Here is a 56,070-nt window from a genome sequence, read left to right on the forward strand (position 1 = left end):
CCGCCTATGTACCCGGCCCCTACTCGCCCTTCTCCGAGACCAATCTCGACAAATTCGCCACCTGGTACATCGATCGGATGCGCGCCCATGGATATTAGCACAACCCCCGCCGCGTCCTCTGCCGCCGGCGCCGCCAGGATCTGGAGCCGCGAAGACGACGACATATTGGTCTGCGTCGATGTGCATCAGGAAACGCATGACGTGAAGACCTTCACGCTCGCCTGTCCGGAGGGAAAGCATTTCGGCTTCGAAGCAGGCCAGTATTTCCTGTTCGACTTCGAGCTCGGCGGCGGCATCGAAAGCCGCTGCTACAGCATATCCTCCTCGCCCCATCGCAAGAATGCCTTTTCGATCACGGTCAAGCGCGTGGCAGGCGGAAAAGTGTCGAACTGGCTGCACGACACGCTCCAGGTCGGATCTCGCGTGAAGGCGAACGGTCCGCTCGGGATCTTCGCACGGCCGCGAGGCACCGGCGGCAAGCTTCTTCTTCTCTCCGGCGGCTCGGGCATCACGCCTGTCATGTCCATGGTGCGGGAACTTGCCGACAGCTGCGAGCCGGCCGACATCGTCTTCCTGCACGCCGGAAGGTCGCCGAAGGATCTGATCTTCCGGGAAGAGCTTTCTTTCCTGGCAAAGAGGATCAAGGGATTGCGCCTCTATATGCTTCCGGAGGTCCTTGCCGGCGAGCCGTCCTGGCCTGGGCTTTCCGGCCGGATTTCTGCTGAACTCATGGCGCTTACGGTGCCCGATATCGCCGAGCGAACCGTCCTGTGCTGCGGCCCCGCGCCCTTTATGGCCGCAGCCCGCAAAGTGGTTTCCGATCTCGGCGTGCCGGTCTCGAACTATATCGAGGAAAGCTTCGATGCCGCCGTGCTCGACGAAGCCCCGCCCGCTCCGGCCGAGATGCCACAGGTCGCCCTGTTCCAGGTGGAATTCGCCAAGCAGTCCCGAAAGATCGAAATATCCGGAGAACAGACGATTCTCTCCTGCGCCAAAAAAGCCGGCGTCAGGATCCCGTCATCCTGCGCCAATGGCGTTTGCGGCACGTGCAAGTCGAAGCTCCTGTCCGGGGCGGTGGACATGAAGCACAATGGCGGGATCCGGCAGAGGGAGATCGATGCCGGCCTGTTCCTGCCCTGCTGCTCCAGGCCGCTCAGCGACCTGGTGATCGATCGTTAGTGGAAGACCGGCCTCCCACTGATGATGCGCAGATGAGAAAATTTTCGGCGGATGCGAACAGGCGTCCGCCGGCTGTCATTGCAGAGCCCGGATCGTCGCCGTCGTCAGTACACCACCACGCTCCTGATGCTTTCCCCGGCATGCATGAGATCGAAGCCCTTGTTGATATCCTCAAGCGGCATGGTGTGGGTGATCATCGGATCGATCTGGATCTTGCCCTCCATGTACCAATCGACGATCTTCGGCACATCGGTGCGGCCGCGCGCGCCGCCAAACGCGGTGCCCATCCAGGTGCGGCCGGTGACGAGCTGGAACGGACGGGTGGAGATTTCCTGGCCGGCGCCGGCAACGCCGATGATCACCGATTTGCCCCAGCCGCGATGGGATGCCTCCAGCGCCTGGCGCATCACCTTGGTATTGCCGGTGCAGTCGAAGGTGTAGTCGGCCCCGCCGATCGTGTCGCCGTTGCGCTTCGTCATGTTGACGAGATAGGGGACGATGTCGCCCTCGACCTCCTTCGGATTGACGAAATGCGTCATGCCGAACTTTTCGCCCCAGGCCTTGCGGTCCGGATTGATATCGACGCCGATGATCATGTCGGCGCCGGCCAGACGCAAACCCTGCAGCACGTTGAGACCGATGCCGCCGAGGCCGAAGACGATGGCGGTCGCGCCGATCTCGACCTTGGCCGTGTTGATGACCGCACCGATGCCGGTGGTGACGCCGCAGCCGATATAGCAGATCTTGTCGAAGGGCGCGTCGGGATTGACCTTGGCCAGCGCAATCTCCGGCAGNTGTTGATGACCGCACCGATGCCGGTGGTGACGCCGCAGCCGATATAGCAGATCTTGTCGAAGGGCGCGTCGGGATTGACCTTGGCCAGCGCAATCTCCGGCAGSACCGTGAAATTGGCGAAGGTCGAGCAGCCCATATAGTGGAAGATCTTGTCCTTGCCGATGGAAAAGCGCGAGGTGCCGTCCGGCATCAGGCCTTGGCCCTGGGTGGCGCGGATCGAGGTGCAGAGATTGGTCTTGCGCGACAGGCAGGAATAACATTCCCGGCATTCCGGCGTATAGAGCGGAATGACATGGTCGCCCTTCTTCAGCGACGTGACGCCCGGGCCGACATCGACGACGACGCCGGCACCCTCATGGCCGAGGATGGCCGGAAAGATGCCTTCCGGATCAGCACCCGACAAAGTGAATTCGTCCGTATGGCAGATGCCGGTCGCCTTCACCTCGACCAGAACCTCGCCGGCCCGCGGGCCCTCGAGCTGAACGGTCATGATAACGGCAACCGCCGCGCGTACGTCCATGTCTGTCTCCTTGGTCTTTCAAATATCGGGATGCGGCCGCCCGGCCGGCATCCGGTCAGTGTTTTGGCTGGTCCACCAGCAGGGCCCAGAAAGCAAACAGCGGCTTTTCCCCTGAGCGCATGGTGTGCTTGATCCCCGGCGGATTATAAAAGGAGCCGCCGATTCCGGGCGAGAACCAGTCGCTATCGCCGTGCCTGAACTCGCCTTCGGACAGGACGAGATAGGTTTCCTCAGGCGAATGGTCATGGTCGGGATACCGCACGCCCGGCGCCATCAATGTCGCACCGAACCACAGATCCCTGCGATCTTCGAAGCCGCCCGGCCCGATGATCATCGTATTGGCGTGGCTCTCGGCAAAATTTTCGCTCGCCGAACCGTCATTGCTCGTCCTCGGCTTCCATTCAAGCATGGGCTCGAGCGCCTTGAACCGTTCGATCAGGACATCCAGCGTCGGCTGTCCGGTCTTTGTCGCCAGAGCACCTTCGAGATAGCGATCGCAGACGGGAAGGCGCCTTGCAATATCGGGACGGGCCGGCTCCGGTATCTCCAGATTTGCAGATATCTGCTTCAGCGAGCGGCGAGCGCTCTCATCCCCGGCACATTGATCGAAGGCCGTAAATGCCGCGTCGATGAAGCCCTGCAGGAGGTCGTTTCGCACCATGATAGTCCCTCGTTCTTGAAAAGCGGAGCGGCGGGCCAGGCCGCCGCCATCGTCAGAGATCCTTGGCCAGCCGCAGCGCATCATAGATCGCCGCATGGGTATTGCGCGCGGCCACGGCATCGCCGATCCGGAAGAGCTGGTAGGTGCCGGCCGGATTGCGATCCACGGTTTGCGGCGCGCCGGTAAGCAGCTCGTCATAGGAGACTTCGCCGAGATTTCTCGATCCGGGTTTCAATTCGAAATAAAGGTCGTCCAGCGGGATGGTGCCGTGATTGACGACGATCTGATCGACCACCTGCTGCCTGGCGACGCCGCCATAGTCGCTGCCGACATGGGCGATGATCTGGTTGCCGCTCTTTTCGGCAGCATCCAGCCGATAGGTGACGGTGAAGGTCACGTCGAGCTTCTGCAGCGAGCGCATATAGGGAACGAGGTTCATCGCCATGACTTCCGGCGCAAAGGAGCGGTCGGGGGTCATGATCTCGACCTTTGCACCGGCCTTGGCCAGGGTTTCCGCCGCCTGCAGGCCGGCATGGTCGCCGGCATCGTCGAAGACCAGTACATTGGTGCCGGGCTTCACATCACCCGAAATGATGTCCCAGGACGACACGACCAGGTCGTTGCCCCTGGACAGGACCTCCGTATGCGGCAGGCCGCCCGTCGCGATGATGACGACATCCGGTTTTTCGGCCGCGATCATATCGGCCTCGGCCCAGCTGTTGAAATGGAAGGTGACGCCGAGCTTCTGACACTGGCTCATGCGCCAGTCGATGATGCCGATCATTTCGCGCCGGCGTTCGTTCTGCGCGGTGAGCCGGATCTGGCCGCCGGGATTGTTCGCTGCCTCGAAGACCACAACCTCATGGCCGCGCTCGGCCGCGACGCGCGCCGCCTCGAGGCCGGCCGGGCCGGCACCGACGATGACGATTTTCCTGCGCAGATCCGCCTTGGGGATGCTGTGCGGCATGGTCTCCTCGCGGCCGGTTGCCGCATTGTGGATGCAGAAGGCCATCCCGCCCTGGTAGATGCGGTCGAGACAGTAATTGGCGCCGACACAGGGACGGATATCGTCCTCGCGCTTTTCGATGATCTTGCGCAGGATATGCGGGTCGGTCATGTGGGCGCGGGTCATGCCGATCATGTCGACCTTGCCGGTCGCGATGGCATGACGTGCGGTGGCGACATCCTGGATCTTCGCCGCATGGAAGGTCGGAAATTTCGTTGCGGCGCGAACATCGCCGGCAAAATCCAGATGCGGTGCGCTCGCCATGCCCTGGATCGGAATGACGTCGGTCAGGCCGGCATCCGTGTCGATATGACCGCGAATGACATTCAGATAGTCGATCAGGCCGCTGTCCCGCAACCGCCTGGAAATCTCGATGCCTTCGGCCTTTCCGGTCCCGCCGGGAAGACATTCGTCGGCGGTGTAGCGGACGCCCAGGATGAAATCTTCGCCAACCCGCTCGCGCATCGCCCTGAACACATCGAAACAGAAGCGCATGCGGTTATCGAGAGAGCCGCCATAGGGGCCGTCGAGTTCATTCGTCAGCGGCGAAGTGAACTGGTCGATCAGGTGACCATAGGCCTCCAGCTCGACCCCATCCATGCCACCCGCCTTCATGCGTTCCGCGGCGTCGGCAAAATCCTTGATGATGCGCTGGATATCCCAGTCTTCCAGTTTCTTCGGGAAGGCGCGATGCGAGGCTTCGCGATGGTGGGAGGGCGCGACGACCGGCAGCCAGTCCCCCTTGTCCCAGCGCGTACGGCGCCCGAGATGCGTCAGCTGGATCATGATGGCTGCGCCCTGCTCATGGACGGCGTCGGTCATTTCCCGCAGCCACGGGACGATCTCGTCCTTGTAGGCGAGCAGATTATTGAAGACCGGAGGGCTGTCTTTCGAAACGGCGGCAGAGCCGGCCGTCATGGTCATCGCCACGCCGCCTTTGGCCCGCTCCACGGTATAGGCCCGATAGCGCTCCTTCGGCATTCCGTCATCCGGATAGGCCGGTTCGTGCGAGGTCACGATGATGCGGTTGCGAAGTGTCAAATGCTTCAGTTTATAGGGCTGAAGCAGGGGATCGTTCGACATGCGACTGGCTCCGGTCTGGGGATTTTCTCCGCTAGGCTAAGCGGGAATGTACACATATGTCAACGCTCAAAAACAGGAGAGTTTTGAGTATCGACATCGATGTACATTTTTACTTGTCATCCCCGAATTGACTTGTTAGGAATTATTCATGGAACAGGCGGTGATGGACAACGGCTGGCGTGGATCTCATGAAGGGTGGCTTGAGGCAGCCTATGATGCCCTGCTCGAATCCGGCGTGGATTCGGTCAAGATCCTGCCGCTGGCAAAGAGACTGAACCTTTCCCGCACCAGCTTCTACTGGTTCTTCAAGGACAGGGAAGAACTCCTGGGCGCGCTGATCACGCTCTGGCGAGAGAAGAATACCGGCAACATCGTCAAGCAGTCTGAAGCCTATGCGGAATCGCTCGCGGAGGCGATGCTGAACGTTTTCGACTGCTGGCTGAACAAGGACCTGTTCGACTCCCAGTTCGAGTTCGCGGTCCGCAGTTGGGCATTACAATCGTCGGACATTCTCGCCGAGGTTCAACTCGCGGACCAGACACGCCTGGAAGCGCTGGGCCGGATGTTCCAGCGCTTCGGTTGCGACGAGACCGCCGCCGACGTCCGCGCGCGCACCACCTATCTGGTCCAGATCGGATATATCTCGATGCAGTCCAGCGAGGAACTCGCCATCCGCATGAAGCGGATTCCCGAATATATAGAGATCTACACCGGCCAGGCGCCGCTGCAGAGGGAGCTCGACCGCTTCTTCTCCCGGCATGGCTACAAACCCGATTGAGAGAAAGTTGGATATGGGCGGTCCTTTGAGGATTGGGATAATCGGAGGCGCCGGCTGGCTCGGCGGGGCAATTGCCGATGCCATGCTCGACGCGGGCATCGTGCAAGCCGAAAACCTGACCCTCTCCTACCGCACGCAGCGTCCGGACCGTTTGCCGAACTGCGTCTGGACAACGGACAACCAGGCCCTTGCGGATCGCTCCGACGTGATCTTTCTCTCCGTCCGCCCCGCCGACTGGCATGGCCTGGCGGTCGATGCGGCGGGTAAACTCCTTGTCTCCGTCATGGCCGGCATTCGCCTGGATGCGCTTTGCCGGCATCACCAGACCCTTCGTGTCGTCCGTTCCTTGCCGAATGCGGCCGCCGAAGTGGGAAAATCCTACACGCCCTGGATCGCCACCGCCGACGTTACCGAGGACGACAGGGCCATCGTGCGGGCGGTCTTCGACGCCTGTGGCACGCAGGACGAGGTCCCCGGTGAAGCAGAGATCGATTATCTCACCGGCCTGTCTGGCTCCGGACCGGCATTTCCGGCACTTTTGGCCGCCGCGATGATGAAGGACGCCGTTTCGCACGGCCTTGATCCCGTCATTGCCCGGCGAGCCGTCAACACTCTCATCATGGGTGCCGGCCGCCTTTTCGAACAGCGAAACGAATGCCCTTCCGACATTGTCGAAACATTTCTCGACTATCGCGGCACGACTGCCGCCGCGATCGAAGCAATGCGAAATGCAGGGTTTGAAGCAGCCGTCGCAAATGGACTAGCGACCGCGTTCAAGAAATCGGTAAGTATGGGAGACGCCTCCTAACGGCCGTTGGAGCGGGAATATGCGGCATCCCGCTTTGAAGCATCGCCGCAAGAAGAAAGAAGAGGGAACGAAAATGAAGAAACTGCTTGCATCTACCTGCCTGATGTTCGGCGTCCTTGGCGGAGCGTCGATCGCCAGTGCGGCGGATTGCGGTGATGTCTCGATCGCCAGCATGAACTGGCAGAGCGCCGAAGTCCTTTCGAACCTTGATAAATTCATTCTGAACGAGGGATACGGCTGCAACGCCGAGATCACCATCGGCGATACCGTTCCGACGATCACGTCGATGGCCGAAAAGGGCCAGCCCGACATCGCGCCGGAAGCCTGGATCGACCTGCTGCCGGACGTCGTCAAGAAGGGCACGGAAGAAGGCCGCATCATCCAGGTCGGCTCGCCGCTGCCTGATGGCGGCAACCAGGGCTGGTGGATTCCGAAATATACTGCGGAAGCCCATCCGGACATCAAGACGATCCCCGACCTCCTGAAGCACCCGGAGCTTTTCCCGGACGAGGAAGATTCGAGCAAGGGCGCGATCTTCAACGGCCCGCAGGGCTGGGGCGGAACGGTCGTTACCTCGCAGCTCTTCAAGGCATATGAAGGCGAGAAGGCGGGCTTCAAGCTCGTCGATACGGGTTCTGCTGCCGGTCTCGATGGTTCGATCGCCAAGGCTTACGAGCGCAAGGAAGACTTCGCCACCTATTACTGGGCCCCGACGGCGCTTCTCGGCAAATATCCGATGGTGCAGTTAAAGGCCGGCGTAGAGAATGACGCGGCCGAATGGAAGCGTTGCAATACCGTTGCCGACTGCCCCGACCCGAAGCCGAATGCCTGGCCGGTGGACACGATCGTAACGCTCGTCGCAAAGCCCTTCTCCGAGCGGGTTGGGACCGACGTGATGGACTATCTGACGAAACGTTCCTGGACGAACGAAACCGTCAACAAGCTGATGGCATGGATGACCGACAACCAGGCCAGCGGCGAGGATGGCGCCAAGCAGTTCCTCCAGGAAAACCCTGACCTGTGGAAGCAGTGGGTTTCCCCGGAAGCCGCCACGAAGATCGAAGCGGCTCTCTGACGCTTTCGACCCGACCGTCTTGTGCGATGCGCGAAAGCGCATCGCACTTTCCAAAGCCGAGCAACAAAAATAACCGCCGGCTTTTTCTCGTAGGGGGAACAGAATGGACTGGTTTTATAAATTCCCGCATATGAACGACGACGCTCTTCGCAGCCTCAAGAAGGCCATTGACGAAGGCTTTCGCGCTTTCACCCGCAGTTATGGCGATACGATCGAATTTCTCTTTTCCCCCTTGCAGCATTTCCTGATTGCTGCGGACCGGTTCATGACGCAGACGCCATGGCCCATTATCATACTCCTGATCGCCGCGATCGCATGGGCTGCAACGAGAAACCTGCGCATTGTGGGCGGCTGTTTCGTGACATTGCTGCTGATCGGCTATTTCGACATGTGGGACGACACGATGCGAACGATCGCCATGATCTTCGTCTGCACCGTTCTCTCCATCGCGATCGGCATTCCGATCGGCATTCTCATGTCCCGTTCCAATCGCGTCCAGCGAGTGATCAATCCGATCCTCGACGTCATGCAGACGATGCCGAGCTTCGTCTACCTGATCCCCGTCGTCATGCTTCTCGGCATCGGCAAGGTGCCCGGCCTGATCGCCGTCGTCATCTATGCGATTCCTCCGATGATCCGGCTTACCGACCTCGGCATCCGCCTCGTCGACCGGGACGTTCTTGAAGCTGCCGATGCATTCGGCGCGTCTGGCAAGCAGAAGCTCTTCAAGGTGCAGTTGCCGCTCGCCCTTCCCACCATCATGGCCGGGATCAACCAGACGATCATGATGGCGCTCGCCATGGTCGTGATCGCCTCGATGATCGGCGTGCAGGGGCTGGGCCAGCCGGTACTCAAGGCAATCGCCAACCAGTATTTCACGCTCGGCATGTTCAACGGCCTTGCCATCGTCGGCATCGCCATCATCTTCGACCGGGTCAGCCAGGCTTATGGCAAACGGCTCCAGAAGCATCGGGAGATCGTCCATGGCTGAGCATGCATTCGGCGGCATCAAGATCCGCGAACTCTACAAGATCTTCGGCCCCAACGCCGCGGCACACATCGAATCCGTCAAGAACGGACTGACCAAGACGGAGCTGAACGAGAAACACGGCCATGTTCTCGGGCTGCGGGATATCAATATCGAAATCCCCTCGGGTCGCATCCAGGTGATCATGGGGCTTTCCGGCTCCGGCAAGTCCACGCTTATCCGACATATCAATCGCCTGATCGATCCGACGTCCGGCGAAGTCCTTGTCGACGGCGTGGATGTGGTGAAGATGTCGGAGACGGATCTTCGCGAATTCCGGCGCCAGCAGACGGCGATGGTGTTCCAGAAATTCGCTCTTCTTCCCCATCGCAACGTCCTCGACAACACGGTCTTCGGCCTCGAGGTGCAAGGCTTGCCGCAGTCGGTCCGCGCCGATACCGCGATGAGGTGGCTGGAGCAGGTCGGCCTCAAGGGCTTCGAACAGAAATATCCCAATCAGTTGTCGGGCGGCATGCAACAGCGTGTCGGCCTTGCACGGGCGCTGGCCAATGATGCGCCCGTTCTCCTGATGGACGAGGCCTATTCGGCGCTCGATCCGCTAATCCGCTCAGACATGCAGACGATTCTTCTGGACCTCCAGAAGGAAATCAAGAAGACCATCGTCTTCATCACCCATGACCTGGACGAGGCGTTGCGGTTGGGAGACCAGATCGCCATCCTGCGCGACGGCGAGGTCATCCAGCAGGGCACCAGCCAGGACATCGTCCTGCGCCCTGCGGATGATTATGTGGCGAATTTCGTGAAGGATGTGAACCGCGGCCGCGTCGTGCATGTCGAGGCCGTCATGCAGCCACTGGCTGGCCACGCCGCTCCATCAGGGCCGACGATTGCTGCCGGAACCACGATCGAGGAAGCCGTCCGCTTGCTCGTTTCCGGGCCTGAGAAGGACGTGACCGTCGTTGATCCTACCGGCAAGCCGCTCGGCGTGGTGACGCTCCGTCAGCTTGCGGGCGCAATCGTGAGCGCTCACGGCACCACCTCTCCTTCGGCCGCAGCGCCGGCCATGGCGGGCTAGCGAGGGGCATCGGAAAGATCAAGCCTGACAGGTCACTCGACCCATAGCAGCCCGCCAGCAACCAGGCCCTTCAGGTGGCGATCGACCGAAATCCGGTCTTCGCAGGTGTGGAAGCGGCCAAGGCAATGGTCGCTGAGGGCAACGAGGTCGCGATATTTCGGCGAGGTCGGCAGCTTGGCTGCTGCGATCAGCCGGGGGATCAGGAAAGTGGCGTCTTCGGGCTGGTCGAGGCCCGAGAAGTCGATCGGCGTGTCATAGGCGTGGACGGCGTAATAGGTCTCGTAGATTTTCGAGCGCAGGTCCGTGAGCAGATTTTCCGGCGAACTCGAAAGCACCATGTCGCGCGTCGCAACGGATTGATGGTCGCCGAACTCCATGACCAGGGTTCCGCGCGGGCCGGGCTCTGCTTTTCTCTTCCCGAGGAAGGCCTGCAGATCCTGCCGCGCAAGCGCGATACGGCGCATATATTCGTTGAGGTCCGCCGACTTGTTGTAGTGCGACGCAGGCTCTTTCGGCTCCGGCAGGAGAACGGATTCATAGGGTGCATGCGTGAACATGGTTTGAATGGCAATGAAGAGAGGGCGGCCGTCTTCCTTCCGATGCTTTTCGATCAGCGCGTTCACATAGTCGAAATACACCTTGTCGCGGACGCTCATCGGCTCGTGGCCGGTCGTCTCGGCACCGAATACCTCCTGAAAGCCGATGGATTTCAGGAACGGACCTTCGTTGAACGCAATCGTCGGCATCGGCATGACGGTGATGGTGCGGTATCCGCATCGCGCCAGAACTTCGGGCAGTGCGCCCTTGATTCTTCCGTCTAGCACGCGGGTGACATAAGCGGCCTGCCAGCCGAAATCGGCGCTGGAAAGGCTCGTCAGGACCGTGAAATTCGTCATCCATGTGCCACCACCAACCGTCTCGACATAGAGCGGCTTGATGGTGCCGTCGTCCGACCGGTAACTGTCCGTCACGGCTTTCGGGAATGAAAGCTCAGGAAAAACCAGCGGCGATGACTGGCTTTCCGAAAGGATCATCATGAAATCCGGCTTGCTGCGATCCGCACCGCAATCGGCCGTGTTCGCCATGGCCACCGAGCCGTCGATATGGTCGAACTTTCTTGCAAGCGGAACCCAGCCGATCATGTCGGGCACATTGGCGAAGGACAGCGGGAACGCGGAGGCGTTATAGCCCGCGACATAGGGCAGAAAGTCGGCCTCGCGCGGATCATGAGAAGGATGGGCGGCGTAGGCGGTGGCAAAGGCCACGACGAAGGCTGGCGCACCAGCGCGCCAGCGGAAGCGCAAGGGACGCTCGCGGCGATAGAGAAATGTCAGGCAACCGATGGCGATCGCAACAGCCAGAAGCGAGAGGACACCGATGGAAGTATAGTTCGCCAGCAGGAATTTCACCGTGGCGGCATCGGTTCCGGTGAAGACGAAGTCAAAGAGATGCAGCGCCAACCCCTTGAGGCGGAACTTTACCGCGGAGACGATGGCCAGCAGAATGACGATCGTTCCAGCCGTGTAGAGTGAGAAGACGACGCGTTTGGTGGCGAGGAAAACAATGGCCGAAAAGGCGAATGTGAAGGCGAACGTATAGGGCATGAAGCGCCAGCGCGTATCGAAATAGCGAACCAGCAGAAAATAGGCCACCGCGCCAACGACGAGCGCGACCGCCTCGAAACTGAAAAGCACTTTTCGGTTGAACATCGCTCAGGATCCGGCTGACATAAAACTGTCATACGGCAACAGCTTTGACGATGGATTAAAGCATTTGCTAAAATGCAATCTAACCGTGGTTCCAGCCGAACAACCGCTTGAAAACTGCACCATTCAGAAGCAGATCGAACTTCCGATAGCTTGATCCTCCGACCGTGGTCGAACACCGCCCGACCAAGCGATCAAGCCATAACATGCCCGTCAGTATGCGCTTTCATAGGCCGCGCAGATTTCGGCCTGGGTCTTGCCGGCCAGATAGGCGATCTCGCCTTCCTTGTGCTTGACATAGACATCCGCGAAGCCCTCCGGGAACCAGTCGCAGACCGTCCGGTTTTCCTTGAAGCGCAGAAGTGCCGCCTCGAGCGTCTGCGGCAGGCGGACATAGCCACGGGCGGCGAGAGCCTCCATGCCAAGCAGCGACAGATCCTCCTGCGTCGCCTCCGGCACGTCCAGGCCCTCTTCGATGCCCTGCACGCCGGCGTGGACGATGGCGGCAAGCGCCAGATGCGGGTTGGCGGCACCGTCGGCGGCGCGGAACTCGAAATTGAACTGGGCGGCGCGGGCGATATCGCTGATATCCGATACCGGGCAGATGCGAACGGAGGCCTCGCGATCGCGAAAACCGAGATTGTTGAAGGCAGCGCTCCAGCGATGCGGCGTAAGCCGCAGATAGGACACGACGCTCGGCGCTGTGATAGCGATGATGGAATCGAGATATTTCAGGATGCCTGCGACGAATTTGCCGGCGACATCGGAAAGCTCGTGCTTGCCATCCGGATCGTGGGTAACCGGATTTCCGGCCGCATCCAGCATGCTGATATGCACATGCACGCCGTTGCCGACGCCGGCCGGGTGGCGGATCGGCGTGAAGGTTGGATCATAGCCAAGCTCGCGCGCGACGAGGCCGACGAGTTCGCGGGTGATCAGCGAATGGTCGGCGATGGTGACGCCCTTCTGCGGGCCCATCGTGACTTCGAACTGGCCGGCGCCGAACTCCTTGAGGATCGTGTCGGGCGTGACGCCCGCCTCGCGCATGGCGGCGACGATCGCCTCGCAGAAATGCCGCTCCTCCTGGAAGCCGCCGAGCGTGAAAGCCTTGCCGACGTCCGAGACCAGATGCTTGATCTGGAACTCATGTTCGAAGGCACCGTAGAGGGTCACGCCCGCCACTCTTTGCAGACGCTCCAACGCTGCCTCGAGGATCGAGCGCGTGCAGAACTCCCAAGGCCTGCCGTCGGTATAGCGGATATTGCCGAGCACGAAGTTCTCGTTCGGCGCCCCTTCCTCGCTCTCGATGCTGACGCTGGTGGCCGGATCGGGGATGAGCACGAGATCGCCGAGCGAGCCGAACGGGCTTTCGGCAATGTTGTCGAAACAGGTGATCTGCACATTGGTCGGCGTCCAGCCGACGCCACGCCTCAGGCGCTTTTCCATCTGCGCCAGCGGAAAGGCCTTGCCGCGCACCTTGCCGGACAGGTCGCCACAGCAGGCGACCATCATTTCTTCACGTTTCATCTGCGTCCCCGTTGATCCTGTCCTGGTCATAGCCCGGCATCGCAAAGCGGATGCCGTCCCAATCCTTGATGCGTTTCTGCGTTGCTTCCCAATCGGTCTCCGAGACGCGCACGATCAGCGCCTCGACGAGCGCCATGGCAGCGATCACCGTATCCCAGGCCGTGCCGGCATCGATCGGAAGTGCGACGACATGATCGGCGCTGCGGGCGGCGGGCGACATCCACTTATCTGTAATGACGACGATCGTTGCGCCGCGCTCCCCGGCAATCGTCTCGGCAAGCCGCGAGAGGCTGTTCTGGTAGCGCCGGAAGTCAAAGAGCAGCACCACATCCTTCCTGCGCATCCGCAGCACGTGCTCCGGCCAGAATTCCGGATTGTCAGCCATATGGTAGATGCCGCTGCGGATCTGCCGGAGATGGGTCGACAGAAAGGAGGCGATGCTGTCGCTGACTCGCCCGCCAAGCAGGAAGATGTTGCGCGAGGGGTCGGCGAGCAGCGCCGCAAGACTGTCGAACTGCGCCTGCGACACCGTCTCCGTCATCTCCCGCAAAACGGTCGAGATGCGCGAGGCATATTCCGACAGGAATTCCGACTGGCCAACCGGCTTCTGGCTGGATTTGAGGTCGAGCGGCGAGCGCTGGCCCTCCTTGAGTTCGGCAATCAGTTGCCGCTGCAGGTCCTGAAAGCCGCTACAGCCGATCTTGCTGACGAAGCGGGTGATCGAGGGCGCGCTGACGCCGGTCTTCGCCGCCAGTTCCTGGATGCTTTCAAGGCCGGTGAAGGGATAATCGGCGAGAATGGCATTGGCGATCTTGCGTTCGCTGGCCGTCAGCTGCGCTGCGGCCTCGCGTATCCTCGTACGGATCGTCGATGATTTACCATCGGTCATCGGATTTCGTTCCCTTTGTTGCGGCGGATATTTGCTCCATGAAAAAAATTAGTCAAATGGAAAATTTCGATTGACTATGATCGAAAAATTTCTTTGACTGCCGGTCATTGAAACCACGCCGCCGGCTGCTTGCCGGGCCGCATGACGGATCCGTTTTTCATGTTGAGATTCGCAGATCGAGACACGACCAGATTGCTGCAGGCGGGCGACCCCGATCCCGTGGAATGGATCAACTCCAACGGCCACTCGTCGATTTTTCTCACCTGCGAACATGCCGGCCGCACCGTTCCGGCCGCACTCGGCGATCTCGGCATTCCCACTGCGGAGATGGATCGGCACATCGCCTATGACGTTGGAGCGGAAGCTCTTTCCCGGGGTCTTTCCGAGCGGCTCGACGCCTCGCTCGTCCTGCAGCGCTACAGCCGCCTGGTCATCGATTGCAACCGCCCTTTCGAGGCCAGGGACTGCTTTGTCACCGAGAGCGACGGCACGATTATTCCGGTGAATGCGGATATTGCCGATCTCGAACGCCGCCGGCGCTATGTGGAAATCCACCAGCCGCTGCACGAAGCGATCGCCGTCGCGCTCGACCAGCGGCTGGCGAGCGGCAAGCCGCTCTTTCTCGTCTCGGTTCACAGCTTCACCCCCCTCATGCGCGCGACCGGCGCAGTGCGGGATTTCGAGCTTGGCCTGCTCTACAACCGCGACCCTCGTCTTGCGGAACGGCTGGCCGAGACATTCCGCGCCGCCAATCCCGAAATGACCGTCAGGCTCAACGCGCCCTACCAGGTCAACGACATTTCCGACTACACGATCCCGGTGCACGGCGAGAGGCGCGGCATTGCGCATGTGCTTATCGAAGTGCGCAACGACCTTATCAACGATGCCCGCGGACAAGAGGATTGGGCCGACCGGCTTGCCGGCCCCTTGCGTCTTGCGGCAGAGAGCCTTGAAGGATTGAATGATGGCCGCTGACCATCTCACCACCCGCGACGTGCCGCTCGATCCGGCCGCCTCCGCCATCCTCTTCATCGACGTGCAGAATTTTTCCGTGCGCCGCGACGGCGGCGAGTTCAAGGATGTTTCCGACGCGGATATTGCCGGCAAATACGGCTATTACTTCAAACGCATCCAGGATGTCGCCATCCCGAACATGCAGCGCCTGCTGTCTGGCTTCCGCAAGGCGGGCATCGAAGTGCTGCACACCACGATCGAAAGCCTGACGAAGGACGGCCGCGACCGCAGCCTCGACTACAAGATCACCGGCTTCAACGTGCCGAAGGGCTCCTGGGACGGCAAGGTGATCGACGAGCTTGCGCCGCTGGAGGACGAGATCGTCTTCCCGAAGAGCTCGTCCAGCGTCTTCGTCTCCACACATATCGACTACACGCTGCGCAATCTCGGCGTGAAGCAGCTCGTGCTTTGCGGATTGCTGACCGACCAATGCGTGGAATCGGCAATCCGCGATGCCTGCGACCTCAACTATCTGGTAACCCTCGTGCCGGACGCCTGCGGCACCTATTCCCAGGAACGACACGATACCTCGCTCAGCGCCATCAAGGGCTATTGCCGGCAGATTTCGACCGAGGCACTACTGAAGGAAATCGGGCAGTAAGGCCCGCACGGAAACCGACGGACCGATACGGACGGGACATAAGGAGCAATTGCAAGCGGGCCGCGCAAAAAAACAAAAAAAGGCCGGACCGCCGATCACTTCACTGCCGAAAAGGCACCATTAAGGGGAACGACCATGATGAAGACATCCAAACTGCTTCTGGCGGCAGCGAGCCTTGCGCTCGTCGCGTCCGCTGCCTCTGCCGATGACGACAAGATCGTGATCGGCGGCGCGTTGTCGATGACCGGCATCCAGGCGCCGCTCGACACGCCCGGCTACAACGGCGCGCTGGTCGCCGTGAAATATCTGAACGACAATGGCGGCGTGCTCGGCAAGCAGATCGAGTTCACCAATATCGACGGCAAGTCCGATCCGGTGACAGTCGGAAACGTCGCGGTCGAATTGATCGACAAGGGCGCCCAGGTCATCGTCGCACCCTGCGACTTCGATTTCGGTTCGCCGGCAAGCCGCGAAGCCCAGTCGGCGGGTCTGGTCGGCATCTCGACCTGCGCCTCCGACCCGCTCTACTCCTCCTGGTCGCTCGGCGACAAGCAGTTCACGCTCTCCATGTGGAACACCACGATGGGCGCGACGGCTGCCGATTTCGCCGTCAAGGAAAAGGGTTGGAAGACGGCCTATGTCGTCACCGACCAGTTCATCGCCTATACCAAGTCTCTATCGAAATATTTCGTCGAGCAGTTCAAGGCCGATGGCGGCGAGGTCATCCTCGAGGACACCTATACCAATGGTGACAACAACTTCTCCGCCCAGCTCGCGCGCCTCCAGGCGCTCGGCAAGAAACCGGACGTGATCTTCGTCTCATCCTACGGCACGGATATCGGCGTGATCATCCGGGCGCTCCGCGAAGTCGGCTACGATGCACCGATCCTCGGCGGCGATGCCTATGACGACCCGGCCATGCATGAAGCGCTCGGCGAAAAGTTCGGCAACGACGTCTATTTCGTCACGCATACCTGGATGGGAGCCGGAGCGGATCCGGAAATGGAAAAGTTCATCGAGCTTTATACCACCATGCACGGCAAGGCGCCGGACACCTCCTTCGTCTCGACGGGCTGGGACACCATCATGATGATCGCCGAGGCAATCAAGGCGGCCGGTTCGACCGATGGCGCTGCCGTTGCCAAGGCGCTGGAAGACGGCCAGTTCAAGCTTCTGACCGGCGACCTCGACTATGGCACGGCGGAGGAAGGCCATGTGCCGAACAAGGCCGCGGCCCTCATCGAGCTCAAGGGCGGCAAGCCAAGCTTCGTCGGATGGCGCAAGCCCGAATCCCTGCCGAAGCCCTGATCGGTTCCTTAGGGTCGGCTTTACAGCCGGCCCGCTACTTTCGGAAAAGCCATGTCTGAAATGCGCCTTGCGATAAACGACGTGTCGGTGGAATTCGCCGGCCTGCGCGCCCTCGACCATGTATCGCTCTCTGTCCTGACCGGTGAGGCCATCGGCCTGATCGGCCCAAACGGCTCCGGCAAGACGACCCTCATCAATGCCATTACCGGCCAGGTAAAACTGGCAGGCGGCACGATCACCGCCGGCGAGACGGTGCTTTCGGGCCTCTCGCCGCGCCAGATCGCTCTTGCCGGCGTCAGCCGCTCGTTCCAGATCGTCCGGCTCTTCAACACGATGACCGTGCTGGAAAACGTGGAGGCCGCGGCACTCGCCAAAGGCGCCTCCCGCGCCATCGCCGCCGAGCGCGCAAAAAGCCTGCTCAGCGAATTCAGCCTGATGGCCAAGGCGGATGAACTCGGCGAGAGCCTCAGCTACGGCGACAAGCGCCGGGTCGAGATTGCCCGCGCGCTTGCCGCCGAGCCGCGTTTCCTTTTACTCGACGAGCCGGCCGCCGGCATGAACGACGCCGAGACGGAAACACTGCTGCACACACTGTCCGAACTACCGAAGAAGCGCGGCCTCGGGCTTCTCATCATCGATCACGACATGGGCCTGATCATGCGTCTCTGCCATCGGCTGCATGTGCTTGCCACCGGCCGCACCATCGCGGAGGGCGATGCTGCTCATGTTCGCAGCCATCCGGCCGTCATCGAGGCCTATCTCGGCAAGGGGGCGGTCCATGCTTGATATTCGCGATCTCTCCGTCAGCTACGGCACGATCCGCGCGGTACGCGGCATCAGCTTCACCGTCGGCAAGGGCGAACTGGTGAGCCTGCTCGGAGCAAACGGCGCCGGCAAATCCTCGACCATCAAATGTATCGCCGGTGCGCTGAAGGCATCGGGCGGCTCGATCACGCTCGGCGGCAAGGACATCACTTCCGCCAGCCCCGAACAGGTGGTGCGCGCCGGGCTTGCCACCGTGCCCGAAACCCGCGACGTCTTCCCGGACCTGACGGTCGCCGAAAACCTCATGCTCGGCGCCTATATCCACCGCCGCGACCAGGCCGGCAACCGCGAAAACCTCGAGCGCCTGCACACGCTCTTTCCGCGCCTCGCCGAACGCTCGCACCAGCCGGCCGGCACGCTTTCGGGCGGCGAGCAGCAGATGCTCGTCATCGCCCGCGCGCTGATGTCCCGTCCGACCGTGCTGCTGCTCGACGAACCCTCGCTCGGCCTCGCGCCGGCAATCGTGGAGCGCATTTTCGAGATGATCGAGACGCTGAAGACATCCGGCCTCACCATCCTGCTTGTCGAGCAGAACGTGAACCAGGCGCTGGCCGTCGCCGACCGCGCCTATGTCATGCGGCTTGGCGCGATCGTCACATCCGGCACCGCCAACGAGATCCGCGCGACCAGCGATCTCAGCGCGCATTATCTGGGAGGCTGAACCCATGGCTTTCGCGATCCAGTTCGTCATCGATGTGCTCAGCCTCGGCGGCGCCTATGCGCTGATGGCACTCGGCCTCGTCATCATCTACGGCATCCTCCGGCTGGTGAATTTCGCCTATGGCGAACTCATCATGGTTGCCGGCTACACCATGTTCCTCTCGAGCGGCTCCGGCCTGCCGTGGATCGTCATGGCGGTGCTTGCCGTCGGCATGGCCGTGCTCTTCGGCATCCTCACCGATTATGTCGCCTTCCGGCCGGTACGCGCGAAATCGGTAACGGCGGTGCTGATCACCTCTTTCGCCTTCTCCAACCTGTTACAGAACGCAGCGCTGCTGTTCATCTCGCCCCGCCCGCGCAATGTACCGCTGCCGGACATCTTCTCGCAGACCGTCACGATCGGCGGCGCCATCACGCCGGTGCGCAACCTGATCACCATCGCCGCCTCCATCGTGCTGCTCGCCGCCGTCGCATTTCTCATGCGCAAGACGACGCTCGGCATCGCCATGCGCGCCGCGGCGACCAATTTCACCATGGCCCGCATGCTGGGCGTGCCGGCAAACCTCATCATCTCCTCGGCCTTTGCACTCTCCGGCTTCCTCGCCGGTGTCGTCGGCATCCTCTGGATCGGGCGCATCGGCACGGTCGTTCCGGGCGTCGGGCTGGAACCGCTGCTCGTCGCCTTCATCGCCACGGTGATCGGCGGCATGCGCAGCCTGCCCGGCGCCGTCATCGGCGGCTTCCTCCTGGCGCTGATCGACACCACGCTCAACTACACCCTGTCGCAGGATCTCCTGAAATTCCGCGACGCCTTCACCTTCAGCCTCGTCATCCTGATCCTGCTCTGGCGCCCGCAAGGCCTGATCCCGGGTCCGGCGAGCGGCCAGCGGACCTGAGGAGCGGAACCCATGAAACATTCCTATCTCACCGCCCTCATCCTCATCGGCGTCATCCTCGTCATCGGCGTCGGCAGCCAATTGCTCGGCATCCGCCTCTATGATCGTATTGCCACCAATCTCCTAATCTCGCTGGTGCTGGTCATCGGCCTGCAGACCTTCATGGGAAATTCCGGCCTGCTCTCCTTCGCCCATATCGGCTTCATGGGTCTTGGCGCTTATACCTCCGCCGTGCTCACCATCCCCGCCCAGATGAAGGGCATGGCATTGCCGGATCTCTATGGGTTCATGAAGGTGGTAGAAGTCTCGCCGCTCATCGCCATGCTGGCGGGGGGCGTGCTTGCCGCTGTCGTCGCGGCCGTCGTCTCCTATCCGCTGATGCGACTTTCGGATGCGGCCTCGGTCATCACCTCCTTCGCGCTGCTCGTCGTACTCTATACGGTCATGAACAACTGGAGCGCCTTTACCAACGGCCCGCGCACGCTCTTCGGCCTGCCGAAGACGACGGACATGCCGATCGCCGCCATCGTCGCGGGGCTTGTCGTCATCGTCGCGCTGCTCTTCAAGGAATCGCGCACCGGCAAGCTGTTGCGCGCGTCGCGCGAGGACGAGGTGGCCGCCGCGGCGCTTGGCGCCAATATTCCGCATCTGCGCTGGCGCGCCTTCATCCTCGCCGCCTTCATCGCCGGCATTGGCGGCGCGCTCTGGGGGCATTTCATCACCTCCTTCGCGCCAAAAGCCTTCTATCTCAAGGAGACCTTCCTGATCATCACCATGCTGGTGATCGGAGGCGCCAACACGGTCACCGGCGCCGTCGCCGGAACGGTGCTGATCACCGTCGCCTATGAGGGCCTGCGCAGCACCGAAGGCGCGCTCAACGCCACATCCTTCGGTGCCGGCCAGGTCATCGGCCTCACGGAAATCGTTCTGGCCCTCGCCATGATCGCCGTGATGATCCTGAAGCCCGGCGGTCTCTTCCCGAACCGCGAGATAGGCCACATTCTTACCCGCGTCCGCCGCAAGAAGGAGACTTCTGCATGAACTGGAAAACCGATTACCGCTCCTTCTACTATGCCAAGGCCGAGGAACCGGACGACATCGTCCTCGACCCGGAAAGCACCGCACTTCTCGTCATCGACATCCAGAACACCTATCTCGACCCGAAGGACACGCCGGAGGAAACCGCCCGCTGGCAGCCCTTCTACGACCGCATGCGCAAGACCGTGATCCCGAACACCGCGCGGCTGATCGATGAATGCCGCAAGCGCAAGGTGGAGGTGATCTTCGCCCGCATCGCCTGCCAGAAGCCCGACGGCCGTGACCGGTCGCTCAGCCAGAAGAAGCCGGGCTTCAACTATCTGCTGCTCCCGAAGGACCTGCCGGAAGGCCAGGTGGTTCCCGAACTGGAACCCCGCCCCGACGAGATCGTCATCACCAAGACGACCGACAGCGCGCTGACCGGCACAAATCTCCGCCTCATCCTTCACAATATGGGCATCAAAAACGTCGTCTGTTGCGGTATCTTCACCGATCAGTGCGTCTCCTCGACGGTGCGCAGCCTCGCGGACGAAAGTTTTGGCGTCGTCGTCGTCGATGATTGCGGTGCTGCGGCAACCGACGAACTGCACAAGCGGGAACTGGAGATCATCAACATGATCTACTGCCATGTCGCCCAGCTCGACGAGGTTCTCACCTTCTTCAAATAGTGGGAGAAGTCGCATGTCCGGTCTCTATGCCAGGGAAAGCCGATCGGTCTCCAGAATGGCGCATCTGCGGTTCTTTCCGCAGGCGGTCGTCGGCGGCAACGGCGCCTATCTTACCGGCGACGACGGGCGGCAGCTTCTCGACTTCGCCGCCTCCTGGGGTGCGGCAAGCCTTGGCCATTCCCACCCGGCAGTCCGCGACGCGGTGCACCGCGCGCTCTCGGACCAGGCGGGCGCCAGCTATCTCTCCAGCGCCAACGAACCCTGCGTGCTGCTCGCCGAAAAGCTGCTGACGCTGGTGCCGGAACAGGCCCGCGGCCGGGTCTGGTTCGGCCATTCCGGTTCCGATGCAAACGAGACGGTGGCCCGCGTGGTCGTCGCCGCCACCGGCCGCCCGCGCATCCTGGCCTTCAACGGCGCCTATCACGGCGGCACCGTCGGCTCCATGGCCGTGTCAGGCCATCCGGCCCAACAGGGCGGCCGCGCTGCTGGCCTGACGCTTGTGCCCTATCCGAACAGCTACGCCGTCGGCAGCCCAGAGGCCGCGAAGGACGCCGCCCTCGCCGATCTCGAAAAGCTTTTCGCAACCGAGGTGCCGCCGGAGGAGGTCGCCGCCTTCTTCATCGAGCCGATCCAGTCGGATGGCGGCATGCTGGTGCCGCCGGACCGATATTTCAAGGCGGTGGAAATGCTCTGCCGCAAGCACGGCATTTTGCTCGTCTCGGACGAGGTAAAGGTCGGCCTCGGCCGCAGCGGACGCTTCAACGCCTTCGAATATTCCGGCATCGAGCCGGACATCGTCGTCTTCGGAAAGGGGCTTGGCGGCGGCCTGCCGATCTCAGCGGTTGTCGGCCCGGAAGCGATCATGAATCACGCCGCCGCCTTCTCGCTCCAGACCGTGCACGGCAATCCCGTCTGCGCCGCTGCGGCGCTCGCCGTGCTCCAGACGATCGAGCGCGATCACCTCGTCGCCAATGCGGAGCGGACGGGGACGGTGCTGCGCAAAGCGCTCGACCGCCTCGCCGCCCGCCATCCCCTCATCGGCGATGTGCGCGGACAGGGCCTCGCGCTTGGCGTCGAACTGGTAACCGACCGCGACACCCGCCAGCCGGCCACGCGCCAGGCGGCGCTTACCGTCTACCGCGCCTTCCAGCTTGGTCTCGTCCTCTATTATGTGGGCGTGAACTCCAACGTGCTCGAATTCACGCCGCCGCTGACGCTAACGGAAACACAAGCCCGGGACGGCGCCGCCATCCTGGACCAGGCCCTCACCGATGTTGCAGCCGGGCGCGTGGACGACGACATTCTCGCGGATTTTGCCGGCTGGTAGATCGAAGGCCGATGGCTTTGCAGTGACTCAGCTGTCAGCTTGCCTCTGCGTCACTGGCCGCTCGCCTCGCGCACCATCTCGTCCAGCAACGTGTTGACCCCATCGCGTCCGTCGCCGTCAGGCAGGCGGCGGAAACCGACGGTGACCGTTCCCGGCTTCGTTTCCGCCTCATAGGCGAAAAGCACATAGGGACAGAAGCCGATATTGGCGACATCGGCCTCCATCGCCGAGCGCGAAACGGTCGCCGAGCAGAACTGGAGGAACCCTGCGTCTTTGTAGAGCGTCTTCGACGCACCCACGTCGCCGGCCGTGCGCGACAGCATTTCGGCGACATTGCCGCGATAGTCGACGATATAGCCGCGGTTGATGATCGCGTCCTCGAGGTCGGCCAGCACATCGGCGAAGGGCGCCTTGCTTTCATAGGTGGTGAGCCAATCCGCAGCGAAGGCGGGCGAAAACCCCACCAGGCTTGCGGTTGCCAACAGGGCGGCGAGCGCGAACTTTACCATGGTGTCCTCTTCACGATTTCGGTCCTTTCAATCTAGCCCAGATCAAAAAAACATGCAAAAATATAAATATATAAATGGGAGGATATGGGCATGCGGCATCCTGATCGAAACGGCATTTTCGCGCAATCGAGCCGCCGTGCTTTTCTCGCAAGCGGCCTGTCGCTGGCGGCTGCGGCAGCATTTTCGCGCCCGGCCCGGGCAATCGGGCGGATCACCATGGGCGCAAGCGAGTTCATCACGGTCAGCGACGGCAGCTTGGCGCTGCCGATGGATTCCCTTTTCCCCGATATAGAAAAGGCGGAGCTCGAAGCCTTCCTCCGGGCGCATGACATGCCGACGGATGCGCTGCGGCCGCAATGCAATGTCACCATCCTCAAGCAAGGCGACCGGACCACGATCTTCGATGTCGGCGCGGGCTCGAACTTCGTGTCGTCCACCGGCGCGCTTCTCGAAAATCTCGGCGCGGCCGGGATCGATCCGGAAACGGTCACCGATGTCATCTTCACCCATGCCCATCCCGATCATCTCTGGGGCGTGACCGATGATTTCGACGAACTCGTCTTCGCCAACGCCAACTATCATATCGGCCAGGCCGAATGGGATTTCTGGTCCTCGCCGGACGCGATGCAATCGGTCGCGGAGGACCGGCAGAGCTTTGTTGTCGGCGCGCAGAACCGTTTCGCTGTGCTTGAGGAGCGCATTGCCTTCCTCAAGCCCGGTCAGGAAGTCCTGCCGGGCGTCGAAGTGGTAGGCACGCCCGGTCATACGCCGGGCCATCTTTCTTTCCTCGTGCATGACGGTCGCGACCAGACGCTGATTGCCGGCGATGCGGTCAGCAATACGCAGATTTCGTTCGAACATCCGGAATGGCGCACCTCAAGCGATCAGGACCCGGACGGTGGCGTCGCCACGCGCAAAGCCCTGCTCAGCCGTCTTGCCGGCGACAAAAGCCGAATCATCGGCTACCACTTCGACAAGGCCGGGATCGGCCGCGTCGAGCGGCAGGGCGAGGCCTATGCCTTCATCGCGGAGGACGCGGCACGGTAATACCGGCTCTTCTGCCCAGGCGCATGGAGCCTTCGCGAAAGACCGAGAAGCCGGAGCCTTCTATCAGATAGGACAGGCCGAAACGGGCACCCAGCGCGATCGAGACGAAGACGAGCGGCGCGGAAATCGCCAGGGCGGAAACAGCCGTCACTCCCTGGCCGATGGTGCAGCCCATGGCACAGACGCCGCCGACACCCATCAAAAAGGCGCCGAACAGATGTCGGCTGAGTTCGCGCGCATCGTCGCAGGCCTCCCAGCGAACTGTGTTGCGGACCAAGGCATTGACCGCTGAACCAAGAACCACACCGATCACGAGGCCGATCCCGTAGTCCGGGATCGTTCCGGTAAAGGCGACCAGCTGCATCAGGGCATCGGCGACGGGAACGACGAAGGACCCCGCTTCGATTTGTACCAGTTCGAAGGATTCGCGCGCGGCCATGGTGGTGGCGACCCATCCGAAGGCTATCACCATGCCGATCACCACACCGGCCACGATCGAGCTGCGCCGGGATCGATAATCGGGGTCGGCGAAAATCCAGCCGAGCAGCCCGACCGCAACCAGGCCCGTCACCACAAGAGTAACGTCGAAGCCGGCGAAATAGGAGGCGATCAGCCCCAGCGACTGGCCGCCGGCGAAATCGAAGTCGATGGCGAGATTATCGACGATCAGGACACGCCCCTGGGCAATCAGGCCCTTCTGCGCCGAGAGCGCACTGACCGCAAGCACGATGAGCACGACGAGCGAACGCAGGCTGCCGCCGCCGAGCCGCACCAGGGCGCCAAAGCCGCAGGTCCCCACAAGCGCCATGCCGCATCCGAACATCAACCCGCCAAGGATCGCGCCGGTCCAGGCAAAGCCCGAATGGACGTAGAAACTATCGTTGGGCGCGGCAAGCCCGAAAAATTGCAGCGACTGGGTGAAGACAAGGGCCGAAGCGGCCGCCAGGATCCAGGTGCGCAGCCCGGTTCCGTCATTGGCGTACCAGTAGCGCTCGAGCGCCGACATGGTACAGAAGCGCTGGTTGCGGGCGACGAAGCCGAGAACGCAACCGGCAAGCAGGCCGGCAAGCGGCAGAAACCACGGCGACGCAGCAAAGCTGTTCATTCCTGTCCTCCCGCGGGCTCTCCCGGCCCGCAACGCCCCTGTGCCCGCCGCTTCCCGGCAGGCGAGGTACGGATTATTCCTTCTGGCGGATCGGCGCGCAGAACAGATCGTAGAGCGTGCTGATCACCGGAGCGACCTCTTTGCTTGCAAGGGAATAATAGATCACCCGGCCGTCCCGGCGGGTGGTCACGAGCCGGTCGAACCGCAGTCGCGCCAGTTGCTGGGAAACCGCCGCCTGCGGCATGCCCATCGTGTCTTCCAGTTCCGAGACCGACTTTTCGCCTTCCGTCAGAAGGCAAAGAATCAGCAGGCGATCCTCATGCGACAATGCCTTGAGCAGTTCGCTCGCCTTGCGCGCTTGGGCAAAGAGCTTTTCCCGCTCTTCGGGCGTCTGCAATGCGTTCAACTGTGGAAGGCTCATTCGCTATTTCCTTCTAAGTCTTCCGGAAGAGGCACATTGGCAGAAAGAGTCATGGCGTGTCCATTCTCAAGGGAGCTTCGCAAGCAATTCACCAATCGCAAACCAGAAGAATTCATCTCCGACATAACCCCGCAGGCGCCCTACCTCGACACCGTCATTCATCAGGACGAAAGTGGGGGTGAATCTTTCCTTCTGCACATCGGTAAGATCGGCCGGCCAGGTTTCGGTGATGTCGACGCGGCGAAGCGGCGCGCGCCTGCCTTCCGGCGTCTTCGGCCAGGCCGGTGCGATCTCCGCATCGAAGCGCGCGCACCAGCTGCAGCCCGGCTTCTCCAGCATCAACAATTCGGCCGCCACGACCGGTCTTGCGGTTGCAGCGAGGCCCAGAAACAGCAGGAAGGCAAGGATACGCAAAGGAGTGACACCACGACACGTTCATCGATTGCAATATATAGCATTTTCTGAATACATATGGCAATGCATGGCGCGCGTTGCGCCCGTCCTTGGGAGGGATCGAATGCTTGATGTCAGCGTAGGCGGTGCGTTTCTGGCGGGGCTCCTGTCCTTCGTATCGCCTTGCGTGCTTCCGATCGTGCCGCCTTATCTCGCCTGGCTCGCCGGCGTCAGCTTCGACCGCCTGCGCGACACAGAGCCCCAGGCGGCCGACCGACGGAGAATCATCCTCGCCGCGATCCTGTTCGTCGCGGGCTTTTCCACCGTATTCGTGGCGCTTGGCGCGACGGCAAGCCTCGTCGGCAAGACCATCGCGCAATATTTCGACATCCTGTCGGTGGCCGCCGGCGTGATCATTATCATCATGGGCCTGCATTTCCTGAAGGTCTTCCAGATCGGACTGCTTTATCGCGAGGCGCGGGTGCAGGTTACCGACAAGCCAGCCGGATTGGCGGGCGCCTATCTGATGGGGCTTGCCTTCGCCTTCGGCTGGACGCCCTGCGTCGGGCCGGTCCTGGCGGCGATCCTGTTCGTTGCGGGAGGGGAAGGATCAGCGGCGCGGGGCAGCCTGTTGCTGGCCGCCTATTCGCTCGGCATCGGCATTCCGTTTATCGCCTCGGCGGTCTTTGCCAGTCGATTCCTCGGCTGGGCCACACGTTTCCGCCGGCATATGCGCAAGGTCGAAATCGTGCTCGGCCTGTTTCTGGTCGTTACCGGACTGCTGTTCATTACCGGCCAGATGGCGACGATCTCATACTGGCTGCTCGAGACTTTCCCAATTTTCCAGACAATCGGATAGGAGCCCGCGATGTTGAAATTCGTGTTCGTGACATGTCTTTTCCTGGCGGGCGCCGTATGGCCCGCGGCATCCGCCGAAATCGGCGAGGATGGCCTTCACAAGGAGGACTGGTTCACCATCACCTTCCGCGACATTGCCGAAGACATCGCCGACGCGAAGGCGCAGGGCAAGCGGCTGGCGATCACCTTCGAACAGCGCGGCTGCATCTATTGCCGCGAGATGCACGAGAAAATCCTCGCCGACCCGGAGGTGCGCGACTATATCGAGACCAATTTCATGCTCGTCCAGTACAATATGTTCGGCGATGAAGAGGTGACCGATCTCGATGGCGAGACCCTGACGGAAAAGAGCGCCGCCCGCAAATGGGGCTACGTCTTCACGCCGACCATCGTCTTTTTGCCCGAGGACGCGCCGGAAGGCGTGTCGGTCGCCAAGGCCGCCGTCGCCACCATGCCGGGCGCTTTCGGCAAATGGACCTTCCTCAACATGTTCCGCTGGGTGAAGGAAAAAGGCTATGAGGGCGAAGAGCACTTCCAGATCTATCACGCCCGGATCATCCAGCAGCTTCGTGACGAGGGTCGGCTTGGACAGGGCGAATGAGGGACCGTCCTTTTGCTGACATATGCAAAAATTTATATTTTTCTATTGATGGATTTCCGGCGTGGCGCTATCGTTCAAATCGGAGGAGCGGACCGGTATCCCGGTCCGGGGAGTTTGGGAGGACTCATGGCATGAAACAAGTCTGGATCTGTCTCGCGGCGACCGCGCTCTTTGGCAGCCAAACCGCGATTGGCGCCGAGATCGCTCCCGCCGACGTCAAGTTTCAGGACATGACGATCGAACAGTCGCTGACCGGCGTTGCAGGCAATCCCGAAGAGGGCGCAAAGATTTTGGCCAGCCGCAGTCTCGGCAACTGTCTTGCCTGCCATGCCGTCACGCCGCTCGCCAAGGAACAGTTCCATGGTGATGTCGGCCCGGCGCTCGATGGCGTTGCGGACCGTTGGTCGGCCACGGAGCTTCGGGCGATCGTCGTCAATGCCAAGCACGTGTTTACGAAGGAGACGGTCATGCCGGCCTTCTACAGTCTCGATGTGGGGGTCAGGGTTCGTGAGGACCTGGTCGGCAAGACGATCCTGACCGCGCAGCAGGTCGAGGATGTCGTTGCCTATCTCCAGACCCTCAAAGAGACCAACTAGACTTTCACCATAGGAGACGATTCATGAAGATGAACAGGCGACAGGTGCTCGGGCTTACGGCCGGTATCGCACTGGTTTCCGCGACGGGCACTCGTTTTGCCTTCGCCGACGCGCCGGCGACCGAGAAGATGATCATGGACTTCGCGGGCGGCAAGATGCCGGCGACCGGCAAGATCACCCTCACCGCGCCGGAAATCGCCGAGAACGGCAACACCGTTCCGATCTCGGTCGCGGTCGAGAGCGCGATGACCGACGGCGACATGGTTCAGTCGGTACTGATCCTTGCCGAGGGCAATCCCAATCCTGACGTGGCGACCTTCCATTTCACCGCCTTGAGCGGCACCGCAGCGGCGACGACCCGCATGCGGCTGGCCAAGACGCAGAACGTCATCGCCATCGCGAAGATGGCCGACGGCTCGGTGTTCATGGACAAGAAGGAAGTCAAGGTAACAATCGGCGGCTGCGGCGGCTGACGGCAATCATATCTGAGGGAGAATATCCATGGCAGCAAAACCGAAGCCGCGCATCAAGGTGCCGAAAGAGGCAAAGATCGGCGAACTGGTGACGATCAAGACCCTGATCAGCCACGAAATGGAATCCGGTCAGCGCAAGGACAAGGAGGGAAACCTCATCCCGCGCAAGATCATCAACAAGTTCGCCTGCGATTTCAACGGAGCGCCGGTGTTCTCTTGTGACATCGACCCCGCCATTTCGGCAAATCCGTATTTCGAATTCAGCGCCAAGCTGACCGAAAGCGGAGCGTTCACCTTCACCTGGACGGACGATGACGGCTCCGTCTACACCGACGAGCAGAAGATCACCGTGAGCTGATCAACAGCGCCTGCGTCGTTCTGGCGGCGCGGGCGGCATTCCAGTCTGGCGAGGCAGGCCCGTCGGCGCCGTTATCTTGGGAGGGGTAACCATGAAGAAATTGTCCGTCGTGCTTTTGGCTTGTGTGTCGGTAATCTCCGCCGCCGCAGTCAGCGCCTATGCCGATCCGGTCGATGAAAAGCTGATCATCGACGACACGGAGATCGTGACGCGCGCCAAGGCGCCCGAAGGCCATCCGTTCGATGAGCTGCTTTCCGGCTGGCTGTTCCGCGAAGCGGAGACGCGCGCGACGCAGGCCGATTCCTTCGCAAATCCGGGTATGCTGTCCGTAGAGCGCGGCGAGGAAATCTGGAACACGGTTGACGGCTCGATGGGCAAGTCCTGTGCCTCCTGTCACAACGACGCATCCGAAACGATGAAGGGGGTCGGTGCGCATTTTCCGAAATGGGATGCCAAGGCCAAGAAACCCTTCAACATCGAGCTGAAGATCAACGACTGTCGCACGGAAAACATGGGCGCCGAGCCCTACAAGTTCGATGACGAAGACCAGAAGGCGTTGACGACCTATATCAAGCACCAGTCGCTCGGCATGCCCTTGCAGATCGACCTCGCCCAGGGCGAAATGCAGTCCTGGTGGGACAAGGGCAAGGAACTCTACTATACGCGGACCGGCCAGCTGGATTTCTCCTGTGCCTCCTGTCATGAGAAGAGCATGGGCAAGTTCATTCGTGCCGACCATTTGAGCCAGGGGCAGGCCAATGGTTTCCCGACCTACCGTTTCAACACCGGCGGCATGGTCTCACTGCACAATCGCTTCCGTGGCTGCATCCGCGATACGCGCGCCGAGGTGCCGAAAGCCTTCTCGGATGAGCTCATGGCGCTGGAGGTCTATGTCACATGGCGCGGCACTGGCCTTTCCGTCGAAACGCCGTCGGTGCGGCAGTAGCCGCCTCCAACGCATTTGCTGCAATGATGAAGGGAGGACGGGCGCCGGCCTCCCGGTAAAGGATATGCTATGCTTTCACGACGCGAAATGCTCATGGCCGGTGCGGCTCTCTCCGCGGTCCTTGGCTCCGGGCTTGCAGGCCAGTGGTCGCGGGTGGCGGCCCAGCAGGCGCTTACGGAAGGCGATCTTCTCGATTTCGATCCGCTGGGCAATGTGACGATCCTTCACATCACCGATATCCATGCCCAGCTTGTGCCTGTCTATTTTCGCGAACCTTCGGTCAATCTCGGTGTCGGGGCGGTTGCAGGCCTGCCGCCGCATGTCAGCGGCGCCGATTTCCTGAAGCTCTACAATATCAAGCCCGGCACACCTGATGCCTATGCCATGACATCCGAGGATTTCACGGCCCTTGCCGGCACCTACGGAAAGATGGGCGGGCTCGACCGGATCGCCACGATCGTCAAGCGCGTGCGCGCCGAACGCGGCGAGGATGTTCTGCTTCTGGATGGCGGCGATACCTGGCAGGGCAGCTATACCTCCTACCAGACCAAGGGCCAGGACATGGTCGATGCGATGAACGCGCTTTCGCCCGACGCGATGACCGGCCATTGGGAATTCACCTACGGCACCGACCGCGTCAACGAAATCATCGAGAGCCTGCCGTTCCCCTTTCTCGGCGGAAACATCTTCGACGCCGAGTGGGACGAGCCCGCCTTCGAGGCCTACAAGATTTTCGAGAAGGGCGGCGCGAAGATCGCCGTCATCGGCCAGGCCTTCCCCTATACCCCGATCGCCAATCCCCGCTGGATGTTCCCCAACTGGTCCTTCGGCATTCGCGAGGAGCAGATCGTCAAGAATGTGGAAGCCGCACGGGCCGACGGGGCCGATATCATCGTCCTGCTCTCGCACAACGGTTTCGACGTCGATCGGGCACTGGCCGAGCGCGTGTCGGGTATCGATATCATCCTGACCGGCCACACCCATGACGCCATTCCCGAACCGGTCATCGTCGGCAAGACTCTGGTGATCGCCTCGGGATCGCACGGCAAGTTCGTGAGCCGGCTCGATCTCGACGTCCGTGACGGCGCCCTCAAGGGATACCGCCACCGGCTGATCCCCGTCTTTTCCGATGTCATTACGCCGGACCCGGACATGGCCAAGCTTGTTGCCGACATCCGCGCGCCCTATCAGGCGGAACTTTCGCGCGAACTCGCGACCTGCGAAAGCCTTCTCTATCGCCGCGGAAACTTCAACGGTACCTTCGACGACCTCATCTGCCAGGCGCTGATCGACGTCCGCGAAGCGGACATCGCGCTGTCGCCCGGCTTCCGCTGGGGCACCTCCGTCCTGCCCGGCCAGAAGATTACCGTGGAAGACGTGCACAATGCCTGCTCGATGACCTATCCGAGCGCCTATCGCAACATGATGACGGGGCAGGTCCTGAAGGATGTGCTCGAGGACGTCGCCGACAATCTCTTCAACAAGGACCCCTATTATCAGCAGGGCGGCGACATGGTGCGCGTCGGAGGCATGGGCTATGCCATCGATCCGGATGCGGCCATCGGCTCGCGCATTTCGCAGATGACGCTGCTGAAGACCGGCGAAGCGATCGACGCATCCAAAGAATATGCGGTGGCGGGCTGGGCCTCGATCAACGAGGCGACCGAGGGACCGCCGATCTGGGAGGTCGTCGAAGACTATCTCTCGCGAAATCCGGTGGTCACGGTTGAGGAAAACCGCTCGGTAAAGGTCGCGGAACGCAAATCATGATGCGATTCCATTGGCAATCGACTGCGGCTTGATATATAGAAATAAACGAATGTTTGAATATTTCATTCGCTCTGGAGGAGTCGATGAACGATAGAACCACGACGGCATCGCGCCGGGCTTTTCTGCGCAACGGCCTCATGGGCGGGGCCGCCTTTGCGGCCGCCGCGACCACCGGCAGCGCGCGGGCGGCGGGCGACCCGGCCATTACCGAGGTCCAGGACTGGAACCGTTATCCGGGCGACGGCGTCGATGCGCGCCCCTATGGCAGCCCCTCGTCCTTCGAGGCCCATGTCGTTCGCAAGAACGTGCCCTGGCTGACCTCGGACGCCGTTTCCTCCGTCAATTTCACGCCACTGCATGAACTCGACGGCATCATCACGCCGAGCGGCCTTTGCTTCGAGCGCCATCACGGCGGAATCGCCGAGATCGATCCTGCGATGCACCGTTTGATGATCAACGGCATGGTCGACAAGCCACTGGTCTTTTCCATGGCGGACCTGAAGCGCTTCCCTCGGGAAAACCGCGTCTATTTCCTTGAATGCGCCGCCAATTCCGGCATGGAATGGCGCGGCGCCCAGCTGAACGGCTGCCAGTACACCCACGGCATGATCCATTGCGTGATGTATACGGGCGTGCCCCTCAAGACCATTCTTGCCGAGGCCGGCGTCAAGCCGGAAGGCAAGTGGCTGCTGGCCGAAGGCGCAGACGCCTCGGCCATGACCCGCTCGATCCCGATGGACAAGGCGCTGGACGATTGTCTCGTCGCCTTTGCCATGAACGGCGAGGCCCTTCGGCCCGAGCAGGGCTATCCGCTACGCCTCGTCGTGCCCGGCTGGGAAGGCAATATGTGGGTCAAGTGGCTGAGGCGGCTGGAAGTCGGCGACCAACCCTGGCAGCAACGCGAGGAAACGTCGAAATACACCGACCTTCTCGCCAGCGGCAAGGCGCGGCGCTTCACTTTCCTCATGGATGTGAAATCCGTCATCACCAACCCCAGTCCCCAGGCGCCGATTTCACACGGCAAGGGCCCGCTGGTCGTGTCCGGGCTTGCCTGGTCGGGTAACGGCCGCATCAAGCGCGTCGACGTGACGACCGATGGCGGACGCAACTGGCATGCGGCGCGCATCGACGGCCCGAGCCTGCCCAAGGCGCTGCACCGCTTCTATTACGAGTTCGACTGGGACGGCTCTGAACTGTTCCTGCAGTCTCGCGCGATCGACGAACAGGGCTTTGTTCAGCCGACCAAGGACGAGTTGCGAAGCGCACGCGGTTCCAATTCGATCTACCACAACAATGGCATCCAGACTTGGTTCGTCAACAAGGACGGGGGCATCGAAAATGTCGAGATTTCCTAAGCTCGTTTTCCTTCTTGGCCTTTCGGTCGCAGCCGGTGCCGGGAGCGCCGGGGCAGTCGATCTCGCGGCCGGAAAAAAAGTCTTCGGCAAATGCGCGTCCTGCCATGCTGTGGGCGAGGATGCCAAGAACAAGGTCGGCCCAGAGCTGAACGACCTGATCGGCCGCACTGCGGGAACCGTCGAGGGCTACAAATATTCCAAGGCGATGATCGATGCCGGAGCCGGTGGGCTTGTCTGGGACGAGGCCAATCTTCGCGCCTACCTGACCAAGCCGCGTGACCTGGTCAAGGGCACGAAAATGGCCTTTGCCGGGCTCAAGAAGGAAGACGAACTGTCGAATATCATCGGCTACCTCGCGTCCTTCTCGAAAAAGGCGGCGGCTGTCGAGAAAGAGGAGCCGGATACGAAGGCGGCCGCAGCAGAGCCGGCACCCGCAGCGGCGGACAAAGCAAGCAGCCAGGCCGCCAGCCCTCCAGGGGCCGGTGATGGCCTGCACCTGAAACTCGGGCGTCTTGCCACGGAAGAGGAGGTCGCCGCCTGGGACATCGACATCCGTCCCGACGGTCTCGGCCTGCCGAAAGGCAAGGGCACCGTTTCCCACGGCATGGAGATCTACGACCAGAACTGCGCGTCTTGCCACGGCGATTTCGGCGAAGGGGTCGGCCGCTGGCCGGTCCTCGCGGGTGGACAAGGCACGCTTCGGGCCGACCGGCCGGAAAAGACCATCGGCTCCTACTGGCCCTATCTCTCGACCGTCTACGACTATGTGCGCCGCGCCATGCCATTCGGCAATGCCCGCTCGCTGTCCGACGACGACGTCTATGCACTGACCGCCTATCTGCTCTATCTCAACGACGTCGTCACCGACGAGGAATTCGAGCTTTCGGACAGGAATTTCACCGATATCAGGCTGCCGAACGAGGCCAATTTCATCGAGGACGATCGGACGGACGAACCCTTCTATGCCGGCAAATCCGAACCATGCATGACGAACTGCATCCCTGGCAAGGCGACGATCAAGATGCATGCTGCGATCCTCGATGTAACCCCGGAAAATGCGGATGAGGACGACCAGCCCGCAGGCGGAATAGACTGACGCCCGCCAGCAGGTGGAAACCTTCGAATTGACTGTGTTGCGGGCGATGCGCCCTTGAGCGATCAGACCCTTGCGCCGCTGAAGCCAATGGCTTGATCAGTGCGAGCAGTTGCTGTAGTAAACCTGTATGACAGGTTTTCGAAAGCAATAGGATATGATTGCACATCCATCAGCGACGCCCGAGGACTTTGTCGGCGGAGCGGTGACGGCGATCGCGCGGCTGATGCGTGAACGGGATCTCAAGCCCGGCGATCGCCTGCCGGCCGAAGCGCTGCTGTCGAAGGAATTGCAGGTTTCCCGCACGGTCATCCGCGAGGCGCTTCGGTCGCTTGCCGCCCTGAATCTGGTGCGGCTGGGAGCCGGCAGGCGTCCGACCGTGGCCGAGCTCGATGATGGAGCGTTCTCGCTGATGTTCGAGCACGGCGTCGTGACGGACCAGATCGATATCCAGCAAATCTATGATGCCCGCCGCACGATCGAGACGCGCACCGCAGCCCTGGCGGCCATGCGCCGTAGCGAGGCGGAATGCCGGGCCATTCTTTCGCATGCCCAGGCGATGGAAGATCAGCTTGATCACCCGGACGCGGTGATGGAGCATGACATCGCCTTTCATATCGCCATTGCCCGCGCCTCGCGCAATCCGGTTTTTGTCCTGATCATAGGCGCCTTCCAGGGCATCACCCGGCAAACATGGCCGATCGGCTGGAAGAGCCGGGCGAGCGACGACGAACGCCGGGCGATGAATGCGCTTCACATGAAGATCGCGGAATCGATTGCCGCTGGCGATCCCAAAGCGTCCTCCACCCTGATGGGCGAGCATTTCGACCAGAGCATCAAGGCCCTCCTGAACGCCGGCCTTATCTAATCACCAGGAACACCAAGATGAAAATCACCAGACTCGAAACCGTGCGCATCGCCGAACGCAGCAATCTTTTGTGGGTTCTCGTCCATACGGATGAGGGCATTACCGGGCTTGGCGAAACCTTCTTCGGAGCGGAGACGGTGGAAAGCTATCTGCACGAATATGTGGCGCCGCGCGTGATCGGCCGTGATCCGCTGCAGATCGACCTTCTGGCAAGCGATCTGGTCGGCTATATCGGCTTCCGTTCCTCCGGCGCCGAAGTGCGTGGCAATTCCGCTTTCGACATTGCCCTCTGGGACATTTTCGGCAAGGCGACCAACCAGCCGATCGCGCAATTGCTCGGGGGCTTCAGCCGCAAGGAAATCCGCACCTACAACACCTGCGCTGGAACGGAATATATCAAGAAGAGCACCGGCCAGACGACGGGCAATTACGGCCTGACCGGCGGCACGGCCTATGACGACCTGAACGGCTTCCTGCACCGGGCCGATGAACTTGCGGAATCGCTTCTTGCCGACGGCATCACCGCCATGAAGATCTGGCCCTTCGACGCAGCCGCGGAAAAGACCCGGGGCCAGTATATTTCAATGCCGGACCTGAAGACGGCGCTCGAACCGTTCGAGAAGATCCGCAAGGCCGTCGGCGACAAGATCGACATCATGGTCGAGTTCCATTCCATGTGGCAATTGCTGCCGGCCATGCAGATCGCCAAGGCGCTCGCCCCGTACCAGACATTCTGGCACGAGGACCCGATCAAGATGGACAGCCTGTCGAGCCTCAAGCGCTATGCCGAGGTCTCTCCAGCGCCGATTTCGGCCTCCGAGACGCTTGCCACCCGCTGGGGCTTCCGCGACTATCTCGAAACCGGGGTTGCCGGCATCGTCATGCTGGATATTTCCTGGTGCGGCGGCCTTTCCGAGGCCCGCAAGATCGCCTCGATGGCGGAAGCCTGGCATCTGCCGGTGGCACCGCATGACTGCACCGGCCCCGTCGTCCTCTGCGCCTCTACCCATCTTTCGTTGAACGCGCCGAATGCACTCGTCCAGGAGAGCGTGCGCGCCTTCTACAATACCTGGTACCGGGATCTCGTCACCGCGCTGCCGGAGGTAAAAAACGGGATGATCACCGTTCCGCCCGGGCCGGGGCTTGGCATGGAGCTGCATCCGGAGCTAGAGAAGACCTTTACCGTCAGCCGTCGAGTCTCAGACGCCTCGAGCGTCTGATTTCATTCAGGAACCAGGGAATAATCATGACCAGGATTGCTTCGGCTGCGGCCGGTTTTGGAGCCTCGTCCGCAGCCGGCCCGCTTGTCATGCTGCTCGGCATGCTCATGTTCGCGCTCAACGACGCCATGGGCAAATGGCTGGTATCGTCCTATGGCCTGGGCCAGGTCATCCTGATCCGCAGCGTCGCGGCGCTCATCATCCTGTCGCCGCTGCTATGGAAGGCAGGTTTTGCTCCGATCGTCGGCGCGGAGCGCAAGGGCATGCAGCTGGCACGGGTGATCTTCTCGACCGTCGAAGTCTTCTGCTTCTATTACGCCGTCATGTATCTGCCCCTGGCGGATGTCATGACCTACTGGCTGGCGGCCCCGATCTATGTCGCCGCGGCCTCCCCCTTCCTGCTCGGCGAAAAGGTCGGCTGGCGCCGCTGGAGCGCGATCGCCGTCGGTTTCGTCGGCGTCATCATCACGCTTGAACCGTCGAGCGCCATGTTCACCATGCCGGCCGTGATCTCCATCATCGGCAGCGCCGCCTTTGCCTTCATGATGATTTCCGGACGGTTCCTGCGCGGCACTCCGGACAGCACTCTAGTGTTCTTCCAGATCACGGGCGCCGGGATCGCCGGCCTGTTCTTCGTGCCCTTCGACTGGTCACCGATCCAGTCGCAGACGGATCTCCTGCTGCTCGGGCTGCTGGGCGTCGTGGCCATGGCGGCGCATATGCTCGTCAACCGGGCCCTGAAGATGTCGGACGCCGCGACCGTCGCACCGCTCCAGTACACGCTGCTGCTCTACGCCGTCATCTTCGGCTGGATGTTCTTCGGCGACGTTCCCCGCCTGACCATGATCATCGGCGCCGCGCTGATCGTCGCATCGGGGCTGTTCATCTTCATCCGGGAACAAATGCTGAAGAGGCGCCAGGCCGATCCGCCGATCGAGGTGCCGTAAGGTACTGGCCCTCGGCAGCAGTGCTCTACGTCATCCCGCCGAAATTCTCGTCTGTTTGGCGACAACATCGCCCTCTCCAACAAAAAATGCCCGTGGCACGCAGCCACGGGCATTTTATATTGGCGATCGGGCCGACCGCGACGGACGGCCCGATCCTGGTGTTTACTTCCGGATTTCCGCAAGATTGGCAAGAATGCCATCGACAACGTCGGCGCCGATTTCAGCCTTGTGCTTCTCGTAGACGACCATCGACTTCTCGCGGATACGCGCCTGCTCTTCAGCGGAAAGCGTGTTGACCTCGAGACCGGCCTCCTTGATCTTCTCCAGGGACTTCTTGTTGAGGTCCTGGATGACCTTGCGCTCTTCGTCACGACCGACGACCGCGCATTCGCGAAGGGCTGCCTGCTCGTCGGCAGTATAGGTGTCGAAGATCGCCTTCGAGAACAGGAAGAGGAACGGCGTATAGGCGTGGTTCGTCTCGGTGACGTATTTCTGCACTTCGTAGAACTTCGAAGTGTCGATCGTCACATAGGGATTTTCCTGCGCATCGATCGCCTTGGTTTCCAGGGCGGAGAAGACTTCGCCGAAGGCCATCGGGGTCGCGTTTGCGCCGAGATTCTGGAAGGTGTCGAGGAAGATGTTGTTCTGCATGACGCGAACCTTCATCCCTTCGAAGTCTTCCCACTTCGTCACCGGGCGAACCGAGTTCGACAGGTTGCGGAAACCGTTTTCCCAATAGGCGAGATTGACCAGGCCAGCTGCTTCGAGCTTCGTGTTCATCATGTCGCCGAAGTCGCCGTCGAGAACCTTGTAGGCTTCCTCGGGGCTGGTGAACAGGAACGGCAGGTCGAAGACGCCGAGCGCCGGAACGATACCGACCAGCGGCGACGAGGATGTGACGACGGCTTCCTGGACACCCGAGCGCAGAGCCTGGGTTGCCTGAAGGTCACCACCGAGCGCACCGCCCCAGAAGGCCGTCAGCTTCAGCTTCGCGCCGGACTTTTCGTCGAGGCAGGCCTGCATGGCCTTGATGCCGTTGCCGACCGGATGGTCTTCGTTGATGCCGTTCGAGACGCGGATCGTGCGCTCGTTGAACTCGGCGAAGGCCGGGGCAGCGGCGGAAAAGCCGAATGCGATGGCGGTGGTGGCAAGAAGTAGTTTTCTCATAATATCCTCCCTTGGATACAGTTGGTGAGCGGTTGAAGGGTAATCAGTAAAGCCAGCGTGCGGGTATAAGGACGAGGTCCGGGAAGAGGACCAGAAGAAACAGCACGATGGTTTGGGCAACCAGGAATGGCCAAACGCCGATAGTCACCTTCCCGAGCGGTATGCGACCCACGCCGCTGACGACGTTGAGAACGACGCCGACGGGCGGCGTGATAAGGCCGATGCAGTTGTTCATGATGAACAGGACCCCGAAATAGATCGGGTCGATGCCTGCCTGCTTGATGATCGGCATCAGGACGGGCGTCAGGATCAGGATCGTCGGCGTGAGATCGAGGGCAGTGCCCACCACCAGCACGAGGAGCATGATCACAAACAGCAGCAGGGTGGGCCGATCGATCAGAGGCTCGATGAACCGCGTGATCTCGGCCGGGATATTGGCGGCCGTGATGAGCCATGCGGACACCAATGCCGCACAGACCAAAAGCATGATCACCGATGTCGTCTTCGCAGCGGCCAGAATGACACGCGGCAGCTGGCTCGGCTTCAATTCGCGGTAGATGAACATGCCGACGAAAAGAGCATAGGCCGCGGCCACGACGGCGGCTTCGGTAGGCGTCACCACGCCGGCCTTGATGCCGCCCAGAATAATGATCGGCATTCCGAGCGCCCAGCCGGCACGCGCGGTCGCCGTGACACGCTCACGCGACGAAGCCTTCGGCAACGGCTCGATCTTGTCCTTCCGCACTACAATCAGCCAGGTCGCAAGCAGGGCGAGGCCCATCAGAACGCCGGGAAAGATGCCGGCCATGAACAGCTGGGTAATCGATACGTTGGCGGCGACACCGAAAACGATGAATGCCATGGAAGGTGGAATAACCGGCGCGATGATACCGCCGGCCGCAATCAGGCCAGCGGAGCGGGGTACGTCGTAGCCCGCTTTTGCCATCATCGGGATCAGGATCGCCGCCAGTGCGGCTGTATCGGCCGCGGCCGAACCGGAGATGCTGGCCATGATCAATGCGGCCATGATGGTCACGATGCCAAGGCCGCCGCGCATATGGCCGACACAGGCGATTGCAAAGTCGATGATGCGCCGCGACAGGCCGCCGGAATTCATCAACTCCCCGGCAAGGATGAAGAAAGGGATCGCCAGAAGCGTAAAGCCTTCTTCGGCGCCGGCAATCATGTTCTGGGCGATGATCTGCGGATGGAACATGCCCATGTAGGCCATGAGCACCACGCCGCAGAACATCAGGGAGAAAGCGACCGGTACGCCGATTGCCATCGATCCGAGGAGCGATGATATGAAAATCAACAATGTCATCAGGTGCGCTCCGCCAGCTGCTCGATGGTCAGGTTTTCTCCGGCAAACGCAGCGATCTCCTCCTCCGTGACGCGGCCTGTCACCAAACGGACCAGGCGCTCGATCGCAATGATGGCAATCCCGGCCCCCGTGAACATGCCGATCCCATAGACGAAGAGCATGGGCAGTCCCGTGACGGGCGCCTTCATGCTGAAATTGATGCCTGACTGCATCCACGCCCCCCAGAAAAAGATAGAGCAGCACATGAGGACGATGAGATTGGAAAGGATCATGCAGATGATCCGGCCTTTGCGCCCGAACATCATGACCAGTGTCTCGACGCCGAGATGCGAATGTTCCCGGAAAGTCACGACCGCGCCGATGAAGGTCAGCCACACGAAGAAGTAGCGCGACAGTTCATCGGACGCGTTGATGCCGGAGTTGAAGCCGTAACGGAGCACGACGTTCAGGAATACCATGACAGCCATGCCCGCCAGCAGCAGGATCAGCAGCACCTCAAGAAATTTGTAGAAGATGTCGATCGCTCGTTGCATCTGCGCTTCCCTTTACGCTTACAGAAGCCCGCGCCGGGCAAGGTTCTTCATCAACGCGCCAAGGCCGAAATTCCATTTCGGGCAACGGTCGCTATGCTCGACCCAGTTTATAAGCCGACCGAGCCGCGGCGTCGATATTTCAACCCGATCGCCGATTTCATGGGTGAAGCCGAGGCCCTTGCCGCGCCGGTCCTTGACCGGGGCAAACATCGTGCCGAGGAAAAAGACGATCCCGTCCGGATATTGATGATTGTCGTTGACGAGTTGCGAAACAAGCTCCTCCGGCGAGCGGCTGATGGCCGCCATCGGGCTGACGCCGGTCATCGTGAACCCGTCTGTGCCTTCGACGGAAAGCGAGACTTCGGCCTGCTTCACGTCATCGAGCGTGAAATGCCCATCGAACAGGCGGATGAAGGGGCCGATGGCGCAGGATGCGTTATTGTCCTTCGCCTTGCTGAGAAGCAGCGCCGAACGTCCTTCGAAGTCGCGCAGATTGACGTCATTGCCGAGCGTCGCTCCGACGATCCGGCCGGTGGAGGTCACCGCCAGCACCATTTCCGGCTCGGGATTGTTCCACTCCGACTTCGGGTGAATGCCGACGAGAGCACCACAGCCGACGGAGGACATGGACTGCGCCTTGGTGAATATCTCGGCGTCCGGTCCAATGCCGACTTCAAGATATTGCGACCAAAGGCCAAGCTCCTGAAGCAGCGTCTTGACTTCGGCAGCCTTCTCGGACCCTGCCACCAGGCCTTTCAGGCTGTCGCCAAGCACCGGCGCCAGCCGGCCCCGTATTTCCTGCGCTCTCAGCGGGTCTCCCTTCGCCTGCTCCTCGATCACCCGCTCCAGCATGCTATCGGCGAAGGTGACGCCGGCGGCCTTGACCGCCTGCAGATCGGCGGGCGCCAGAAGCTGCCCGGCCTCGCCATCGAGAAATGCGTCGAGTGACCCAAGAACGGAAAATCGCCCGGCATCCGCCAATTGCGCAAGCAGATCGTCTCGCTCGAGCAATGTGGACAGGGTCGCAGAAAGCGGCGTGAGGTCGAAAATCTGTCCATCCCTCAACAAGACGGGACATGGGCCATCTGCCTTTTTAGACCAGACGCGGCCCACCAGCAGCGAATTGTCCGCATCTTGCGGGAGGATAGCCTGCGCGCTCAGCGTCTTATTTAAAGTTTGCAATATTCTTCCTCGGCAGCGGTGCGATCGCTTGATTGTCAGGATGTCTGACAACAACGGTTTCTAATATGACTTTTGACGCCTGTCTAGCCGCAGCGCCGTGATGTGGAAAACTCTTGAGCGGGCGCCCGGAGTTCTGCCGTTCAGAAACTCTCAAGCGTCAGGTCCAGCCGCCTTGCAGCCTGCGTCAGGTGACGCCGCATCGCTTCCCGCGCTCCGGCAGGGTCGCGGCTGGCGACGGCATCCCGGATGGCGACATGCTCGGCAATCGTGACTTCGACGATTTCCTCGAGCACCGCCTTGGCCCGCGCGGCATTGATGGCAAGACTGATACGCTCGGCGATGAAGCCGATGAACAGCAGGAAATATTCGTTCTGCGTGCCGGCGGCGAGGGCGCGATGGAAGGCGAGGTCTGCAACAATGCCATGCTCGGTCCATTTCTCGGCACCGGTCATCTGGGCCAGGGCCTCGTCGAGGCGGGTCATGTCCTGGGCGGTATGATGGAGAGCGGCAAGGCCCGCCGCCTCGATCTCGAGCGGCATGCGCAACTGGTAGAGGTTGCGGAAGGTGTCGCGGTCCGTCAGGTCGCCCTGCTCGATGCGAAGCGACTGGCGCCGCTCGCTTTCCGTGGCAAAGGCGCCGACACCCTGGCGTGTCTCGACAAGACCCTCGTTACGCAATTGGGCGATCGCCTCGCGGATGACGGAGCGGCTGACGCCGAAGGTCTTGGCCAGCAGATGCTCCGTTGGAAGCTTCTCGCCGGGCGCGATCCGGCCCTCGGTAATTTCCCGGCCGATCTGCGTGGCGATGCGCGCCGGCAGATGCTCGCTCCGCCTGATTTGACTGAAATCCGCAACCGACATGTCCGCCCTCCCCTGAGCTTGTTTCTACATCTATGAGTTCAGCGGAAAATTCAATTGGCAGCCGGGGTTCATCACCAGGTCCGGATCGATGGCGCGCTTCACGGCGGTCAGCAACTGGCGCCGCACGGGCGACAACCTCGCCTCGAAATCGGCCCGCTTCAGGCGGCCGATACCATGTTCGGCGCTGATGCTTCCCTGATAGCGATCGAGGACCTCATTGATCGCGGTCTTCGCCGTGTAGATCTGCTCGGCGCGCCGTTGCGGGGTCGTGCCCGCCGCAGGCAGCACATTAAGATGGACATTCCCATCGCCGACATGACCATAGGAAACGCAGATGGCACCCGGCACGGCCGCCTCGACGGCCTTTTCGGCATCGCCGACGAAATCGGCAAGCTGCGAGAGCTTGACCGAGACATCGGTCCGCAGATGCATGCCGCGCTTGGCCTGGCCTTCGTTCATCCCCTCGCGGATAAGCCAGAGATTGCGAGCCTGCGTCTGCGACGCGGCGATCGTTCCATCGACGACCAGCCCCTCTTCCATGACGATCTCCAGGAAACGCGCCATCAGATCATCGATATCGACAAGCCCCGAGCCGGAAATCTCCATCAGCACATAGGCTGGATAATCCGCGGCGATGGGAATGGGCAGGTCGGGCATCGCCTCCTTGGCCAATGTGAGGGCAAGCGGCGGCATGAATTCGAAGGCAGACAGAAGGTCGCAACAGTCCCGGCGTGCCCGGCGAAAAAGCCTGATGGCGTCATCGAGCGAGGCAAGGCCGAGAAGGGCGGTCGCTACCTGATCCGGATAGGGGGTGAGCTTGACCGATACGGCGGTGATGACACCGAGCGTTCCCTCGGCACCGATGAACAACTGCTTGAGATCAATACCGCGATTGTCCTTGCGCAGGGTCGATAGCCCGTCGAAAATACTGCCATCCGGAAGCACCACTTCCAGCCCGAAGATCAGTTCGCGGGTCATGCCGTAGCGCAGCACATTGATACCCCCGGCATTGGTGGAGACATTGCCGCCGATGCGGCAGCTTCCCTGCGCGCCCAGCGCGAGCGGGAAGAACATGCCCTTCCCGGCAACGGCGTCCTTGAGTTCGGAAAGAATACAGCCCGCCTCGACCACGGCGGAAAAATCGTCGGCGTCGATCTGGCGGATTTTATTCATCCGCTCGAGGCTGAGCACCACCTGGTTCTGCTCCGCATCCGGTGTAGCTGCCAGCACAAGGCCGGTATTGCCGCCCTGGGGCACGATCGAAAGGCCCAGTTGCCTGCAAAGCCTGACCGCTTCGGCCACCTGCTCCGTGGAGCGTGGCCTCAAGACCGCGACCGCCTGGCTCGTGACATCGCCGTGCCAGTCGCGGCAATACGGCGCCATCTCGCCCGCTTCACTCAGAACGATATCGTCCCCGAGCGCGCCGCGCAGTTTCAAGCGCCACTCGGCCAAAGATGCGCCATTGTCTGCCATCATGTCTCAAGCCTTCCATCGTGCAGTCGACAACCCAGGCCGGGTTTTTCGAGCCACCCCGAAATAACAGTTTTCAAGACGACCATATAAAGTTATCAGACAACCTTACAAGCTCGATTTTGGTTATGCGAGGGCGGCTTCGGGCCCGCAGCGATTTTTGTCAGGAGATTTCACGACATGCACATTCTGATCATCGGCGCGGCGGGCATGGTCGGTCGCAAGCTCACCCAGCGGCTGGTCGCGGACAGGACCCTCGGCGGCAAGCCCGTCGACAAGTTGACCCTGGTCGATATCGTCAAGCCGGACGCCCCGGCCGGCTTTTCCGGCGTGGTTGATGCGCGCGAAAGCGACCTGTCGGCACCGGGCGAGGCTGAAAAGCTGATCGCCACGCGGCCGGACGCGATCTTCCATCTGGCCGCCATCGTTTCCGGCGAGGCGGAACTGGATTTCGACAAGGGCTACAGCATCAATCTCGACGGCACCCGCTATCTGTTCGACGCAATCCGTCTCGCCCACAACGCCGACGGATACAAGCCGCGCGTCGTCTTCACCTCCTCGATCGCCGTCGTCGGCGCCCCTCTGCCTTTCCCGATCCCGGATGAATTCCACCTCACCCCGCTGACCAGCTACGGCACGCAGAAGGCGATCTGCGAATTGCTGCTTTCGGACTACAGCCGCCGCGGCTTTTTCGACGGTATCGGCATCCGGCTGCCGACCATCTGCATCCGCCCCGGCAAGCCCAACAAGGCGGCCTCGGGATTCTTCTCCAACATCCTGCGCGAGCCGCTGGTTGGACAGGAGGCAGTGCTTCCGGTTTCCGACGACGTGCGCCACTGGCATACATCGCCGCGCTCCGCCGTCGGCTTCCTGATCCATGGCGCGACGATCGATCTTGACAAGGTCGGCCCGCGGCGCAACCTTTCGATGCCGGGCCTCAGCGCCACGGTTGGCGAGCAGATCGAGGCGCTACGCCGCGTCGCCGGCGACAAGGCCGTGGCACTGATTCGCCGCGAACCGGACGAGATGATCATGAAGATGGTCGCAGGCTGGGCACCGGGCTTTGAAGCCAAGCGGGCGACGGAACTCGGCTTCACCGCCGAAACATCCTTCGACGAGATCATCCGTGCCCATATCGATGACGAACTGGAAGGCAAGTTGCCATGACCACGGCGAACAGGGGGGACAAGAAAGCAATCGCGTTCCTCGGCACGGGATTGATGGGCGCTCCGATGGTGCGCCGCCTGCTGAAAGCGGGATTTCCCGTTACCGTGTGGAACAGGGACCCGGCCAAGGCGGCGGCGCTCACCGAAGATGGCGCAACGCAGGCACAGTCGCCCGCCGAGGCCGTTGCCGGAGCGGACATCGTCTTTACCATGCTGACGAACGGGGCCGCGGTCGCCGAAATTCTCTTCGATAACGGGGTGGCCGAGGCCATGTCCAAGGACGCGATCCTCGTCGATTGCAGCTCGGTTGCCCCCCCGATTGCCCGACAGAATGCGCAAAAACTCGGCGAACGCGGCATCCGCAGCCTGGATGCTCCGGTCTCTGGCGGCACGGCCGGGGCAAATGCCGGCACGCTCGCCATCATGGCGGGGGGCGATGCGGCCGACGTCGAGGCCCTCGCCGAGGTCTTTGCCGCACTCGGTCGCGTCACCTATGTCGGCCCGAGCGGTGCCGGCCAGATCTGCAAACTGGCCAATCAGCAGATCGTCGCCGTCACCATCGGCGCTGTCGCCGAAGCGATGATCCTCGCGGAAGCGGGCGGCGCTTCCCGCGCTGCCTTCCGCGACGCCATCCGTGGCGGCTTTGCCGAAAGCCGCATCCTCGAACTTCATGGTTCGCGAATGGTCGATCGCGACTTCATGCCGGGTGGCACTTCGGCCAACCAGCTCAAGGATTTGGACGCGGTGATGGCAATGGCAAAGGAGCTTTCGCTGACCTTGCCATTGACCCATCAGGTGCGACAGGAATTCCATGACTTCGTCCAAGAGGGCGGCGGCGAGAAGGACCATAGCGGCCTTCTGCTGCATCTCGAAAATCGCAATTCAAAACATCAGGCATAGCCATGAGCGCTGACATGATCACCAAACGCCGCCTTCGGTCCCAGGACTGGTTCGATAATCCGGACCATATCGACATGACGGCGCTTTATCTCGAACGCTTCATGAACTACGGCATCACGCCAGAGGAGTTGCGCTCCGGCCGACCGATCATCGGCATCGCCCAAAGCGGCAGCGACCTCACCCCTTGCAACCGGGTGCATGTGGAACTGGTCAATCGCGTGCGCGACGGCATCCGCGATGCCGGCGGCATTCCGATCGAATTTCCGACCCACCCGCTGTTCGAGAATTGCAAGCGCCCGACGGCTGCCCTGGATCGCAACCTCGCCTATCTCGGCCTCGTCGAGGTGCTCTACGGCTATCCGCTCGATGGCGTGGTTCTCACCACTGGCTGCGACAAGACGACACCGTCGGCGCTGATGGCTGCCTCGACCGTCGATATCCCGGCGATCGTCCTTTCCGGCGGGCCGATGCTCGATGGCTGGCATGAGGGCGACCTCGCCGGCTCCGGCACGGTGATCTGGCGCATGCGCCGCAAATTCGCGGCCGGCGAGATCGATCGCGAGGAGTTCTTGCAGGCTGCGCTCGATTCCGCCCCCTCCGTCGGCCATTGCAATACGATGGGAACCGCCTCGACGATGAACGCGCTTGCCGAAGCGCTCGGCATGTCGCTTACCGGCTGCGGCGCCATCCCGGCCGCCTATCGCGAACGCGGCCAGATGGCATACCGCACTGGAAAGCGCGCCGTCGAATTGGTCTGGGAGGACCTCAAACCCTCCGACATCATGACCCGTGAAGCCTTCCTCAATGCCATCCGCGTCAATTCGGCGATCGGCGGCTCGACCAATGCCCAGCCGCACCTCGCAGCCATGGCAAAGCACGCCGGCGTCGCTCTTTATCCGGACGACTGGCAGGTGCACGGCTTCGATATTCCGCTGCTCGCCAATGTCCAGCCGGCGGGCCAGTTCCTCGGCGAACGCTATCACCGCGCCGGCGGTACGCCGGCCATCATGTGGGAACTACTGCAGGCCGGCAAGCTCGACGGCTCCTGCCACAGCGTCACCGGCAGGACCATGGCGGAAAACCTGGAAAACCGCGAAGCCACCGACCGCGAAGTCATCTTCCCCTATGGGCAGCCACTCAAGGATAAGGCGGGCTTCCTGGTGTTGAAGGGCAATCTCTTCGATTTCGCCATCATGAAAACGAGTGTCATCTCGCAGGGCTTTCGCGAGCGCTATCTCCAGCATCCCGGCCGTGAAGGGGTGTTCGAGGGCAAGGCTGTCGTATTCGACGGCTCGGAAGACTATCATCGGCGGATCAACGACCCGGCGCTCGGCATTGACGAAAACACAGTTCTCGTCATCCGCGGCGCCGGACCGCTCGGCTGGCCTGGCTCGGCGGAAGTCGTCAACATGCAGCCGCCGGATCACCTGCTCAAGCAGGGCATCATGAGCCTGCCGACCATCGGCGACGGCCGACAGTCCGGCACGGCCGACAGTCCGTCGATCCTCAACGCCTCACCGGAAAGCGCTGCCGGCGGCGGCCTGGCCTGGGTGAGGACCGGCGACATCATCCGCATCGATTTAAACCAGGGACGCTGCGACATGCTGGTCGAGCCCGGCGAGATCGAGCGGCGCAAGGCAGACGGAATTCCACCCGTCCCGGCAGACGCAACGCCCTGGCAGCGCATCTATCGGCAGACGGTAACGCAGCTTTCCGATGGTGCGGTGATCGAAAGCGCCGCCGACTTCCACCAGATCGCCACAAGGACGCCACCGCGGCACAACCATTGAGGAAATGGCTGCGCTGACTACAGGTCAATCGCGGCAAAGCGTGGACACCCATTCGTTTGATTTTGGTAACGGTTGGCCTGCTCAGTCCAGCCGTTACCCAGCTGAGATCTGCTGCCGAGTGAAGAATGTAGTGGCTCCGATTGCCGTCCTTTTATCATGCCACGGCAGCACGAAAACGATTTCGATTTCAGTCCGGTAATTCGACTTTCCTAGAATTTTTTACCTTCCACGTGGACATTTTGGCATCAATGTGTCAAAAGGTATCCATATTGCGACGCGCTGTCGTGTTTGCGAAGCCATTTGCTGCGCGCGTATCCCACCCCCGCTGATGTTCATCAGCCCCAGAAATATACGAAGGAGAGAGCCCCGCTTCCGGAGCCGGGCCAATACAATATGGCATGTACAACTGAGAGCGGCCTCACGGAGATCGATCCACAGGTCAAGATCAGTATCAGGAACGTTTTCAAGATTTTCGGCGAACGCCCCGAAAAGGCCCTCGCCCTCCTCAAGGCCGGCAAGACCAAAGCGGAAATCCATGCGTCGACGGGTTGCTCCATAGGGGTCAACAACGCCAGTTTCGACATTCGCGCCGGCGAGATTTTCGTGATCATGGGCCTTTCAGGCTCCGGCAAATCCACCATGCTTCGGCTGCTGAACCGGCTGATAGAGCCCACCTTCGGAACGATCGAGATGGACGGTCGGGACGTGACGCGGATGCCGCGCCGCGAACTGATCGCGCTGCGGCGCCACGAGGTCAGCATGGTCTTCCAGTCCTTTGCCCTTTTGCCCAACCGGACCGTCCTTGGCAATGCCGCCTTTGGCCTCGAAGTGGCAGGTGTCGGAGAAGCCGAGCATCTGCGGCGTGCCCACGCAGCCCTGAAGGCCGTCGGCCTCGAAGCCTATGGCGACAGCCGGACGGACGAGCTTTCCGGCGGCATGAAACAGCGCGTCGGGCTTGCCCGCGCGCTTGCCAGCGAGCCGTCGGTGCTCCTGATGGACGAGGCCTTTTCGGCGCTCGATCCTCTCATCCGCACGGAGATGCAGGACGAGTTGATGCGCCTGCAAGCCGAGCATAGCCGCACGATCGTCTTCGTCAGCCATGATCTCGACGAGGCCATGCGGATCGGCGACCGCATCTGCATCATGCAGAACGGGCAAGTCGTCCAGGTCGGCACGCCGGACGAAATCGTCCTCAAGCCCGCCAGCGACTATGTCCGCTCCTTCTTTCGCAATGTGGATGTCTCGCAGATCTTCCGGGCGGGGGATGTGGCGCGCAAGACGCAGGTGACCATCATCGAGCGTCAGGGCGTGTCCGCTGCGGCGGCGCTGGAGCGGATGCAGCATTTCGACCGTGACATCGCGATCATTCTCGGCCGTGACAAGACCTATCATGGCGTGGTCAGCCGCACGTCGCTGATCGAAGCCGCCGGCAATGGCGCGGGCGATCCCTACCGGTCTGCATTCTTGACGGATATCGAACCGATCCGGGCTTCGGAAAGCCTTTCCAGTGTATTGGGCAGGGTGGCCTCCAGTGCCTGGCCGGTGCCGGTTGTCGATGACGATAACCACTATCTCGGCTCCATCAGCAAATCCGCGCTTCTCGAAACGCTCGACCGCACGGCCTGACCGGCCGGCCTGGAGATATTTCATGACTTTCGATATCGGTGACGGCGTCGACAGCGCCGTCAATTACATCCTCGACAACTTCGCACCGCTGCTGGACGCGATCGCCCTGGCGATCGGCACCGTGACGAACGGAATCCAGGGCGTGCTTCTGGCGACGCCCTTCCTGCTCGGCCTTGCGCTCTTCGTGCTTCTGTCGCTCTGGCGGGTCGGCATCGGCTTTGCCGTGTTTACCGGCCTGTCGCTGTGGCTGGTCGATCACATGAGCCTCTGGTCTGCAATGATGGAGACACTTTCGCTGGTGATCGCCTCGACGCTGGTCGCAATGCTGATCGGCCTGCCGCTCGGCATTGCCATGGCGCGCAGCAACCGCGTGGCGGCGATCGTTCGACCGGTACTCGACCTCATGCAAACCATGCCGGCTTTCGTCTACCTGATCCCGGCAGCCATGTTCTTCGGGCTCGGCGCCGTGCCGGGAACGATCGCCACGGTCATCTTCTCCATGCCTCCCGTGGTTCGGCTGACCAATCTGGGCATCCGGCAAGTGCATGTGGAGTTCGTCGAGGCCGGCAATGCCTTCGGCTGCACCGCCGCGCAACTTCTCTTCAAGGTGCAGTTGCCCAACGCCATTCCCTCGATCATGGCCGGCGTGAACCAGACAATCATGCTGTCGCTATCCATGGTGGTCATCGCCTCGATGATCGGCGCGGGCGGCATCGGCAACACCGTGCTGACCGGCATCCAGCGCCTTGATGTCGGCACCGGTTTCGAAGGCGGCATTGCCGTCGTCATCCTTGCCGTGATCCTCGACCGGATCACGCAGAGCCTTGGAAAGGAGCGCGCCGGCATCTGGCGCACTCTGTTGCGCGGCGCAGCGCAACCACAGGCAACCCCTGCCGCCGCGGCCTGATCCCGCACGCGGCACGAAAGATGGCGGCGTCCGCGCCGTCGAATGCGAACCTTCAAAAAAGGAGCAGATATGTTCAAGACACTCGCTACGATGGGCCTTGCGGCCGGTATTCTCACCGCGGGGTTCAGCGCCGCACTGGCGCAGGATAAGCAGCCGGTAAGGATCGGCTGGGCCGCCTGGTCCGATGCGGAATTCGTGACCAAACTTGCCGCCAAGCTCATCAAGGACGAACTTGGCCAGGAGGTCGAACTGATCCAGACCGATGTCGCCCCGCTATACCAGGGGGTAAGCCGGGGAGACCTGGATGCGATGATGATGGCCTGGCTGCCGGAAACGCACGCGGATTATTACGCCAAGGTCAAGGACAAGGTGACGACGCTCGGCACCGTCTATGATGGCGCCAAGCTTGGCTGGGTCGTTCCGAAATACGTGCCCGAGGACGCGATCTCCTCCATCGAGGACCTCAAGAAGGACGACGTGAAGGAGAAGCTGAAAGGGCGGATCGAAGGCATCGATCCAGGTGCCGGTCTGACGCGCCTGTCCGAGAAAGCCGTCAAGGACTACGATCTTGACGGGTACAAGCTGCAGATTTCCAGCGAGGCCGGCATGCTGACGATGGTCGACCGGGCAATCCGCAAGAAGGAATGGTTCGTCGCCACCTCCTGGAGCCCGCACTGGATGTTCGGCAAATACGAGCTTCGCTACATCGCCGATCCCTGGACCTCGCTGGGCGAAGCTGAGCATGTGGATGTCGTGGCCCGCAAGGGGTTCGAAGAAGACAATCCGGAGGTCGCCGGCTTCCTGTCGCGCATGAAGCTGCCGATCGCAGACCTCGAGGCGGCGATGTTCGATGCACAGGAAACGTCCTACGAAAAGGCCGTCGATGCGTACATCGCCGACCATCCGGATCAGATCAAGGCCTGGCTCGACGCCGAGGAAGGCTGAGCGCGCGGGCATATGCGCCCGATCCATGCTTCGCGGGCGTGACCGCGAAGCACTTTTTTCTGAACAGAAAGAATGTCCCGATATGTACACCAATGACACCCTCATGCCGCTGGCGGCCACAGAAATCCGAGAAGATACGATTGCCGGGCGCATTTCGCTGGCGCGCGATGCAATCAGCATGACAGTCGAGCAGGTCTCAAGCGTGGTCGGGGTAACGCCCGAAACCTGGAACAACTGGGAGAACGACCGATCGGAACCCCGCGCCAACCGCCTCGACATGCTGGCGCGCGTTCTCCAGATTAACATCGCATGGCTTATCGACGGACAGGGCAAAGGTCCCCGTGGAGCAGGATAAAGCCTGTATTTGACGGCGTTTCCTTGCTTGGCGGCAATCGATGGCCGCCAAGCAAGGCACCGGAGAATGCAAGCGCCTCAAGAAGCCCGAAGCGGCTTTAGCGCGCCGCTCCACTTCGAAAGCTCGTCAAGCGCAAGCTTGAGACCTTCAAAGGACGCGGGCTCCGGAGAAAAATCCTTTCCTTCGCTCAGGAACTTGGAAAAGAACGGCAGTGGAACCGTTTGCGGTATGGCCATGACATTCACGTTTCCGAGCAATTGCCGCAACTCCTGAGCAGCCCGCAACCCACCCGAAACACCGCCATAGCTGACAACCGCCGCGGGCTTGTAAGCCCACTCGACGGACAGATACTGGATGGCATTCACCAGTGCGGCCGAAGTGAAATAGTCGTATTCCGGCGTGACGAAAAGAAACGCATCGGCAGCGCCGACACTCTCGCTCCACCGCTTCGTATGCCCGTGCTCGTACTGCCGCAGCCGCGGATGCTTGGGCTCGTCAAGCAGCGGCAGGTTAAACTCGGCGAGATCCACGAGTTCAGCCTCGAAAGTCCCATGCGACTTCGCCTGCCGAAAAGCCCATTCGGCGACGGCCGGGCCAGCCCTGCCCGGGCGGGTGCTGCCGATAATAACGTTCAGTTTTCCTGTCATTCGAATCACCATACCTTTCTGGACCAGACCTATATCCGGCAGCTTTTGCCGCCGCCAGCAACTGCTCGGTCCGACGATAACGTCTCGACGATGGGCCGGCCGAGTTTCCGCAGAAGCTCATTGCGCGACTGCAAAAAACAAAATATGGATGCTTATCTTATGCATGCATATAAGATTGTGCTCTTCCATGAATCTTGCCCCAAATCTCGGATTTCTGATCCACGACGTTGCGCGCGTGCTGCGCAAGCGCTTCGAACAACGGGCAAAGCATATGGGCCTGACCCGCTCGCAATGGCAGACGATCGTTTATCTTGCCCGCAATGAAGGCCTTCATCAAAGCGGCCTTGCCGAGATGCTGGAAATAGAGCCCATCACGCTGATGCGCGTTCTCGACAAACTTGTAGAGCGTGGCTTCATCGAACGCAGACGACACAAGACCGACCGGCGCATTTCGCTGCTCTACACGACCGATCTCGCCCGCGGGCTGCTTTCGGACATGCGCGCCATCGGCGACGCAACCCGCAGCGAGGCGCTGGATGGTATTTCCGACGACGACCGCGAGCGGCTCGTCGCCATTCTCGAACTGATGAAATCCAATCTCCTGCAGGCCTGCCGCGCGCCGGCCGATAAAGAAACGCAAAATGGCTGACACATCCCCTCTTCGTATTTCTGCAAACGCCAATGTCACCGCCCTGGAGACATCCGAGGCGGCCACGTCCGAGGCAAGAATCAACCCCGTCCCCGCTGCTGCGGACCCTGGGCCAGCTATCGGGATCGTCAAGCGGCGGCGCAATCTGAAGCGGCCGATCCTTTTCGCTCTGCTGCCGATCGCGCTCCTGGCCGGCGGTTACTATTACGTCACCGGCGGCCAGGTCATGGAAACGGACAATGCCTATCTGCAGGCGGACATGGTCGGCGTATCAACCGATGTCGCCGGCATCGTCGCCTCGATCGAGGTTCGTGAGAACGAAGAGGTGAAGGCGGGACAGGTGCTGTTCCGGCTGAAGCAGGAACCGTTCCATATCGCGCTCAACGGTGCACAGGCCAAATTGGCCGCCGCACGCAATCAACTGATGAACCTCAAGGCGAGCTACAAGCAGACGCTTGCCCAGATCGCTCAGGTCGAAGCGGATGTCCCCTACTACCAGACCGTCTTCGAGCGGCAGCAAGCGCTGATGTCGAACGCGGCCGCATCGCACGCGACCTATGACGAGGCCAAGCATAATCTGGATGCGGCAAAGCAGAAGGTTTCGGTTGCCAAAGCCCAAGCGGCAACCACGTTGGCCCAGCTCGGCGGCGATGCCGATCAGCCGGTCGAGAAGAACCCGCTCTACCTGGAGGCCAAATCGGCTGTGGACGATAGCCAGCGCCAGCTGGACAATACGACGGTTCGGGCGCCTTTCGATGGGGTTGTCACCAATGTCAACGCCCTGCAGGTCGGCAGTTATCTCGATGAGGCGCAGCAGGCGTTTTCGCTGGTTTCCACCAGGAATATGTGGATTGCCGCCAATCCGAAGGAGACGGAGCTTACCTATGTGGAGCCCGGCCAGCCGGTCACCATAACCGTCGACACCTATCCGGGCGTTGAATGGAAGGGCAAGGTGGCAAGCATCAGCCCCGCGTCGGGCGCCAGCTTCGCCTTGCTTCCGGCACAGAACACGTCGGGCAACTGGGTGAAGGTGGTGCAGCGCATTCCCATGCGCGTGACGATCGATGATATCGACGGAAAGCCGCCGCTTCGGGTCGGCATGAGCACGCTCGTCGCCGTGGATACCGGCCATGCCCGCGGCTTGCCGGATATGATCGGCAGCCTTCTCGGTCATTCTGCTGCTCAGGCGCACGAGTAGCCGCCATCATGAGCAGCATCTCGTCCGCGGCCACGACGCCGGTTGCCAATCGCGGCGCGATCACCGCCTGCATCATCCTTGCCGTCATCATGCAGGCATTGGATACGACGATCGCCAATGTCGCGCTTCCCTATATCCAGGGCAGCGTCGCGGCGAGCGCCGACCAGATCAATTGGGTCCTGACCTCCTATATCGTGGCGGCGGCGATCATGACGCCGCCATCCGGATTTCTCTCCCAGAAGTTCGGCCGCAAGCGCGTCCTCATGGTGGCGATCATCGGCTTCGTGGTTGCGTCGGTTCTTTGCGGCCTTGCACAATCACTGACGCAGATCGTCGGCTTCCGGCTATTGCAGGGCCTGTTCGGCGCGGCACTGGTGCCGCTGTCGCAAGGTATCCTGCTCGATATCTACACGATCGAGGAACGCGGCTCGGCGATGGCCTTGTTCGGCGTCTCGGTCATGGTGGGGCCGGTGCTCGGCCCGGTCATCGGCGGTTGGCTGACGGAGAATTTAAGCTGGCGCTGGGTCTTCTACATCAACGTCCCCATCGGGGCCCTGGCCCTCATGGGCATCAGCGTCTTCGTCAGGGAAACGAAGATCGACGCCCAGGCGAAACTCGATTGGTTCGGTTTCGGCATGCTCAGCCTGGGCATCGCCTCGCTGCAGCTTTTCCTCGATCGCGGCGGACAGCTCGACTGGTTTTCGTCGGGCGAGATCCTCATCGAGGCGATCGTCTGCGCCAGCGCTTTCTACCTGCTGGTGATCCACACCCTGACAACCGAAAAATCCTTCATCAATCCGCGCCTGTTCCTCGACCAGAATTTCTCCGTGAGCATGCTCTTCATCTTCGTTATCGGCGTCACCTATCTGGCGTCGCTGGCGCTGATGACACCCTATCTCCAGTCGCTGATGGGCTATCCGGTCATCACGGCGGGCATCGTCATGGGGCCGCGGGGCCTCGGTACCATGGTTTGCATGTTCTTGGTCGGGCGGCTGATCGGCAAGGTCGATACGCGCATCCTGCTCTTTACCGGCCTCGCGATTACCGCCTGGGCAATGTACGACATGACGGGCTGGACGCCGGACGTTTCGCAGTGGACGATCGTATCTGTCGGCTTCATTCAGGGCGCAGGTCTCGGCTTCCTGTTTGTGCCGCTGACCACGGTTGCGTTTGCCACCCTGCCGGCGGAAATGCGCGGCGACGGCACCGGGCTCTACAATCTGTCCCGCAACGTAGGTTCCAGTGTCGGCATCGCCGTCGTCGCGGCCCTGCTCGTGGAAAATACCCAGGCCAACCACGAGGCGATCGCCAGCTATGTGACGCCGTTCAACCATGTCTTCCAGACGCCGGCAGCAGCCGGGCTCGACCCGATGACAGCCGTGGGACGCGCCTCGCTCGACAGCATCGTCACATTGCAGGCGACGATCATCGCCTATATGGATGACTTCAAGCTCCTGATGCTCATGTCCCTTGCGGTGATGCCCTTGGTCCTTCTTCTGCGCAAACCGAAAGCACCGCCGGCAATCGACCATAGTGTGGTGATGGAATGAGCGGCCTGCACGACATACGAAAAGCGCGAGAGAGACATCGCCGGCGATTTATCGACGGGCTGATGGTCTTGATGCTTCCTGAATAGCCACGGCTCCCTGCCCGCTCGCGGCCAACGGTTTGGACTTCCATGAAAAACAAGACTCTGGGCTTTATATACGTGCTGTCGGCCGTCACGATTTTCGCCGGTCAGGACGGATTTTCCACGTTGCTTGGCGAGAAATATCCGCCGATCGTTGTCACCATGATCCGCTTTTGGGCCTTCGCGGTTTTCGTGATCGCGTTGGCTGCGGTATCACCGGGCGGGCTGAAGCGCGCGATCGTCACAAGGCAGCCGGTGCTGCAAATCTTGCGCGGCGTTCTTCTGGTAACCGAAGTTGTCGTCGTCATTTTCGCCTTCACGACGGCGGGTTTGGCCATGAGCCAGGCAATCCTTCAGGCAACGCCACTGATCGTCACCATCCTGTCCGTCCCCCTTCTCGGCGAGAAGGTTGGCTGGAGGCGTGGCCTTGCCGTTGTCGTCGGCCTCATCGGCGTTCTCATCATTCTCAATCCCGTCAATGTTCAATTCGACTCCCGGCTTCTGCTTCCGCTTGCCGCAGCGCTTATGTACGCGCTTTACGGCATCGCCACGCGGGCCGTCAGCCGCCAGGATTCCGCCGTGACCAGCGTTCTCTACGCCGGTGTGGCAGGGGCCGTGGCCATCACATTGATCGGACCATTCTACTGGATGCCCATTGCCGCCAGCGACTGGCCGGCCATGGCAGCCTTGTGCGTCTGCGGAGCACTTAGCCACTATCTGCTGATCAAGGCTTA

General features: G+C 61.4%; 57 protein-coding genes and 1 pseudogene (2 of these 58 running past the window's edge). 40 read left to right on the forward strand and 18 right to left on the reverse strand.

The genetic code is table 11. The features are described from left to right. Positions 1-98 carry the 3' end of an aromatic ring-hydroxylating oxygenase subunit alpha gene (locus ASD31_RS24485; RefSeq protein ID WP_056340366.1) on the forward strand. The gene continues 1,156 nt to the left of window position 1, outside the view, so the window shows 98 of its 1,254 coding nt (coding positions 1,157-1,254); its start codon lies beyond the left edge, outside the window; its stop codon occupies positions 96-98. Then, positions 88-1,179, forward strand: a complete 1,092-nt coding sequence (locus tag ASD31_RS24490; RefSeq protein ID WP_056340369.1) for a hybrid-cluster NAD(P)-dependent oxidoreductase — start codon at positions 88-90, stop codon at positions 1,177-1,179. The genes ASD31_RS24485 and ASD31_RS24490 overlap by 11 nt, the downstream gene beginning before the upstream one ends. Before the next feature lie 104 nt (positions 1,180-1,283). Here ASD31_RS24490 and ASD31_RS25650 read toward each other — a convergent pair. The 4 genes and pseudogenes from ASD31_RS25650 to ASD31_RS24505 all read right to left on the reverse strand — a co-directional run. After that, positions 1,284-1,973, reverse strand: a 690-nt coding sequence (locus ASD31_RS25650; protein WP_156392803.1) for a zinc-binding dehydrogenase, incomplete at its 5' end; no start/stop codon positions are given. 1 nt (position 1,974) lies between these two features. After that, positions 1,975-2,494 (reverse strand): annotated as a pseudogene (locus tag ASD31_RS27140) (alcohol dehydrogenase catalytic domain-containing protein); the annotation flags it as partial. Positions 2,495-2,549: 55 nt separating this feature from the next. After that, the gene (locus ASD31_RS24500) at positions 2,550-3,155 is read right to left on the reverse strand and encodes a dimethylsulfonioproprionate lyase family protein (RefSeq protein ID WP_413813833.1); all 606 of its coding nucleotides are present in this window, start codon (positions 3,153-3,155) and stop codon (positions 2,550-2,552) included. Between the two features lie 52 nt (positions 3,156-3,207). Then, a complete protein-coding gene (locus tag ASD31_RS24505) occupies positions 3,208-5,244 on the reverse strand; it encodes an NADH:flavin oxidoreductase (RefSeq protein WP_056340372.1) in 2,037 nt (678 codons plus the stop codon). Positions 5,245-5,392: 148 nt separating this feature from the next. Between ASD31_RS24505 and ASD31_RS24510 the strand changes: the two genes are divergently transcribed. The 5 genes from ASD31_RS24510 (at position 5,393) to ASD31_RS24530 (ending at position 9,968) form a co-directional block, all read left to right on the forward strand. Continuing rightward, complete coding sequence (locus ASD31_RS24510; protein ID WP_056340375.1) at positions 5,393-6,022, forward strand: TetR/AcrR family transcriptional regulator; 630 nt, start codon at positions 5,393-5,395, stop codon at positions 6,020-6,022. A gap of 13 nt (positions 6,023-6,035) precedes the next feature. Beyond that, positions 6,036-6,830, forward strand: coding sequence for a pyrroline-5-carboxylate reductase family protein (locus tag ASD31_RS24515; protein WP_056340378.1), 795 nt, complete (start codon positions 6,036-6,038; stop codon positions 6,828-6,830). 73 nt (positions 6,831-6,903) lie between these two features. Next, complete coding sequence (locus tag ASD31_RS24520; protein ID WP_056340742.1) at positions 6,904-7,905, forward strand: ABC transporter substrate-binding protein; 1,002 nt, start codon at positions 6,904-6,906, stop codon at positions 7,903-7,905. Positions 7,906-8,008: 103 nt separating this feature from the next. Further along, positions 8,009-8,896, forward strand: coding sequence for an ABC transporter permease (locus tag ASD31_RS24525; RefSeq protein WP_056340382.1), 888 nt, complete (start codon positions 8,009-8,011; stop codon positions 8,894-8,896). Beyond that, positions 8,889-9,968, forward strand: coding sequence for a quaternary amine ABC transporter ATP-binding protein (locus tag ASD31_RS24530; protein WP_056340390.1), 1,080 nt, complete (start codon positions 8,889-8,891; stop codon positions 9,966-9,968). Before ASD31_RS24525 ends, ASD31_RS24530 begins: the two co-directional genes overlap by 8 nt. A 32-nt stretch (positions 9,969-10,000) precedes the next feature. Here the strand turns inward: ASD31_RS24530 and ASD31_RS24535 are convergent, their stop codons facing one another. From ASD31_RS24535 to ASD31_RS24545, 3 genes are all read right to left on the reverse strand, one after another. Then, the gene (locus ASD31_RS24535) at positions 10,001-11,677 is read right to left on the reverse strand and encodes a sulfatase-like hydrolase/transferase (RefSeq protein ID WP_056340395.1); all 1,677 of its coding nucleotides are present in this window, start codon (positions 11,675-11,677) and stop codon (positions 10,001-10,003) included. A gap of 210 nt (positions 11,678-11,887) precedes the next feature. Continuing rightward, entirely contained in the window at positions 11,888-13,201 is a 1,314-nt protein-coding gene (locus ASD31_RS24540) for a glutamine synthetase family protein (RefSeq protein ID WP_156392794.1), read from the reverse strand. Then, positions 13,191-14,090, reverse strand: coding sequence for a MurR/RpiR family transcriptional regulator (locus ASD31_RS24545; protein ID WP_056340398.1), 900 nt, complete (start codon positions 14,088-14,090; stop codon positions 13,191-13,193). Before ASD31_RS24545 ends, ASD31_RS24540 begins: the two co-directional genes overlap by 11 nt. 159 nt (positions 14,091-14,249) lie before the next feature. Between ASD31_RS24545 and ASD31_RS24550 the strand changes: the two genes are divergently transcribed. From ASD31_RS24550 to ASD31_RS24590, 9 genes are all read left to right on the forward strand, one after another. Next, complete coding sequence (locus ASD31_RS24550) at positions 14,250-15,065, forward strand: N-formylglutamate amidohydrolase (RefSeq protein WP_056340750.1); 816 nt, start codon at positions 14,250-14,252, stop codon at positions 15,063-15,065. Continuing rightward, complete coding sequence (locus ASD31_RS24555) at positions 15,055-15,705, forward strand: isochorismatase family cysteine hydrolase (protein WP_056340753.1); 651 nt, start codon at positions 15,055-15,057, stop codon at positions 15,703-15,705. Before ASD31_RS24550 ends, ASD31_RS24555 begins: the two co-directional genes overlap by 11 nt. A 135-nt stretch (positions 15,706-15,840) precedes the next feature. Then, positions 15,841-17,013: an ABC transporter substrate-binding protein gene (locus tag ASD31_RS24560; RefSeq protein ID WP_056340402.1), complete on the forward strand. Its 1,173-nt coding sequence runs from the start codon at positions 15,841-15,843 to the stop codon at positions 17,011-17,013. A gap of 51 nt (positions 17,014-17,064) precedes the next feature. After that, a complete protein-coding gene (locus ASD31_RS24565; RefSeq protein WP_056340412.1) occupies positions 17,065-17,799 on the forward strand; it encodes an ABC transporter ATP-binding protein in 735 nt (244 codons plus the stop codon). Beyond that, on the forward strand, positions 17,792-18,499 hold the full coding sequence (locus tag ASD31_RS24570) for an ABC transporter ATP-binding protein (protein ID WP_056340415.1): 708 nt from the start codon (positions 17,792-17,794) through the stop codon (positions 18,497-18,499). The genes ASD31_RS24565 and ASD31_RS24570 overlap by 8 nt, the downstream gene beginning before the upstream one ends. A gap of 4 nt (positions 18,500-18,503) precedes the next feature. Continuing rightward, the gene (locus tag ASD31_RS24575; protein ID WP_056340418.1) at positions 18,504-19,394 is read left to right on the forward strand and encodes a branched-chain amino acid ABC transporter permease; all 891 of its coding nucleotides are present in this window, start codon (positions 18,504-18,506) and stop codon (positions 19,392-19,394) included. A 12-nt stretch (positions 19,395-19,406) separates the two neighbouring features. Further along, a complete protein-coding gene (locus ASD31_RS24580) occupies positions 19,407-20,435 on the forward strand; it encodes a branched-chain amino acid ABC transporter permease (protein WP_056340422.1) in 1,029 nt (342 codons plus the stop codon). Further along, complete coding sequence (locus ASD31_RS24585; RefSeq protein WP_056340425.1) at positions 20,432-21,100, forward strand: cysteine hydrolase family protein; 669 nt, start codon at positions 20,432-20,434, stop codon at positions 21,098-21,100. Before ASD31_RS24580 ends, ASD31_RS24585 begins: the two co-directional genes overlap by 4 nt. A 13-nt stretch (positions 21,101-21,113) precedes the next feature. Then, the gene (locus tag ASD31_RS24590) at positions 21,114-22,427 is read left to right on the forward strand and encodes an aspartate aminotransferase family protein (protein ID WP_056340428.1); all 1,314 of its coding nucleotides are present in this window, start codon (positions 21,114-21,116) and stop codon (positions 22,425-22,427) included. A 50-nt stretch (positions 22,428-22,477) separates the two neighbouring features. Here ASD31_RS24590 and ASD31_RS24595 read toward each other — a convergent pair whose 3' ends face one another. Next, complete coding sequence (locus ASD31_RS24595) at positions 22,478-22,936, reverse strand: hypothetical protein (protein ID WP_056340431.1); 459 nt, start codon at positions 22,934-22,936, stop codon at positions 22,478-22,480. Positions 22,937-23,026: 90 nt separating this feature from the next. Here ASD31_RS24595 and ASD31_RS24600 point away from each other — a divergent pair, with 90 nt between their 5' ends. Beyond that, the gene (locus ASD31_RS24600) at positions 23,027-23,983 is read left to right on the forward strand and encodes an MBL fold metallo-hydrolase (protein WP_056340433.1); all 957 of its coding nucleotides are present in this window, start codon (positions 23,027-23,029) and stop codon (positions 23,981-23,983) included. Here ASD31_RS24600 and ASD31_RS24605 read toward each other — a convergent pair. The 3 genes from ASD31_RS24605 to ASD31_RS24615 form a co-directional block, all read right to left on the reverse strand. Beyond that, complete coding sequence (locus ASD31_RS24605) at positions 23,958-25,088, reverse strand: YeeE/YedE family protein (protein ID WP_056340436.1); 1,131 nt, start codon at positions 25,086-25,088, stop codon at positions 23,958-23,960. The two genes, ASD31_RS24600 and ASD31_RS24605, sit on opposite strands and share 26 nt — an antisense overlap. A 73-nt stretch (positions 25,089-25,161) precedes the next feature. Then, on the reverse strand, positions 25,162-25,509 hold the full coding sequence (locus tag ASD31_RS24610) for an ArsR/SmtB family transcription factor (protein ID WP_056340438.1): 348 nt from the start codon (positions 25,507-25,509) through the stop codon (positions 25,162-25,164). Positions 25,510-25,575: 66 nt separating this feature from the next. After that, the gene (locus tag ASD31_RS24615; protein WP_082520702.1) at positions 25,576-25,848 is read right to left on the reverse strand and encodes a transcriptional regulator; all 273 of its coding nucleotides are present in this window, start codon (positions 25,846-25,848) and stop codon (positions 25,576-25,578) included. Positions 25,849-26,026: 178 nt separating this feature from the next. Between ASD31_RS24615 and ASD31_RS24620 the strand changes: the two genes are divergently transcribed. The 12 genes from ASD31_RS24620 to ASD31_RS24675 all read left to right on the forward strand — a co-directional run bounded on the left by ASD31_RS24620 (position 26,027) and on the right by ASD31_RS24675 (position 36,987). Beyond that, entirely contained in the window at positions 26,027-26,761 is a 735-nt protein-coding gene (locus ASD31_RS24620; protein WP_056340444.1) for a cytochrome c biogenesis CcdA family protein, read from the forward strand. 9 nt (positions 26,762-26,770) lie between these two features. Continuing rightward, a complete protein-coding gene (locus tag ASD31_RS24625; protein WP_056340447.1) occupies positions 26,771-27,361 on the forward strand; it encodes a thioredoxin family protein in 591 nt (196 codons plus the stop codon). A 131-nt stretch (positions 27,362-27,492) separates the two neighbouring features. Then, entirely contained in the window at positions 27,493-27,957 is a 465-nt protein-coding gene (soxX, locus tag ASD31_RS24630; protein ID WP_056340450.1) for a sulfur oxidation c-type cytochrome SoxX, read from the forward strand. Positions 27,958-27,980: 23 nt separating this feature from the next. After that, positions 27,981-28,430 carry a thiosulfate oxidation carrier protein SoxY gene (gene soxY, locus ASD31_RS24635; protein WP_056340453.1) on the forward strand — a complete coding sequence of 150 codons (450 nt, stop codon included), beginning with the start codon at positions 27,981-27,983 and terminating at the stop codon, positions 28,428-28,430. A gap of 28 nt (positions 28,431-28,458) precedes the next feature. Next, a complete protein-coding gene (gene soxZ, locus ASD31_RS24640; protein WP_056340456.1) occupies positions 28,459-28,788 on the forward strand; it encodes a thiosulfate oxidation carrier complex protein SoxZ in 330 nt (109 codons plus the stop codon). Positions 28,789-28,879: 91 nt separating this feature from the next. Next, positions 28,880-29,734, forward strand: coding sequence for a sulfur oxidation c-type cytochrome SoxA (soxA, locus tag ASD31_RS24645; RefSeq protein ID WP_056340461.1), 855 nt, complete (start codon positions 28,880-28,882; stop codon positions 29,732-29,734). 69 nt (positions 29,735-29,803) lie between these two features. Then, positions 29,804-31,504 (forward strand): thiosulfohydrolase SoxB, encoded by a 1,701-nt coding sequence (gene soxB / locus ASD31_RS24650; RefSeq protein ID WP_056340463.1) that lies wholly within the window; start codon positions 29,804-29,806, stop codon positions 31,502-31,504. Between the two features lie 83 nt (positions 31,505-31,587). Beyond that, a complete protein-coding gene (gene soxC, locus ASD31_RS24655; RefSeq protein WP_056340467.1) occupies positions 31,588-32,859 on the forward strand; it encodes a sulfite dehydrogenase in 1,272 nt (423 codons plus the stop codon). After that, on the forward strand, positions 32,843-33,955 hold the full coding sequence (locus ASD31_RS24660) for a c-type cytochrome (RefSeq protein WP_056340469.1): 1,113 nt from the start codon (positions 32,843-32,845) through the stop codon (positions 33,953-33,955). The genes soxC and ASD31_RS24660 overlap by 17 nt, the downstream gene beginning before the upstream one ends. 154 nt (positions 33,956-34,109) lie before the next feature. Next, complete coding sequence (locus tag ASD31_RS24665) at positions 34,110-34,820, forward strand: FadR/GntR family transcriptional regulator (protein ID WP_056340472.1); 711 nt, start codon at positions 34,110-34,112, stop codon at positions 34,818-34,820. Positions 34,821-34,837: 17 nt separating this feature from the next. Then, positions 34,838-36,040: a mandelate racemase/muconate lactonizing enzyme family protein gene (locus ASD31_RS24670; RefSeq protein WP_056340475.1), complete on the forward strand. Its 1,203-nt coding sequence runs from the start codon at positions 34,838-34,840 to the stop codon at positions 36,038-36,040. Between the two features lie 26 nt (positions 36,041-36,066). Next, the gene (locus ASD31_RS24675) at positions 36,067-36,987 is read left to right on the forward strand and encodes a DMT family transporter (RefSeq protein ID WP_056340478.1); all 921 of its coding nucleotides are present in this window, start codon (positions 36,067-36,069) and stop codon (positions 36,985-36,987) included. Positions 36,988-37,149: 162 nt separating this feature from the next. Here ASD31_RS24675 and ASD31_RS24680 read toward each other — a convergent pair whose 3' ends face one another. The 6 genes from ASD31_RS24680 to ASD31_RS24705 all read right to left on the reverse strand — a co-directional run bounded on the left by ASD31_RS24680 (position 37,150) and on the right by ASD31_RS24705 (position 43,529). Then, the gene (locus ASD31_RS24680) at positions 37,150-38,154 is read right to left on the reverse strand and encodes a TRAP transporter substrate-binding protein (protein WP_056340481.1); all 1,005 of its coding nucleotides are present in this window, start codon (positions 38,152-38,154) and stop codon (positions 37,150-37,152) included. Positions 38,155-38,197: 43 nt separating this feature from the next. Then, a complete protein-coding gene (locus tag ASD31_RS24685) occupies positions 38,198-39,478 on the reverse strand; it encodes a TRAP transporter large permease (protein ID WP_056340484.1) in 1,281 nt (426 codons plus the stop codon). Continuing rightward, complete coding sequence (locus tag ASD31_RS24690; protein ID WP_056340488.1) at positions 39,478-40,011, reverse strand: TRAP transporter small permease; 534 nt, start codon at positions 40,009-40,011, stop codon at positions 39,478-39,480. Before ASD31_RS24690 ends, ASD31_RS24685 begins: the two co-directional genes overlap by 1 nt. Before the next feature lie 18 nt (positions 40,012-40,029). Further along, entirely contained in the window at positions 40,030-41,193 is a 1,164-nt protein-coding gene (locus ASD31_RS24695; protein ID WP_162251180.1) for a fumarylacetoacetate hydrolase family protein, read from the reverse strand. A gap of 140 nt (positions 41,194-41,333) precedes the next feature. Next, positions 41,334-42,053 (reverse strand): FadR/GntR family transcriptional regulator, encoded by a 720-nt coding sequence (locus ASD31_RS24700; protein ID WP_056340490.1) that lies wholly within the window; start codon positions 42,051-42,053, stop codon positions 41,334-41,336. A 30-nt stretch (positions 42,054-42,083) separates the two neighbouring features. Continuing rightward, entirely contained in the window at positions 42,084-43,529 is a 1,446-nt protein-coding gene (locus ASD31_RS24705; RefSeq protein ID WP_056340492.1) for an FAD-binding oxidoreductase, read from the reverse strand. Between the two features lie 174 nt (positions 43,530-43,703). Between ASD31_RS24705 and denD the strand changes: the two genes are divergently transcribed. The 7 genes from denD (at position 43,704) to ASD31_RS24740 (ending at position 51,212) form a co-directional block, all read left to right on the forward strand. After that, positions 43,704-44,690, forward strand: coding sequence for a D-erythronate dehydrogenase (gene denD, locus ASD31_RS24710; RefSeq protein WP_056340495.1), 987 nt, complete (start codon positions 43,704-43,706; stop codon positions 44,688-44,690). Continuing rightward, positions 44,687-45,589 carry an NAD(P)-dependent oxidoreductase gene (locus ASD31_RS24715; RefSeq protein WP_056340499.1) on the forward strand — a complete coding sequence of 301 codons (903 nt, stop codon included), beginning with the start codon at positions 44,687-44,689 and terminating at the stop codon, positions 45,587-45,589. The genes denD and ASD31_RS24715 overlap by 4 nt, the downstream gene beginning before the upstream one ends. Positions 45,590-45,603: 14 nt before the next feature. Next, a complete protein-coding gene (locus ASD31_RS24720) occupies positions 45,604-47,379 on the forward strand; it encodes an IlvD/Edd family dehydratase (protein WP_413813834.1) in 1,776 nt (591 codons plus the stop codon). A gap of 393 nt (positions 47,380-47,772) precedes the next feature. Then, positions 47,773-49,005, forward strand: coding sequence for a glycine betaine/L-proline ABC transporter ATP-binding protein ProV (proV, locus tag ASD31_RS24725; protein ID WP_056340505.1), 1,233 nt, complete (start codon positions 47,773-47,775; stop codon positions 49,003-49,005). Positions 49,006-49,027: 22 nt separating this feature from the next. After that, positions 49,028-49,912 (forward strand): ABC transporter permease, encoded by an 885-nt coding sequence (locus ASD31_RS24730; protein WP_056340507.1) that lies wholly within the window; start codon positions 49,028-49,030, stop codon positions 49,910-49,912. A 69-nt stretch (positions 49,913-49,981) separates the two neighbouring features. Beyond that, positions 49,982-50,857: a glycine betaine ABC transporter substrate-binding protein gene (locus ASD31_RS24735; RefSeq protein WP_056340511.1), complete on the forward strand. Its 876-nt coding sequence runs from the start codon at positions 49,982-49,984 to the stop codon at positions 50,855-50,857. Between the two features lie 82 nt (positions 50,858-50,939). Then, the gene (locus ASD31_RS24740; RefSeq protein ID WP_244483952.1) at positions 50,940-51,212 is read left to right on the forward strand and encodes a helix-turn-helix domain-containing protein; all 273 of its coding nucleotides are present in this window, start codon (positions 50,940-50,942) and stop codon (positions 51,210-51,212) included. A 77-nt stretch (positions 51,213-51,289) separates the two neighbouring features. Here the strand turns inward: ASD31_RS24740 and ASD31_RS24745 are convergent, their stop codons facing one another. Further along, positions 51,290-51,859: an NADPH-dependent FMN reductase gene (locus tag ASD31_RS24745; protein WP_056340764.1), complete on the reverse strand. Its 570-nt coding sequence runs from the start codon at positions 51,857-51,859 to the stop codon at positions 51,290-51,292. A 187-nt stretch (positions 51,860-52,046) separates the two neighbouring features. On the opposite strand from ASD31_RS24745, the gene ASD31_RS24750 reads away from it, so the two are divergent. The 4 genes from ASD31_RS24750 to ASD31_RS24765 form a co-directional block, all read left to right on the forward strand. After that, positions 52,047-52,508 carry a MarR family winged helix-turn-helix transcriptional regulator gene (locus ASD31_RS24750; protein WP_056340514.1) on the forward strand — a complete coding sequence of 154 codons (462 nt, stop codon included), beginning with the start codon at positions 52,047-52,049 and terminating at the stop codon, positions 52,506-52,508. Beyond that, positions 52,501-53,706 (forward strand): HlyD family secretion protein, encoded by a 1,206-nt coding sequence (locus tag ASD31_RS24755; RefSeq protein ID WP_056340517.1) that lies wholly within the window; start codon positions 52,501-52,503, stop codon positions 53,704-53,706. The genes ASD31_RS24750 and ASD31_RS24755 overlap by 8 nt, the downstream gene beginning before the upstream one ends. An 8-nt stretch (positions 53,707-53,714) precedes the next feature. Then, on the forward strand, positions 53,715-55,256 hold the full coding sequence (locus ASD31_RS24760) for a DHA2 family efflux MFS transporter permease subunit (protein ID WP_056340520.1): 1,542 nt from the start codon (positions 53,715-53,717) through the stop codon (positions 55,254-55,256). A 128-nt stretch (positions 55,257-55,384) separates the two neighbouring features. Continuing rightward, a protein-coding gene (locus ASD31_RS24765) for a DMT family transporter (protein ID WP_056340523.1) crosses the window boundary here: on the forward strand, positions 55,385-56,070 show its 5' portion. The gene runs 190 nt beyond the window's last position; the window shows 686 of its 876 coding nt (coding positions 1-686); its start codon is at positions 55,385-55,387; its stop codon lies off the right edge, out of view.

The organism is Rhizobium sp. Root482, assembly GCF_001426565.1.
Classification (GTDB): domain Bacteria; phylum Pseudomonadota; class Alphaproteobacteria; order Rhizobiales; family Rhizobiaceae; genus Pararhizobium.

Bases quoted from the DNA above. Each gene is read 5' to 3' on its own strand.
- proV (WP_056340505.1), top strand. From the start codon at position 47,773: ATGGCATGTACAACTGAGAGCGGCCTCACGGAGATCGATCCACAGGTC.
- ASD31_RS24625 (WP_056340447.1), top strand. From the start codon at position 26,771: ATGTTGAAATTCGTGTTCGTGACATGTCTTTTCCTGGCGGGCGCCGTA.
- soxY (WP_056340453.1), top strand. From the start codon at position 27,981: ATGAAGATGAACAGGCGACAGGTGCTCGGGCTTACGGCCGGTATCGCA.
- ASD31_RS24545 (WP_056340398.1), bottom strand. From the start codon at position 14,090: ATGACCGATGGTAAATCATCGACGATCCGTACGAGGATACGCGAGGCC.
- ASD31_RS24690 (WP_056340488.1), bottom strand. From the start codon at position 40,011: ATGCAACGAGCGATCGACATCTTCTACAAATTTCTTGAGGTGCTGCTG.
- ASD31_RS24720 (WP_413813834.1), top strand. From the start codon at position 45,604: ATGATCACCAAACGCCGCCTTCGGTCCCAGGACTGGTTCGATAATCCG.
- ASD31_RS24755 (WP_056340517.1), top strand. From the start codon at position 52,501: ATGGCTGACACATCCCCTCTTCGTATTTCTGCAAACGCCAATGTCACC.
- ASD31_RS24665 (WP_056340472.1), top strand. From the start codon at position 34,110: ATGATTGCACATCCATCAGCGACGCCCGAGGACTTTGTCGGCGGAGCG.
- ASD31_RS24580 (WP_056340422.1), top strand. From the start codon at position 19,407: ATGAAACATTCCTATCTCACCGCCCTCATCCTCATCGGCGTCATCCTC.
- ASD31_RS24705 (WP_056340492.1), bottom strand. From the start codon at position 43,529: ATGATGGCAGACAATGGCGCATCTTTGGCCGAGTGGCGCTTGAAACTG.
- ASD31_RS24515 (WP_056340378.1), top strand. From the start codon at position 6,036: ATGGGCGGTCCTTTGAGGATTGGGATAATCGGAGGCGCCGGCTGGCTC.
- ASD31_RS24585 (WP_056340425.1), top strand. From the start codon at position 20,432: ATGAACTGGAAAACCGATTACCGCTCCTTCTACTATGCCAAGGCCGAG.
- soxX (WP_056340450.1), top strand. From the start codon at position 27,493: ATGAAACAAGTCTGGATCTGTCTCGCGGCGACCGCGCTCTTTGGCAGC.
- ASD31_RS24525 (WP_056340382.1), top strand. From the start codon at position 8,009: ATGGACTGGTTTTATAAATTCCCGCATATGAACGACGACGCTCTTCGC.
- ASD31_RS24505 (WP_056340372.1), bottom strand. From the start codon at position 5,244: ATGTCGAACGATCCCCTGCTTCAGCCCTATAAACTGAAGCATTTGACA.
- ASD31_RS24530 (WP_056340390.1), top strand. From the start codon at position 8,889: ATGGCTGAGCATGCATTCGGCGGCATCAAGATCCGCGAACTCTACAAG.
- ASD31_RS24510 (WP_056340375.1), top strand. From the start codon at position 5,393: ATGGAACAGGCGGTGATGGACAACGGCTGGCGTGGATCTCATGAAGGG.
- ASD31_RS24590 (WP_056340428.1), top strand. From the start codon at position 21,114: ATGTCCGGTCTCTATGCCAGGGAAAGCCGATCGGTCTCCAGAATGGCG.
- ASD31_RS24730 (WP_056340507.1), top strand. From the start codon at position 49,028: ATGACTTTCGATATCGGTGACGGCGTCGACAGCGCCGTCAATTACATC.
- ASD31_RS24490 (WP_056340369.1), top strand. From the start codon at position 88: ATGGATATTAGCACAACCCCCGCCGCGTCCTCTGCCGCCGGCGCCGCC.
- ASD31_RS24565 (WP_056340412.1), top strand. From the start codon at position 17,065: ATGTCTGAAATGCGCCTTGCGATAAACGACGTGTCGGTGGAATTCGCC.
- ASD31_RS24570 (WP_056340415.1), top strand. From the start codon at position 17,792: ATGCTTGATATTCGCGATCTCTCCGTCAGCTACGGCACGATCCGCGCG.
- ASD31_RS24620 (WP_056340444.1), top strand. From the start codon at position 26,027: ATGCTTGATGTCAGCGTAGGCGGTGCGTTTCTGGCGGGGCTCCTGTCC.
- ASD31_RS24500 (WP_413813833.1), bottom strand. From the start codon at position 3,155: ATGGTGCGAAACGACCTCCTGCAGGGCTTCATCGACGCGGCATTTACG.
- ASD31_RS24750 (WP_056340514.1), top strand. From the start codon at position 52,047: ATGAATCTTGCCCCAAATCTCGGATTTCTGATCCACGACGTTGCGCGC.
- soxZ (WP_056340456.1), top strand. From the start codon at position 28,459: ATGGCAGCAAAACCGAAGCCGCGCATCAAGGTGCCGAAAGAGGCAAAG.
- ASD31_RS24680 (WP_056340481.1), bottom strand. From the start codon at position 38,154: ATGAGAAAACTACTTCTTGCCACCACCGCCATCGCATTCGGCTTTTCC.
- ASD31_RS24600 (WP_056340433.1), top strand. From the start codon at position 23,027: ATGCGGCATCCTGATCGAAACGGCATTTTCGCGCAATCGAGCCGCCGT.
- ASD31_RS24575 (WP_056340418.1), top strand. From the start codon at position 18,504: ATGGCTTTCGCGATCCAGTTCGTCATCGATGTGCTCAGCCTCGGCGGC.
- ASD31_RS24670 (WP_056340475.1), top strand. From the start codon at position 34,838: ATGAAAATCACCAGACTCGAAACCGTGCGCATCGCCGAACGCAGCAAT.
- ASD31_RS24685 (WP_056340484.1), bottom strand. From the start codon at position 39,478: ATGACATTGTTGATTTTCATATCATCGCTCCTCGGATCGATGGCAATC.
- ASD31_RS24660 (WP_056340469.1), top strand. From the start codon at position 32,843: ATGTCGAGATTTCCTAAGCTCGTTTTCCTTCTTGGCCTTTCGGTCGCA.
- ASD31_RS24675 (WP_056340478.1), top strand. From the start codon at position 36,067: ATGACCAGGATTGCTTCGGCTGCGGCCGGTTTTGGAGCCTCGTCCGCA.
- denD (WP_056340495.1), top strand. From the start codon at position 43,704: ATGCACATTCTGATCATCGGCGCGGCGGGCATGGTCGGTCGCAAGCTC.
- ASD31_RS24595 (WP_056340431.1), bottom strand. From the start codon at position 22,936: ATGGTAAAGTTCGCGCTCGCCGCCCTGTTGGCAACCGCAAGCCTGGTG.
- soxB (WP_056340463.1), top strand. From the start codon at position 29,804: ATGCTTTCACGACGCGAAATGCTCATGGCCGGTGCGGCTCTCTCCGCG.
- ASD31_RS24555 (WP_056340753.1), top strand. From the start codon at position 15,055: ATGGCCGCTGACCATCTCACCACCCGCGACGTGCCGCTCGATCCGGCC.
- ASD31_RS24740 (WP_244483952.1), top strand. From the start codon at position 50,940: ATGTACACCAATGACACCCTCATGCCGCTGGCGGCCACAGAAATCCGA.
- ASD31_RS24540 (WP_156392794.1), bottom strand. From the start codon at position 13,201: ATGAAACGTGAAGAAATGATGGTCGCCTGCTGTGGCGACCTGTCCGGC.
- ASD31_RS24745 (WP_056340764.1), bottom strand. From the start codon at position 51,859: ATGACAGGAAAACTGAACGTTATTATCGGCAGCACCCGCCCGGGCAGG.
- soxA (WP_056340461.1), top strand. From the start codon at position 28,880: ATGAAGAAATTGTCCGTCGTGCTTTTGGCTTGTGTGTCGGTAATCTCC.
- ASD31_RS24520 (WP_056340742.1), top strand. From the start codon at position 6,904: ATGAAGAAACTGCTTGCATCTACCTGCCTGATGTTCGGCGTCCTTGGC.
- ASD31_RS24610 (WP_056340438.1), bottom strand. From the start codon at position 25,509: ATGAGCCTTCCACAGTTGAACGCATTGCAGACGCCCGAAGAGCGGGAA.
- ASD31_RS24700 (WP_056340490.1), bottom strand. From the start codon at position 42,053: ATGTCGGTTGCGGATTTCAGTCAAATCAGGCGGAGCGAGCATCTGCCG.
- ASD31_RS24605 (WP_056340436.1), bottom strand. From the start codon at position 25,088: ATGAACAGCTTTGCTGCGTCGCCGTGGTTTCTGCCGCTTGCCGGCCTG.
- ASD31_RS24535 (WP_056340395.1), bottom strand. From the start codon at position 11,677: ATGTTCAACCGAAAAGTGCTTTTCAGTTTCGAGGCGGTCGCGCTCGTC.
- ASD31_RS24615 (WP_082520702.1), bottom strand. From the start codon at position 25,848: ATGCTGGAGAAGCCGGGCTGCAGCTGGTGCGCGCGCTTCGATGCGGAG.
- ASD31_RS24550 (WP_056340750.1), top strand. From the start codon at position 14,250: ATGTTGAGATTCGCAGATCGAGACACGACCAGATTGCTGCAGGCGGGC.
- ASD31_RS24715 (WP_056340499.1), top strand. From the start codon at position 44,687: ATGACCACGGCGAACAGGGGGGACAAGAAAGCAATCGCGTTCCTCGGC.
- ASD31_RS24735 (WP_056340511.1), top strand. From the start codon at position 49,982: ATGTTCAAGACACTCGCTACGATGGGCCTTGCGGCCGGTATTCTCACC.
- soxC (WP_056340467.1), top strand. From the start codon at position 31,588: ATGAACGATAGAACCACGACGGCATCGCGCCGGGCTTTTCTGCGCAAC.
- ASD31_RS24760 (WP_056340520.1), top strand. From the start codon at position 53,715: ATGAGCAGCATCTCGTCCGCGGCCACGACGCCGGTTGCCAATCGCGGC.
- ASD31_RS24560 (WP_056340402.1), top strand. From the start codon at position 15,841: ATGATGAAGACATCCAAACTGCTTCTGGCGGCAGCGAGCCTTGCGCTC.